Origin of the sequence: Pseudomonas grandcourensis, assembly GCF_039909015.1 — a bacterium.
Classification (GTDB): Bacteria; Pseudomonadota; Gammaproteobacteria; order Pseudomonadales; family Pseudomonadaceae; genus Aquipseudomonas; species Aquipseudomonas grandcourensis.
Map to the genome: position 1 here is coordinate 3,018,384 of NZ_CP150919.1, position 57,671 is coordinate 3,076,054.

Sequence of the window (57,671 nt, forward strand, 5' to 3'; positions counted from 1 at the left end):
CTGAAAAAGGATCTGGATGCCTACGGCCAGACCCGTCACGGCAACCCGTTGCACGCCCTCAAGGACAAGCGCGTCCTGCTGCTGGCGCTGTTCTACCTGCCGGTGACCCTGAGCATCTATGGCCTGGGTCTGTGGCTGCCGACCCTGATCAAGCAGTTCGGCGGCAGCGACCTGGTGACCGGTTTTGTTTCGGCGGTGCCGTACATCTTCGGAATCGTCGGCCTGCTGATCATTCCGCGCAGTTCCGACCGCTTGAACGACCGCTATGGCCATCTCGCCGTGCTTTACGTACTGGGTGCGATTGGCCTGTTCCTCAGCGCCTGGCTGTCGGTGCCGATGCTGCAACTGGCGGCGCTGTGCCTGGTGGCGTTCGCACTGTTCTCCTGCACGGCGGTGTTCTGGACCTTGCCGGGCCGCTTCTTCGCCGGCGCCAGTGCGGCGGCGGGGATCGCCTTGATCAACTCGGTGGGCAACCTCGGCGGCTACCTCGGTCCATTCGTGATCGGCGCGTTGAAGGAATACACCGGCAACCTGGCTTCGGGCCTGTACTTCCTGTCGGGGGTGATGGTGTTCGGGTTGATTCTGACTGGCGTTGTCTATCGCCTGCTGGAACGCAAGCACGTCCTGCCAGCCGATCAATTTGCAGCAAGTGCACGCTAATCCAATGTAGGAGTGAGCCTGCTCGCGATAGCGTCGGCACATCCAATGTTGTCGGCGACTGATACATCGCTATCGCGAGCAGGCTCACTCCTACAGAGATCCGCGGTGTTTTTGAAGGAATAGGAGAAAATTCATGCGTTTGGTTCAGTTCGAATTGAGTAACGGCGAACGCCGTGTCGGCGTGGTCGAGGCAGGCCTGGTCCGTGAAGTGCAGGACGCGCGTACCGTGCGTGACCTGGCATTGGCGGCGATCGAGGCGGGCGCAAGCCTTGAGCAACAGGTGCAAAGCCTGGGGCTGGGCATCAGCCATGACTATGCCGAACTGCTGACGCAGCGGCGCATCCTGCCGCCCCTGGACCATGCGGACCCGGCGCACCTGCTGGTCAGCGGCACGGGCCTGACCCATCTGGGCAGCGCCTCGGCCCGGGACAAGATGCACCAGCAAAGTGGCGACGAAACCGCGATGACCGACACCATGCGCATCTTCAAGTGGGGCGTGGAGGGCGGTAAGCCGGCGGCGGATGAAGCCGGTGTGCAACCGGAATGGTTCTATAAAGGCGATGGCAGCATCGTCGTCAGGCCCGGCCAGCCGTTTCCCCTGCCACCGTTTGCCGAAGATGCCGGTGAAGAGCCGGAGATCGCCGGCCTGTATGTGATCGGTCACGACGCCAAGCCGTATCGCCTGGGTTTTGCCGTGGGCAACGAGTTCTCCGACCACGTCATGGAGCGCAAGAACTACCTGTATCTGGCCCACTCGAAACTGCGCAGCTGCAGCTATGGCCCAGAGCTTCGGGTCGGCGAACTGCCGCAGCATCTGGCGGGCACCAGCCGCATCCTGCGCGACGGCGAAGTGCTGTGGCAGAACGAGTTTCTCAGTGGCGAGGCGAACATGTGCCACAGCCTCGCCAACCTCGAATTCCATCATTTCAAGTACAGCCAGTTCCTGCGCCCGGGGGATGTGCACATTCACTTCTTCGGCACCGCGACCCTGTCCTTTGGCGACGGCATTCGCACGCAACCGGGTGACGTGTTCGAGATCACCCAGGCCGAATTCGGCGCGCCATTGATCAACGGCATCGCACCGGTCGCAGCGACTTTCGCGCCCGGCACCGTCGGCACACTTTGAGGACTTTCCCATGACCCGGATTCTTGGACACAACTACATCGGCGGCCAACGCAGCGCCGCCGGCAGCGTCAAATTGCAGAGTGTCGATGCCACCACCGGTGAGGCATTGCCTGACGTTTTTTATCAGGCGACCCCGCAGGAAGTCGATGCGGCGGCCAACGCGGCGGCGGTCGCGTATCCGGCTTATCGCAGCCTGAGCGCGGAGCGGCGGGCGCAGTTTCTCGAGGCCATCGCCGATGAACTGGATGCCCTCGGTGATGATTTTGTCGCTGTGGTCTGTCGCGAAACGGCGCTACCCGCAGGCCGAATCCAAGGCGAGCGTGGACGTACCAGCGGGCAGATGCGCCTGTTTGCCAAAGTCCTGCGTCGCGGTGATTTCTACGGCGCACGGATCGACCGGGCATTGCCGGAGCGTCAACCGTTGCCGCGTCCGGACCTGCGTCAATACCGTATCGGCCTGGGACCTGTGGCCGTGTTCGGTGCCAGCAACTTTCCGCTGGCGTTCTCCACCGCCGGCGGCGATACCGCCTCGGCGCTGGCCGCCGGGTGCCCGGTGGTGTTCAAGGCCCATAGCGGTCACATGGCCACGGCTGAATGGGTGGCGGATGCAATCATCCGTGCCGCCGAGAAAACCGGGATGCCGGCGGGCGTGTTCAACATGATCTACGGTGGTGGCGTCGGCGAGGTGCTGGTCAAGCATCCGGCGATTCAGGCCGTGGGCTTCACCGGTTCGCTCAAGGGCGGTCGGGCCTTGTGCGACATGGCCGCGGCCCGTGCGCAACCGATTCCGGTGTTCGCCGAGATGTCCAGCATCAACCCGGTGATCGTGTTGCCCCAGGCGTTGCAGGCGCGGGCCGAGACCGTCGCCCGGGACCTCACGGCATCGGTGGTTCAGGGCTGCGGTCAGTTCTGCACCAATCCCGGTCTGGTGATCGGCATCCGTTCTGCGTCATTCAGTGCCTTTGTGCAGCAAGTGGCCGGGTTGATGGGGGACCAGCCGGCGCAAACCATGCTCAATGCCGGAACCCTGAGCAGCTATGGCCAGGGCTTGCAAAAGCTGCTCGCGCATCAGGGGATCGAGCACCTGGCCGGCAATCCGCAGCAGGGCAATCAGGCACAACCGCAGCTGTTCAAGGCCGATGTCAGCCTGCTGCTCGATGGCGATGAAGTGCTGCAAGAGGAAGTGTTCGGCCCGACCACAGTGGTGGTTGAAGTGGCCGACCATGGGCAACTGATGGCGGCCTTGAACGGCCTGCACGGCCAATTGACCGCCACCGTCATTGGCGAGCCGGAAGACTTCGAGCAGTTCGCCGGGTTGACGGCGTTGCTGGAACAGAAGGTCGGACGCATCCTGCTCAATGGCTATCCGACGGGCGTGGAAGTCTGCGATTCGATGGTCCACGGCGGGCCTTACCCGGCAACGTCCGATGCGCGCGGTACATCGGTGGGCACACTGGCCATCGATCGTTTCCTGCGCCCGGTGTGCTTTCAGAACTACCCGGACAGCCTGCTGCCGGATGCGCTGAAGAACGGCAATCCGCTGCGTATCCAGCGACTGGTGGATGGGCAATCGTCCCGCGAGGCGCTCTAGCGGCTGACCACAATCCTTGTGGGAGCGAGCCTGCTCGCGATAGCGGACGACCCGTCAACATCTACATCGACTGGAATACCGCTATCGCGAGCAGGCTCGCTCCTACATTGGATCGGGACACAATGAGCTATCATTGCGTCTTTCTCATTCAAAGACTGATAGCCATGACTGCCCCAACCGACACCTTGCTCAATGCCCTCGAACACTGCGGAATGGTGGAGATCGACGGGCTGCATGCCTTCGAATTCGCCCTCGACGAGTTCGATAACCTGCACATTGAATGCATGGATGGCCGTGCGGCCAAACACTGGGAGTTCACCCCGGCGCAGATCCAGGCCGCGACCTTCGACACCACGCTGCAAAGCTGGTTGATCACCGGTGACTCGGGTGAACACCGCTTGGTGTGCGTGGGCGATGTCGTCAGCGGTGACAACGAAGATGACGACCAGGACGATGCGTAACCTCTGGCCACTGTTGATGGCCGGCAGCATCGGCGCCATGGGCGTCCAGGTCGCATCCGCCGAGAACGATCAACTGCTGGTGGGCTCCTACACCGCCGGTCAAAGCCAGGGCATCTACCGCCTGGCTTTCGACAGCAGCACCGGGCAGATCGATGCCAGGCCCCTGCAAGTGATCAAGAGCGAAAACCCGTCGTGGCTGACCCTGTCGAAGGACCGGCGACACCTGTTCGTGGTCAACGAAAACGGCCCGGGCCAGACCGATCCGGTAGGGCGCGTCAGCAGTTTCGCAATCGATCCCAAGACCCACGCGCTGAGCCTGGTCAGCCAGGTACAAAGCCTGGGCAACGAGCCGACCCATTCCAGTCTCAGCACTGATGGCAGCCATTTGTTCGTCAGCAATTACTCGGTGGCCGAAGACCCGGGCGGCACCCTGGCGATATTGCCGGTGGCGGCCGATGGCAAGCTCAAACCGGTGGTGCAGATGAGCAGCCACCCGGCGAGCCGGGTCAATCCCGAGCGCCAGGCCTCGGCCCATGTGCATTCGACCATCCCGTCGCCGGACGGCAAGTACGTGTTCGTCAATGACCTGGGCGCCGACAAGGTGTTTGCCTACCGCTTCGACCCCAAGGCCAACCCGGAACTGCCGTTGACTCCGGCCACCCCGGCATTCGTGCAGTTGCCAGCGGGCAGCGGGCCGCGCCACCTGCTGTTCAGCGCCGATGGCAAACACGCCTGGCTGACCATGGAAATGAGCGCGCAAGTGGCGGTGTTCGATTACCACGACGGCCAACTCGAACAGACGCAGATGGTCGATCTGGCTGCCGGGCAACCGGTCTCGGACAAGGCTGCGGCGGCGTTGCATGCCTCGGCTGACGGCAAGTTCCTCTACGTCAGCAACCGTGGCACGGCCAATCAGCTACTGGTGTTTGCCATCGATCCGGCGACCGGCCACCTCAACGAGCTGCAACGGCGGGCGGTGGAGGGCGATCATCCGCGGGAATTCAGCCTCGACCCGAGCGGCAAATTCCTGTTGATCGCCAACCAGAAGAGCAACCAGATTGTCGTCGTCGAACGCGACGCCAGGTCCGGTCTGCTGGGCAAAACCGTGCAAAAACTGCCGATGGACGCCCCGAGCGACCTCAGGTTTTTGCTGCGTCAATAAGCCGCAGGCCCCGGTTGATGGGGCCTGCCTGCTTTTATCAATGACGCTGATATCTGGTACTGCTACAAAGCATTTCAAGGCATGAACCCTCGAGGGTTAAGTTTGCTTCACGGCCCCACCGGGCAAGCAAGCCAACTGAATCCGAGGAATACCGCCATGAACTTCAACATCTTCTCTGTCATCGCCGCTTCCGCCATTTCTGCCACCGTTGCGCTGCCAGCCAGTGCCAACGTTGAAATCAGCGACAAAAAAGCCCACACCCAGAGCTACACCCAGAAGTACCTGCAACAGAGCGCCAACTTCTACGCCGCGCTGGATCACAAAACCCAGGCCTGAACGCTTACCCCCCTGCCTTTATGCAGGAGCGAAGTCACTGATGATCGAAGACCCTGATGTTGAAACACGGGTGTTGAAAACGATCGGAGTGATGTCGCTCCTGCATAACGCATTTGCGACAGCATCACTTTGCCATCAATGTCGCGCTTGATATCACATTGCCATGTGTTTAAATTGACGCTGATTTTTTGACTCATCCTCACGGCAAGGATCGGCAGCATGGTGACGCGTCTGGCATTGGTTCTACTGTTTCTCTATTCCACCCCCATTCTGTCGGCGGCCGACCCTGTTCCGGGTGAGCCGGACGCTGCCCGCGAGCGCTTGATAAGTTTTATTGAAGACTGAAATAGTCTGGCTTAATGATCAACGAGGCTGATGGTCACTATGGATAACCCTGAGTGGTTACCCAGGCTTTTTTGATCGATTCTGTGGGCATTGAAACATGCCTGCGGAGAACATCATGGCCAGCACAATTCTCACTTCTGCCAAACACGGCGCCTATGTGGCGATCGGTCTCTACCTTGCCATGGTGCTGCTGGTCAGCCTTTCGGCTCAGTCGCAATCCACCTTCGAAGCGCCGATCCAGGTTGCTCATCCCGGCATCCAGTTTGAACACCGCGCGCAAAACGCGAGTGTTGATCAGGCTGAACTCGCGGGAGTCATCGGCGCATGAAAGGGTGCAAGCTTTTGATCATCGCCTTCCTGGCATTCATCACCAATGGCTTTTCCTTGCTGGGGATCGGGCAAGGCTCGATAGGCGGCGTGGCCCGTGCCATGGAGGCCAACCACAACATTGCACGCAATATCGAGACCGCCAAGGCCCAAGGCATGTTGGCCGGCAATCCGCCGATCAGGAATGAAGGGGTGGCTTTCGGGCCGTTCCAGGTGGATTGCTCGGCGATCGGGATGTGTGAGGTGTTTGCGTAAACCATGCTGTCGATGAAGGGCTTTTGTGGCGAGGGGGCTTGCCCCCGTTGGGTTGCGAAGCAACCCCAAAATCAGAATATCGCGCTGCACCATCCAGATCGCATGTGCAGGTTTTGCGGCTACTGCGTAGCCGAACGGGGGCAAGCCCCCTCGCCACAGTGTGTGGTGGCTTACTTGCGCATTATTCCCGTAAACAAATCCGACTCCAGAAACCGCTGCAACCAGTCCTGCAAGCACCGATACGGCGTCTGCGCGAACCAGTCGCGGTCGACGTGGGCGAACTGGCGCACGAAGGGCATCAACGCCACATCGGCCAGGCTTGGATGATCGGCCAGCAAGTAGTCGCGTCCCTCCAGCAATGCCTCCAGCCTTTGCAAAAACACCTCGCCCTCGCCGCGATAAACCTCCATCGGTTGCTCGGGATAACGCTCGGCGTACTTGTAGCGATTCAAGTGCACCTTGAACACCTGATCGTTGTGTTCGATCAACGGAGCGATTTGCGCCGCTGCCACAGGATCATCCTTGAGCAACCAGTCCTGGGGATCGTTCTGTGCCAAGGCCCAGCGCATGATGTCGAGGCTTTCGTCGATCACCCGGCCATCGGCGCTCAGCACCGGCACCGTGCCTTTGCCCGACAGCGCGAGCATTTCGGTGGGCTTGGCCTTCAGGCTGACTTCGACAATGTCCACGGCCACGCCCGAGTAACGCAGGGCCATGCGTGCGCGCATGGCGTACGGGCAGCGGCGGAAGGAATACAGGGTGTTCATTTCACCTCCAGGGTGCTCAGGCCGTTGCCCTGGCGCTGGACCTGAATCTGCACCGGAATCCGTTCGTGCATTTCCTGTACGTGGGAAATCACCGCGACCTTGCGGCCCTGGGCCTGCAAGCCGTCGAGAGCGTCCATGGCCAGTTGCAGGGATTCCGGATCGAGGCTGCCGAAGCCTTCGTCGATGAACAGCGACTCGATTTTCAACGTGCTCGACGCCATCGACGCCAGACCGAGGGCCAGCGCCAGCGACACCAGGAAGGTCTCGCCCCCGGACAGCGAATGCACCGAGCGCAGTTCGTCGCCCATTTCGGTGTCCATCACCAGCAAGCCGAGCATGCTGCCGCCGCGCTTGAGGCGATAGCGGCGCACCAGTTGGCGCAATTGCACGTTGGCGTGATGCACCAGCAGGTCAAGGTTGTAGGCCTGGGCGATCTTGCGGAAGGTGTCGCCGGTGGCGGAGCCGATCAACGCATTCAAGCGTGCCCAGCGTTGGTACTCGTTGTAGGCGTCGGCAATCTGTTGCGCCAGGGCCTGATTGGCGTTCTGTCGGCGCTGGTCCTCGGCCTGCTCGGCGCGCAGTTCGGCGCAGTGTTGCTCGCTGGTGGCGGCGAGGTTTTGCAGGTCGATCAGCGCACTGGCCAACTGCTCGGCATCGAGGTTGCCGTTCTGTTGAGCCTGGTGATCGAGCAGGCGCTTGTCGCGCTCCTGCACCAGGACGCTGGCCTGTTCGATGGCTTTTTCGCTGTGCTGCAAGCGCTGGCGCAGTTCGCTGACCTGGGTGTCGTCGACGCGCAGCAAGTCTTCGAGGCCGCCGTCATCCAGCTCGGGATGACGGGCACGCCAGTCACCGATCTTGCCGGCGAGCTCACGTTCTTCGCCTTCCAGTGCGTGCAGGCGTTCCTGCTGGGCCTTGAGCTCGGCGGCGATCTGCACTGACTGCGTGACGACGCTTTGCAGCGTCTGCGCAGTGCTGGCTTCGGCGCTGCGGGCCTGTTCCACGGCCTGCTCCAGTTGCTGCTGCCAGTGCTCGGCGCTGCTGTGTTCACCGAGTAGTTGCCCGAGCGTGTGCTGGCTCGTCTGTTGCTGTTCGGCCAGCCCGGTGAACTGCTGTTCGGCGGCCTGCAATTGCTGCACGCGGCTGTGCTGGCGATCCTGTTCCTTCTCCAGGTTTTGTTGGCGCTGTTGCTGCTCGGCCAGCTCTTCCTTTTGCTGCTCGAGTTGCGCCAGGCGCTCGGCGATCTGCCGGTCGAGCTGCATGAAGGTCGCGGCCGGTTCGACACGCAGCGCTTGCAGGGTCTCGGCCGGGAGCAGGTTGGCGAATGCGCTGAGTTCTTCGTCCAGGCGCTGGCGATCGTTGCCCAGTTCGCGCTGTTGATTGCTCAGGTGCTGGGCCGCTTGCTGGTGCGCGGTTTCGGCATGGCGCAGTTGCTGGGTCAGGCGTGCGGCATCCTGTTGCAGGGTGAGCAGCGCGCTCTGCCGTTGCTCGTCCTGGCTGATGCTCTGGTTGAGCTGACTGTTTTGCTGGATGAGCCAGGCATCGCGTTTAGCGGCATCCTGATTCAGCAGTTGGGTCGCCAGCGGATGCGCTTCCAGACTCGGGGCGAGGGCTTGCTGCTGGGTCGCCAGATGCTCCTGCTGTTGCAGCAGTTCCTTTTGCTGGGCGATCAGCCCGCCGACTTCGGCGCGCAGGTCGGTGAGTTTTTCCTTGAGCAGGTCGACGGCCTTTTGCGCGTTGGCCTGCTCGCTTTCATCAAAACGCCCGAGGCTCTGCAGCAGGGCTTCGGGCTGATGATAGGGATGCTCTTTGCTGCCGCAGACCGGGCAAGGCTGGTCATCCTGCAACTGCGCGCGCAGCTCTTCGACACTGGCACTGCGCGCCAGACGCTGACGCTCCAGCAGTTCGCGCGTGACGTTGAGGGTCTGTTCGGCAACGCTCAGATCAGCCTTGGCCTTGACCCCATCCTGGGTCAGGCGTTCACGCTCCTGCTGCGCGGTGAGTTGGCGTTGTTGCAGCTCGGCACCGCGCTTGTCCAGGTCCTGCTGGCTGGCCCACAGGCGCCCAAGGTCTTCGACGGCGCGCAGTTGCTTGCGGTTGTCCTGCAACAGGCTACCCAGGATGCCGATCTGCTCGGCGACGGCATCCGGTTCGGCGCCGGCCTCCTTGAACAGCACCTCCAGTTGCTGCTTCTGCGCGGTGAGCGCCTGTTCGGTGCTCGCGGCGTTTTGTTCGAGGCTGGCCAGTTCGGCCTGGCCCTGATTCAACCGGTTGCCGATCAACATCAACTGTTGCAGGCGATCACGGTAGGCATTCCAGGCATCGCTCAATGGAGCCAGATGGGTGCTTTGTTCCAGCCCGCTGGCGATGCGCTGTAAGTCCGCGGCGCCACGGGCTTGCTGATCGAGCAAGGTTTGAATCGTGCCCTGGCCTTGGGTGCAGGCCTGTTGCGCCTGTTGCCTGGCTTCGGCGCTGAGGGCGGTGTCCTTGGCCAGGCGGGCGAGGGTGCTTTGGGCTTCGAAGGCCTGACGCAATAATGGAGTGCTGTCGGTTTGCCGTTGTTGGGTTTCGCTCAAGGCGATCCGGGCGGCGCTGAGCTTTTGCTCAAGCTGCGTCTGGCGCTCGCCGAGTTCGACTTGCTGCTGCGTGTGCAAGGCAATTTGCGCCGCCAAGGGTGTCAGTAGCGCATCGACCTCGGCTTTACGGGCGAACTGGTGCCGTTGCGGGGCCAGTTGTTCAAGGCGGGTGTGCCTCAAGCGCTCACGGGCCAGGGCCTCCCAGTGGGTCTGGGCCGATTGCAGTTGTTCGCTGGCGGCCAGATGTTCGTCTTGCAAGCGACGCAGGTCCTTGAGCCAGGTGTCCTGCAGTTCAAGTTGTTTGAGCTGCGCCTGTTGGGTCTTGAGTTGCTGCTGCGCCTGGTTGAAGCGCTCATCCAGTTCCGCGCGGGCTTCCGGCGGCAGCGGCGTCACGCCGCTGGCCTGATCCTGTAGCAGCTTGTGCGCCTCGCGGGCTTCCTTGGTCTTGTCGAAGGCGCGACGACCGAGGCGGGTGTAGAGCGCGGTGTCGGTGAGTTTTTCCAGCAGCTCGCTGCGGTCGTTGTCATCGGCCTTGAGGAACGCGCTGAACTCGCTTTGCGCCAACATCACCGCGCGGGTGAACTGTTCGAAATTCAGGCCCAGCGCGGCTTCGAGCTGAGTCTTGTATTCGCCTTTCTGGCTGGCGAGCAATTGATCCTGATCGATGTCACGCAAGCTCTGGCGGCTGGCCTGCAGCTTGCCGGCGGCCTTGTCCCGGGCACGATTGGCTTCCCAGCGGGCGCGGTAGCGGCGACCGTCGACACCGACGAAATCCACTTCCGCATAGCCTTCACCCGTGCCGCGACGCAGCAGGGTACGCGGGTCGCCGGTAGCGATTTCGCCATCGGCGTCCGGCACCTTGGCATCGCGGCCGGTATTGTTCAGGCGCGGTACGGCGCCAAACAGCGCCAGGCACAGGGCATCGAGCAAGGTGCTTTTGCCGGCGCCGGTGGGGCCGGTGATGGCGAACAGTCCGGCACTGGCCAGGGGTTCGGCGGTGAAGTCGATTTCAAACGGCCCGGCCAGCGAGGCGAGGTTTTTCAGGCGGATCGCGAGGATTTTCATGGCTGTTCGCTCTCCATCTGCACGTCCTGCAACAGCTCGGCAAAGTCCTTGAGGGTCTGCTCGTCGACCTCGCTGCCGTAGTTGTCCTGCCAGGCGCGGCTAAACAGTTCCTGAGGCGTGAGCTGATCCAGTTCGATCAGCGTGCTGCCTTCGTCGGCACCGTCACGGCCGCCGTTGCCGGCGTACTCGGCGGCAATACGCACCAGGCGCACGGCCTTGCCTTGCAGGGCGGTTTCCACTTGATTGCGCAGGTCGGGCTGCGGCTCGTCGAGGCGCACCCGCACCTCCAGCCATGGCTGGCGCTGGATGTCGGCCAACAGGTCGATGTTCGGCAGGTCCGCCAGTTGCAGCAGGATCTCGCTCAATGGCGCCGGGCCGATGCGTTGCAGGTTGACCGCGCGGGGGATCAGTTTCGGCTCGACGCTGACCAGGGTCTCGCCGTCGAGCTTGATGTCGAGAATCTGGTGCTGATAGCTGATCTCGGAAAACGACAGCGGAATCGGCGAGCCGCTGTAGCGGATGCGCTCTTCGCCGTTGACCTTCTGCGGTTTGTGCAAGTGGCCGAGGGCGACGTAGCTGATGCTCGGCCCGAACAGGCTGGCGGGCAGGGCTTCAGCGTTGCCGATGATCAGGCTGCGCTCGGAGTCTTCCGACACCGAGCCGCCCGCCATGTGCGCGTGGCTGATGGCGATCAGTGCCTGGCCCGGCTGGCGCTTGGCGTTGGCCGCTTCGATCAGCCACTCGTGCACCTGACCGATCCCGCGCAAGTAGTTGTCACCCAAGTGCGCGCCGGTGACTTCCGCCGGGCGCAGGTATGGCAGCGCCAGGCACCAGCCGGTGATTTCACCACTGGCATCCGGCAAGGGCAGCAGCAGGCGCTCGGCGTCCAGTTGACCGTCGTCGAGCCACAAAACGCGACCGAGCGCATGGGTGCGCAAGCGCCGCATCAAGGGCGCGGGCAGTTCGATCCGCGAGCCGGAATCGTGGTTGCCGGCGATCATCACGATGGTCAGCAAGGGCTGCTGTTCGTGGGCGCTGACGATGAAGTCGTAGAGGCGTTCCTGGGCTTTGACCGGTGGATTCACCGTGTCGAAGATATCGCCGGCGATCAACAGCACATCCGGTTGATCCAGTTTCAGCTGGCGCAACAGCCACTCGAGAAAACAGCCGTGTTCGAAATCGCGATCCTGGCCGTGCAGGTTCTGCCCGAGATGCCAGTCGGAGGTGTGAAACAAGCGCAAGGCGGACTCCGCTACAAAATAGGTAATGGCCGCGGGAAAAATGAAGGCGGCGAAAGGGGGGAGAGTTTACTGGTAAACAGCTCGGGTGTGCTTGCACGTCGAACTTCTTGCGGCAGGGATTCTGTGGCGAGGGGGCTTGCCCCCGTTGGGCTGCGAAGCGGCCCCAAGTTTTTTCTGGCACACCGAGCTGCCCGGACTTACGGCCGCTTCGCGACCGAACGGGGGCAAGCCCCCTCGCCACAAATGCATCCTTGCCTCAATGTTTCGTGTTTACTTCGGATAAAGCGGCGGCAACCCACTGTCACCGACCGGGTCCTGAACCCGTTCGGCCATCGGGATCGCCTTGATCGCCCGCCACAACTCGTCACCTTGCCAGTGCTGGCCGGTTTCGCTGTACAGCGCGCCGTTCAGGCCGTCGAGGGCGTCGGACAGTGGCACGAAGCGGGCGGCCATGTCGGCCAGGGTTTCCGGCTGTTGGCGGGCCCAGGCGTCGAGGGCCTGGCGGGTGGCGTGGGAGTCGTTGGCCTGGCAGGCGCGCTTGAGGTCGTCGAGCACGGTGCGCGGGCTCGGGCCGGTTTGAGCGACACGCGCCACCGCCGGTTGCCAGCGGCCACGCCACCAGAGGCCGAAGCCGAGCAGGGTGGTGCAGGCCAGGATCAAGGTACTGAGCTTCCAGCGCCAGAGCGCTTCGCTGTCGGCACTGGCATCGACCGGTGAGGCGTTGGCCGGGGTGTCGGCCACCAGGCTCGGATTGGCCGCCACGTGCAACGTGCGAGCGGGCAGGCTGCTGTGCTCCAGATGGTCTTCGAAGGTGTTCCACCAGATCACGTCGACAGTAGGCAATTCGATGGCGCCGGTCCGTGTCGGCACCAGGGCTTCCCGGTCTTCACGACTGCCGACCAGGCCGCGTTCGCTGTTCTGGTTACCCAGCACCGGTTGATCCGGGTAGCGGCGCAGGCCGCCGACATCGGTGCCGGGCAGCGGTGGCAGTTGGGTGCTGGACAAGCCTTCAGCCTTCACCGTCAGGCTGCGGGTCAGTGAATCGCCGACCTGGGTGTGATCCGGCTCCGGGTTCCAGCTTTCGCTCAGGGTCAGGCTGCGCGCAGGTAGCCAGGGGGCATCGGCCGGATAGGTGATGGGCTTGGCCTTGACCGTCAACAGCAGTTCGGCCGAGGTGACGGGCATCAGCTTGCCGGCTTTGGGCCCCTGGGCGGCGTCCTGTACCGGTTGTGGGTCGACCAGCGCGGCGTTGAAGACCTGTGCTGGAATGATCAGTTCGCCGCTGTGTTGCGGGTAGATGGCGTAGCGCATTTCGATCACGCCGTGGCGCAGGCCATCGATGTCTTTTTCGTAGGTGCGTGAGTCGCCCAATTGTTCGATGCGTGCGTCAGGTATCTGCAAGGGCGGCAGGCTGCTGTCGTCGTACAGCGATACCGAATGGTAGATGCGCAGGGTCAGGACCGCCTGGGCCTGTACGTACACGCTGGTTTGATCGAGGCTGGCATCAATGAACACCGCAGCCCGCTTGTTCGGGTTGTCCGGTGTTTCGCTCTCGACCACCTGCAGGGTGATCGGCTGGCTCTGGAGTTCGCCCAGTTGCACTGACGGAATCACCACGCTGCCGTTTTGCCGGGGCAGGAGGGTGACGATCCAGCGGGTGGTGGCCTGGTTTTCACCGCTCAGGGTGTTCAACTGGTTGACCTGGCGTGTGCCGCGCACTTCGAACAACGGCTCCAGCGCTGTCAGGTCAGGTTTGCCGAACTGAGTGACATCGCTGGATTCCAGGATGAGCTCGACCGTCTCGCCCGAGCTCAGGCGACTGCGATCAACACTGGCGACCAGTTCTGCTGCCTGTGCCTGAACCGTGCAGAACAACAGGCCATGCAGCAGCGCGAGCAATAAAACGGTGAAGCGGGTCATCGAGTTTCTTCCTGATCCTGATGTTGTTGCTGTTCGTACCAGAATTTGCGCCTGAGCAGTTCACCGGGGTCATCCGGGATCTGCCGCAGCCACTGCTCCAGTGCCTGGCGCTGTTCACCTTCGATGCTGTCGGTGGCCGGGCGCAAGGGCGGTGTGGTGTGTTGTTCGTCACCCAGTTCGCTGCCCGGTACCTCGTTGGTCCCCGGTTTCGGCGGTCTGGTGGCTGGTTGTTCCTCGTCCGGGCGGGGCGGTTGCCCCTCGGTTTTCGGTTCGCCGCTGCTCGAGGGCTGGGCGGCGGCACCGGGCGGTGGCTCCTGGGATTCGGCTTCGGGCCGGGCGTTGTCGGCTTCTTCTGGCTCGGGAGCGGGTGGCGTGTTTTTCTCCTTGAGCAGACGTTCGACCAGCGCCTTGTTGGTCAGTGCCGGACGCAAATCCGGTTGACGTTCCAGTGCCTGTTCGTAAGCGTCCAGCGCAGCCTCCAGTTCACCGCTTTTGGCCAGGGCATTGCCTCGATTGTAGTGGGCGTGGGCATCGTCGCCTTCGGCAAACCGCTCGGCGGCGCCTGCGTAGTCGCCGGCTTCATAGAGGGCGACGCCTTGCCATTGATGGTCTTCGAAGCGTCGAGAGGCTTCCGCCGGACGCTTCTGCTTGAGTAAATGCACGCCTTGTTGATCAGGGCGCAGCCAAAGGTCCGCGAGGTCGAAGGCGTAGCTCGGTTGAGGCAATGCCAATAGCAGCGGCAGGCACAGCAGCCAGCCGCGACGCCCCCCGCAGGCCGCGAGCAGCAACAATGGCAACAGTAGCCAGTAACCCTGATCGGCCCAGGTGTCCAGGCGCAAGGTCTGACCGTCGTTGCGCAAGTTGCGTGGACCGTCGAGCAGGCCAAGGGCGTGCAGGTCGCTATCGTCCAGGCGCGCCTGGCGATAGCGTCCATCCAGGTCGTTGGCAAAACTTTTCAAACCGGGCTCGTCGAGGCGCGGCACGAGAATGGCGCCTTGTTCGTCCTTGAGGAAGCTGCCGTCTTCCTGGGTGATCGGCGAGCCTTCGGCGGTGCCGATGCCGAGCATCAGCAATTGAGTCGATTTGCCGCTCAGCGCGCGACGGATGCCCAGCCGCTCCTGGTCGGTCAGGGACGAACCGATCAGCAGGATCCGGCCGTCGCCCAAAGCAGCCTGATCGAGCAGCGCCAGGGCCTTGAGCACCGCGAGATCGGCGCGATGACCGGCCTCTGGCATCAACGACGGTTTCAGTGCATCCAACAGATTGCGGCTGGTGGAAAGATCGTCTGACAGCGGCACCAGCGTGTGGGCACTGCCGGCGTAGACGACGATGGCGGTTTGCGCGTCGCTGCGAATCTGCAGCAGGTCAAGCACCTTGCGCCGTGCCTGTTCCAGTCGGTTGGGCGTGACGTCGGTGGCGAGCATTTCCGGGGTCAGCTCGAGAATCACCACCAGCGGGTCGGCGGGCTTTTGACTGGTCTGCTCGACACGCTGCCAGCTCGGACCCAACAGGGCGAGCACGGTCAACAGCCACGCGAGACCGAGGGCGATCCAGGGCAATTTACTGTCGCGACCACTCCCACCGCTGAGCAATGCCGCGTGAAAGGCCGGTGGCAGGATCATCTGCCAGCGCCCGGCGCGCTTCTTGCGGTGCCAGAGTTGCCAGAGCAACCAGCCAAGCACCGGCAGCAACAACAGCCACCAGGGGCGGAACCAGTAGGGCCACAGCGCGCTCATCGGCGCCTCCGCAGACGCAGGCGTTTGAGACGCTGGCGCCAGTCGGGCAGCAATTGCGTTTGCAAAAACAGATCCTTGGTCAACAGGCGTTGCAAGGGGTTGTCCGGCCAGAGTACGGGGGCCAGAAGCAGCATGCTCAACCACAGCGCCAGGGCCAGCGGCCAGTGATACAGCGCTTGGGCCGGACGGGCCTGGGTGGGTTGCTGGGCCACGGGCTCCAGTTGATCGAGGGTGTCCTTGATCGATTGCAGTTCCTTGCCATCATGGGCGCGGAAATACTGGCCGCCGGTGGCTTCGGCGATTGCTTTGAGGGACGGCTCGTCGAGGTCCAGGCTCGGATTGAGGCCGAGAAAGCCGACCGTACCACTTTGCTCCGGATCGGCACCGATGCCGATCGGGTAGATTTTCACGCCTTCCTTGGCCGCCAGCCGCGCAGCGGTGAGCGGGTCGATTTCACCGCCATTGTTGGCGCCGTCGGTGACCAGGATCAGCACACGGCTTGTTGCCGGACGCAAGCGCAGGCGCTTGAGGGCCAGGCCGATGGCATCGCCGATGGCGGTGTTTTTGCCGGCAATGCCGATGCGCGCTTCATCGAGCCAGACGCGCACGGTGTGGCGGTCGAAGGTCAGCGGGGCTTGCAGGTAGGCCTGGCTACCGAACAGGATCAGGCCGACCCGGTCACCTTCGCGGCTTTCGAGGAAGTCGCCGAGCAGGTGCTGGACCAACGTCAGTCGACTCACGTCTTCGTCCTGCCACTGCATGTCAGGGAAGTCCATGGAGCCGGAAACGTCCACCGCCACCAGCAGATCGCGGCCACTGGCGGCGATCGGCAAGGGCTCGCCGAGCCACTGCGGGCGCGCCGCCGCGACCAGCAGCAACAGCCACAGCAGTATGAAGGGGGCCTGCTGGCGCCATGCCGGCAGGTTGGCCCGGGCGCGACGCCCGGCGAGGCCTTCCAGATCGCTGAGGAAGCTGACCTTGAGCGCCGGTTCGCCACTGTCGGCCACCGGCAATACGATGCGCATCAGCCACGGCAGCGGCAACAGGGCAAAAATCCACGGCCAGGCGAACTCAAACATGTTTGCGAATCCATGTGTCGACGGCCTGGGTCAGGCCGGCGATGGCCTTGTCATCGAGTTTGCATTCGGGTTTGTAGGCGCCTTCCACCAGCACCATCCAGCGAGTCAGTCCGGCTGCCGGGCAGCGATTGTCGAGGAACGCCAGCCACTTGCGGCCGTTGAGGGTGTGACTCTGACTGTAGGGATAGTGGTTGCGGCACAGGCGCTTGAGCAAGCCGTTGAGTTGCTGCAGCCAGGCACCGGCCGGCGCACCGTCGTAGGGTTTGGGCATCATTGCCAACTCGGCCAGTGCGGCCAGGCGCACCGGGTCCAGCGGCTGTTCGGCGCGCACCACGGGGCGTTTGCGTGGAATGAAGTGCCACAGCTTCCACAGGCCCAAACCGATCAGCGGCACCAACAGAAGCAGCAACCACCAACCCGGTGCCGGTGGCCAGAACTCCACCGGTGGCGGAGATATCAGCGGTTGCAGTTGATCAAGGCTGCTCATCGACCTTTCCCCGAGTTCTGTGGGTTCAGGTATTCACGCAGTTGCTCGACCATCTCGCTCTGGGTGCTCAGGGGCATCAGCAGCACACGCAGTTTCTGCGCGAGCAGTTCCCAGCGAGCGATGCGTGCTTCGGCCTGGGCCCGGTAAGCCTGGCGCAGGTCGAAATTCAGCGTGTCGAGCTCCAATTGCGCGCCACGCTCGGCGAAACGTAAAAGGCCGGCGGCGGGCAGGGCATGATCCAGCGGATCGGACACCGGCAACAGCAGCAGGTCGCAATGACGCGATAACAGGCTCAGCTGTTGCTCGGCGCTTTCCGATAGCGCGCGTTCATCGCAAATCACAATGACAAGGCTGCCCGGACGCGACACCTCCCGCGCTCGGCGCAAGGCAATGCCAAAGGCGTCGCGGTCCGGCTCGCCTTCGGTGCTCAGCGACTGATTGACCCGCACCAGCCGGTTGAGCAACTGCAGCAGGCTTTGCTTGCTGCGCCGAGGCTTGATTTCGTAGTGCACATTGTCGCCATACACCAGGCCGCCGACCCGGTCGTTGTGCCCCAGGGCCGCCCAACCGATCAGGCTCGCGGCCTGGGCGGCGAGCACCGACTTGAACATCAGGCCCGAACCGAAAAACAACCGGCGGCTTTGTTCGACCATGATGAAGATCGGCCGCTCACGTTCTTCGTGGAACAGCTTGGTGTGAGGCTCCTGGGTGCGCGCAGTCACGCGCCAGTCAATGGTGCGTACATCGTCGCCGGCCTGATAGACCCGCACCTGATCGAAATCGACACCACGCCCGCGCAACTTGGAATGGTGCAGGCCGATCAGCGGGCTGCGTTGGCTCGGCGTGGAAAACAGCTGCACTTCGCGCACGCGGTGGCGCATCTCGATCAGGTCGGCGAGGCTGACACGGATGCCCGGCTCGGGCGGCAGGCTGGCGTTCATCGGGGTCAAGCGACGGCTACGACGTCGAGAATCCGCTGGACCACACGGTCCTGATCGATGCCAGCGGCTTCGGCTTCAAAGGAAAGAATGATGCGATGGCGCAGCACGTCGAACAGCACGGCCTGGATGTCTTCCGGGCTGACGAAATCACGCCCCGCCAGCCAGGCGTGGGCACGGGCGCAGCGGTCCAGGGCAATCGAGCCGCGCGGGCTGGCGCCGTAGGCGATCCACTCGGCCATCTCCGGATCGAACTTGGCCGGGGTGCGGGTGGCCATGACCAGTTGCACCAGGTATTCCTCCACGGCGTCGGCCATGTACAGGCCGAGGATTTCCTTGCGTGCGACAAAAATCGTCTGTTGAGTCACCCGACGCTCAGGCTTCGTTTCGCCGTTGAGCGCTTCGCCACGGGCCTGTTGCAGGATCTTGCGTTCAACCGTCGCGTCCGGGAAACCGATCTTCACATGCATCAGGAAGCGGTCGAGCTGGGCTTCCGGCAGCGGGTAGGTGCCTTCCTGCTCGATCGGGTTCTGCGTGGCCATCACCAGGAACAGCGGCGACAGCTCATAGGTGCTGCGCCCGACACTGACTTGCCGCTCGCCCATGGCTTCGAGCAAGGCCGACTGGACCTTGGCCGGGGCACGGTTGATTTCGTCCGCCAGTACCAGGTTGTGGAAGATCGGACCTTGCTGGAACACGAAGCTGCCGGTTTCCGGGCGGTAGATTTCCGTGCCGGTAATGTCGGCTGGCAACAGGTCGGGGGTGAACTGGATGCGGTGGAACTGAGCCTCGATGCCTTCGGCAAGTTCTTTGATGGCCTTGGTCTTGGCCAGGCCAGGAGCACCCTCGACCAGCATGTGGCCGTCGGCGAGCAGGGCGATGAGCAAGCGCTCGATGAGCTTTTCCTGGCCGAGAATCTGCGTTGAAAGAAAGGTTCGCAGCGCCAGCAGCGCTTCACGATGTTCCATCGATGACTGTTCCTGCAAAAGGGTGGCCGAGGACGTTCGAAATACGCCAGGGCTGGGGGCGTTACTTTAATCCATCGCGGGGGGCGCCGACTAACGGCATTTTGCGCAAAGTGCGGGAAATGATTGGGGTAATTGCTGGATTTTTGTGGCAGGGGAGTGATTGGGTGGCTGTGCCGGCCCGATCGCGAGCAGGCTCGCTCCTACACTGACGGTGTACGACGATCAATTGTAGGAGTGAGCCTGCTCGCGATGAGGGCAGATCAACCACCTCAAATCTGGCTGATAAAGGTCCCGGTGCCTTCAAGAATGTTCTGCAAGGTCTCTGCCACTTCGGCCAGATCCACCATGTCCGGATCAAAGGTAATTTCCAGCACATCATCCCCATTCAACGCATCGGCATCGGCGGCAGCAATTTCGATCTTCAGCAGGGAAGAGCTCAGGGTGACTTTCACGCCATCCAGGGTCGAAGGTTCGCCGTCGAGGGTGATTTCCAGCTCGTCTTCATCCGGGTAGCGGCTCATCAGGAACATTTCGCCCTGGTCGCTATGGCAGCAGAGCATGGCCATGTTGTCTTCTTCGTCGTCGCAAGGGTTGACGATCAAGAGGGCGGTTTTCATTTTCATGGGAAATTCCTGGCTCGACGGGCGTGGTAAACGCAGCAAAGGGCGATTCTGCCAGCCTGCGCACATTTCTGCTTGGCTGAGTGTCAGAGGATGTGTCGTGACCGAGCGAAGTGTTGCTGGTCGTTTCTGGTACGGATGTCCCGTAAAGCCGGACGGAAAACCGTCATTTTTCTGTGCGAATGCTAGTGTTGTTCGATGCGCCGCCCTCAAGCTGCGTGCCGTTGACCGAATATGTCGCAGCATCGCAAGCACGGGCCTTGCCGCACTGGTTAAGCTGCGCAACGGATGAGCACCCGTAAAGACATTGCGTTGTCCGCAGCCCAGTCGTTTTTGCAGATGCCCATTCACGGAAGGTGAATGTGACCCGAGTGTCCCGTCCAGCTTCACCCACCTGTCACCCTGTTTCCTCTGCCCGAGAATCAGGAACGGGTGACGGGTAGCCCCGAACAGGGGTTTTGCACGCGACGCTTCCATCAATAACAAGCCCAAGCGGAGTACCACAGATGGCGTTCTTCACCGCAGCCAGCAAAGCCGACTTCCAGCACCAACTGCAAGCGGCACTGGCGCAGCACATCAGTGAACAGGCACTGCCACAAGTGGCGCTGTTCGCTGAACAATTCTTCGGCATCATTTCCCTTGACGAGCTGACCCAGCGGCGGTTGTCCGACCTCGCTGGCTGCACCCTTTCTGCATGGCGCCTGCTTGAGCGCTTTGATCACGCGCAGCCGCAAGTGCGCGTCTACAACCCTGATTACGAACGTCACGGCTGGCAGTCGACCCATACCGCGGTCGAAGTGCTGCACCACGACCTGCCTTTCCTGGTGGACTCGGTGCGTACCGAGCTGAACCGCCGCGGCTACAGCATCCATACCCTGCAAACCACCGTGCTCAGCGTGCGTCGTGGCAGCAAGGGCGAGTTGCTGGAAGTCCTGCCTAAAGGCACCCAGGGCGACGACATTCTGCAAGAGTCGTTGATGTACCTGGAAATCGACCGCTGCGCCAACACCGCCGAGCTCAATGTGCTGAGCAAAGAACTGGAGCAGGTGCTCGGTGAAGTCCGCGTGGCCGTCGGCGATTTCGAGCCGATGAAGGCCAAGGTCCAGGAGATCCTGACCAAGCTGGACAACAGCCAGTTCGCCGTCGATGGCGACGAAAAGAGCGAAATCAAGAGCTTCCTGGAATGGCTGGTGGGCAACCACTTCACCTTCCTCGGTTATGAAGAGTTCGTGGTCAGCGATGAAGCCGATGGCGGCCATATCGTTTACGACAAGGACTCCTTCCTCGGCCTGACCAAGTTGCTGCGTGCCGGCCTGACCTACGATGACCTGCGCATCGAAGACTACGCCGTGAACTACCTGCGCGAACCGACCCTGCTGTCGTTCGCCAAGGCTGCGCACCCAAGCCGTGTACACCGTCCGGCTTACCCGGACTACGTATCGATCCGCGAAATCGACGCCAACGGCAAGGTCATCAAGGAATGCCGTTTCATGGGCCTGTACACCTCGTCGGTGTATGGCGAGAGCGTGCGGGTTATCCCGTACATCCGCCGCAAGGTCGAGGAAATCGAACACCGTTCCGGCTTCCAGGCCAAGGCTCACCTGGGCAAGGAACTGGCGCAGGTGCTCGAAGTGCTGCCGCGCGACGATCTGTTCCAGACCCCGGTGGACGAGCTGTTCAGCACCGTGATGTCGATCGTGCAGATCCAGGAACGCAACAAGATTCGCGTGTTCCTGCGCAAAGACCCGTACGGCCGTTTCTGCTACTGCCTGGCCTACGTGCCGCGTGACATCTATTCCACCGAAGTGCGCCAGAAGATCCAGCAAGTGCTGATGGATCGCCTGAAAGCGACCGATTGCGAGTTCTGGACTTTCTTCTCCGAGTCCGTGCTGGCCCGCGTGCAGCTGATCCTGCGCGTCGACCCGAAAAACCGCCTCGACATCGACCCGCTGCTGCTGGAAAAAGAAGTAGTGCAGGCCTGCCGCAGCTGGCAGGACGACTACGCCGCCCTGACCGTTGAAAGCTTCGGTGAAGCCCACGGCACCAACGTGCTGGCCGACTTCCCGAAAGGCTTCCCGGCCGGTTACCGCGAGCGTTTCGCAGCCCACTCGGCTGTGGTCGACATGCAGCACCTGCTGAGCCTCAACGAAAAAAATCCGCTGGTGATGAGCTTCTATCAGCCGCTTGGCCAGGTGTCCGGCCAGCGCATGCTGCACTGCAAGCTGTACCACGCCGATACCCCGCTGGCACTGTCCGATGTTCTGCCGATCCTGGAAAACCTCGGCCTGCGCGTGCTGGGTGAGTTCCCGTACCGCCTGCGCCACAACAGTGGCCGCGAGTTCTGGATTCACGACTTCGCGTTCACTGCTGCCGAAGGCCTGGAACTCGATATCCAGCAACTCAACGACACGCTGCAGGACGCCTTCGTCCACATCGTGCGTGGCGAAGCCGAGAACGACGCGTTCAACCGTCTGGTGCTGACTGCCGGCCTGCCATGGCGCGACGTTGCGCTGCTGCGCGCCTACGCCCGCTACATGAAGCAGATCCGTCTGGGCTTCGACCTGGGCTACATCGCCAGCACCCTGAACAACCACACCGACATCGCTCGCGAGTTGACCCGGTTGTTCAAGACCCGTTTCTACCTGGCGCGCAAGCTGACCGGCGACGATCTGGACGACAAGCAGCAACGCCTGGAACACGCGATCCTCAGCGCCCTGGACGACGTCCAGGTACTGAACGAAGACCGCATCCTGCGTCGCTACCTGGACCTGATCAAGGCCACCCTGCGTACCAACTTCTACCAGACCGATGCGAACGGCCATAACAAGTCGTACTTCAGCTTCAAGTTCAACCCGCACTTGATCCCTGAACTGCCGAAGCCTGTACCGAAGTTCGAAATCTTCGTTTACTCGCCGCGCGTCGAAGGCGTGCATCTGCGCTTCGGCAACGTGGCTCGTGGCGGCCTGCGCTGGTCTGACCGTGAAGAAGACTTCCGTACCGAAGTCCTGGGCCTGGTAAAAGCCCAGCAAGTGAAGAACTCGGTGATCGTGCCGGTGGGTGCGAAGGGCGGCTTCCTGCCGCGTCGCCTGCCATTGGGCGGCAGCCGTGACGAGATCGCGGCCGAGGGCATCGCCTGCTACCGCATCTTCATTTCGGGCCTGTTGGACATCACCGACAACCTGAAGGACGGCGCCCTGGTGCCGCCGGCCAACGTCGTGCGTCATGACCACGATGACCCGTACCTGGTAGTGGCGGCGGACAAGGGCACTGCGACCTTCTCCGACATCGCCAACGGCATCGCTATCGACTACGGCTTCTGGCTGGGTGACGCGTTTGCGTCCGGTGGTTCGGCCGGTTACGACCACAAGAAGATGGGCATCACCGCCAAGGGCGCGTGGGTCGGCGTACAGCGCCACTTCCGCGAGCGCGGCATCAATGTCCAGGAAGACAGCATCACCGTGGTCGGTGTCGGCGACATGGCCGGTGACGTGTTCGGTAACGGCTTGCTGATGTCCGACAAGCTGCAACTGGTCGCGGCCTTCAACCACCTGCACATCTTCATCGATCCGAACCCTGAGCCGGCGTCGAGCTTCGCCGAGCGCCAGCGCCTGTTCGACCTGCCGCGTTCGGCCTGGTCGGACTACGACACCAGCATCATGTCCGAAGGTGGCGGCATCTTCTCCCGTAGCGCGAAGAGCATTGCGATTTCCCCGCAAATGCAGGAACGCTTCGACATCAAGGCCGACAAGCTGACTCCGACCGAGCTGCTGAATGCCTTGCTCAAGGCACCGGTGGATCTGTTGTGGAACGGCGGTATCGGTACTTACGTCAAGGCCAGCACTGAAAGCCACGCCGATGTCGGCGACAAGGCCAACGATGCACTGCGCGTGAACGGCAACGAACTACGCTGCAAAGTCGTGGGCGAGGGCGGTAACCTGGGCATGACCCAACTGGGTCGCGTCGAGTTTGGCCTCAATGGCGGTGGTTCCAACACCGACTTCATCGACAACGCCGGTGGCGTGGACTGCTCCGACCACGAAGTGAACATCAAGATCCTGCTGAACGAAGTGGTTCAGGCCGGCGACATGACCGACAAGCAACGTAATGAGTTGCTGGCGAGCATGACCGACGAAGTCGGTGGTCTGGTGCTGGGCAACAACTACAAGCAGACTCAGGCCCTGTCGTTGGCAGCCCGTCGCGCCTTGCCGCGGATCGCCGAATACAAGCGCCTGATGAACGACCTGGAAGGCCGTGGCAAGCTGGATCGCGCCATCGAGTTCCTGCCGGCTGAAGAAGCCATCAACGAACGCGTCGCTGAAGGCCATGGCCTGACCCGTGCCGAGTTGTCGGTGCTGATCTCGTACAGCAAGATCGACCTCAAGGAGCAGTTGCTGGGCTCCCTGGTGCCGGACGACGACTACCTGACCCGCGACATGGAAACCGCTTTCCCGCCAACGCTGGTGAGCAAGTTCTCCGCGGCCATGCGTCGTCACCGTCTGAAGCGCGAAATCGTCAGCACCCAGATCGCCAACGATCTGGTCAACCACATGGGCATCACCTTCGTTCAACGACTCAAAGAGTCGACCGGCATGAGCCCGGCGAACGTGGCAGGCGCTTATGTGATCGTGCGTGACATTTTCCACCTCCCGCACTGGTTCCGTCAGATCGAGAACCTGGACTACCAGGTCTCCGCCGACGTGCAACTGGAGCTGATGGACGAGCTGATGCGTCTGGGTCGTCGTGCTACTCGCTGGTTCCTGCGTGCCCGTCGCAACGAGCAGAACGCTGCCCGTGACGTCGCGCACTTCGGTCCGCATCTGAAGGAGTTGGGCCTCAAGCTCGACGAACTGCTGATCGGCCCGATCCGCGAAACCTGGCAGGCGCGTTACCAGGCCTACGTCGAAGCCGGTGTGCCGGAGTTGCTGGCGCGCATGGTGGCTGGTACTTCGCACCTGTACACCCTGCTGCCGATCATCGAGGCCTCCGACGTGACCGGCCAGGACCCGGCGGACGTGGCCAAGGCGTACTTCGCCGTGGGCAGCGCGCTGGACATCACCTGGTACCTGGCACAGATCAGCGCATTGCCGGTTGAAAACAACTGGCAGGCCCTGGCCCGTGAAGCGTTCCGCGATGACGTCGACTGGCAGCAACGTGCGATCACCATCTCGGTCCTGCAACAGGGCGACGGCACCCAGGACGTGGAAGCACGGCTCTCCCTGTGGATGGCGCAGAACGAGAGCATGATCGAGCGCTGGCGTGCCATGCTGGTGGAAATCCGTGCCGCCAGCGGTACTGACTACGCCATGTATGCGGTGGCCAACCGTGAACTGCTGGACCTGGCATTGAGCGGTCAAGCGGTAGTGCCTGCCGCTGTCGCCGCCGAGCTGGAACCGGCTGCCTGATCAGGCGTTGAATGAAAAAGCCCCGCATTGAAAGATGCGGGGCTTTTTTTTGTTCAAGAGAAAGCGATTGGCTTGAGTGCAAGTCGCCATATCAAGGATAGGCTGTTGAGAGGCGAGGTCAGACTGCATGCCTTTTGAGGATATTTAACCTGAACTTCACAATGTCTCCCGAGCGATCATTAAAAGTCGAGTAACTGTCCGTGCTCGTATTTATTTGTTTTCTGATGACTCCCGCATGACGGGCTTTCAAGTAGACGGTAGGCGTGTCAGAGCTCAAGTCACCGAGGGTGATGATGTTGTAGTCAGCATCCAGCAAGTTAAATGAAGTGGTGTTCCCTCCAGCGGGTGGAAGGGCCGCCAGAACACCCTTGTCGTTTTTGCTGATGTACTGTTGATCATAGGGGTTGCCGACTATTTTCATATTGTAATAGTCGTCATAGCATATGAAATGCACGACCACGGTGTCCTTGGTTGGGATGGAACTTCCAACGGGAACCATTTCGTTAGTGAAAGGGTCACGAACAAGTTTAGGGGCCCGACGATAGTCGTTTTGAGCCGTGATGATGTTTTTCGGCAACGCTTCGCTATTGAGAAGGGCCGGTAACATAAGCTCCTGGAGAAAGGTAATGGGGCTGCCATCGCAAGTAAGGCGCGCGATAAATGAGCGTTCTTCGCTTGTATTCATAAATAGTCCTTTATTTAATGTAGTGTATTCCCTGCGTGGGCGCCCAGAATAACGCCGGCCAGATGAGTGGTGCTGTAGTTAATTGTTTCGTATTTTTTCGCGGCAATTGCTTTGATGTGATCAGCCCCGTCATTTCAAGAACAAGGCTGATCACCATAACTTTGCATTCAGAAGGTCTTGCGGTCTGTTGCGGTTTCAATTGTCGAAAGGTTGTTTGTCGGGTGGGTCATCATACTATTGAGCGACTGGTCAAACTTCTGCAACGCCCGTACCTGCACAGTTTGTTGCTCATTGATATCGGCAACGATCTCTTCACTGCGCTTGTAGTCGGCCCATACCGGACTGAGCGCTTTGGCGTCATGACCTTGTGCAGTCCCGATGTAGTTGAAGTCGCGATCATAGAAATCCGCGCTGACTCTGGACTCGACATCCGAACTGCGTGAAGTGATCAATTGGCTGCGGCTGTCGACGATGGCCACCACATCCGGTTTTGCGGCCTTGAGGCTTTGCATGTCCGGGTAAACCGTCACTGAACCAAACTGGCGTTGCAGCGAAGCCTTGACCCAGTCCACTGCCAGATCGGGTTTCGAGGTGGCGACATAGGCATCGTGAATCGGTTGTACCAGCAGGCTCTGGCCGAAACCGGTGCCGGCGTTGGCCTGGTAGTCCTGAAGATAGGCACGGTTGGCCTGGGTGTTGCGGCTGTACACGACGCCCAGCGACACCTGGCTGCCGTTGGGGATGCGGGTCGCGTTGCTGCGGCCCACCGGTTCGGTGAAGACTCCGTCCAGTGAAGAGACTGCGGTAGGTGCCGTGGGAATCGAGCAGCCAGCCAAGAGAGCGGCCATCGTCAACGTACTGACAAGCGCAAGTTTCATGGTGTTTCTCCAGTGAAACAACTTGGTCGAAAGTTGAAGTTGCCGGCGAAGTGCCGACGGTGACTCAAGACTAAACCCTGGATGATTGATTTAAATAGCCAATGTTCGCACTTGTCAGGTGAGCAATAGTTTTGTTTGGTTTAAAGGTCTTCGGTTAATTGCGTGAGGAAATAAAAAGGCCCGAATTCGCGATTCGAGCCTTTTTATTTATAGCTGTACGTTCAGCCATCAGTGTTCCAGTGGGATCAACACTTTTTCATCGGAGGCCAATACCATGAACACCAACAACTTGGCCGGCTGGGTCGCGCTGGCGTTTTTCGACACCATGTGCTCCGAACCCGCCGGCTCATACCAGAACTCTCCGGGCTTGTAGGTTTTCGCTGGCTGGCCCTTCACCTGGGAGGTGATTTCTCCGGAAAGGACATAGGCCATGGTGGTGCCGTCGTGTTTGTGGGCGATGGAAGACTGACCGGGTTGGTAATCGACTTCGATCATCAGCGCTTTCTTGCCGGGGACGTTCTTCAGCATTTCGTCCTGCAAGACGGTGACCTTTTCCGAAGGGTCATGGGCAAAGGCCGATGCGCAAGACATCAGGGCCAGGGCGGCAAGGGGGGCAGCACAGAAGCGCAACACGTTCATGGTTCTTTACCTGCGGTGGTTGGTTGTTGCAAACCACAGTAGTGCGCAAGCTGTAGAGGTTAAACAGCCAATGTTCTGGAAGGCGAGGGGACCAATTGCAGAAGGGCCAACGGAAAAAAAATGATGGTGAAGGAGCAAGCTCCCTCACCACAGGAAATGGTTAAACGATCGGAAAACTGTTGAAGTCCACGGCATTGGCCAACTGGCTGTCGATCAGGCTGATGAAGCCCTGGACTTGAGGGCAGTTGAAATGCGATCGCATGGCCGCTTCCGATTGCCAGTGGGCGCTGACGGTCCAGCGATTGGTGTCCTCGGGGCAGCGGTCGACCATATAGGATTCGCAGCCGGGAAGTTCACGCAGGGTTTCGACAATCTTCTGCAGTTGCTTACCCAGTTCATCCGAGCGGCCGGCGACGGCCTGCACCTGTACGGTATTGATCACTTCATGGGACATTGCTCACACTCCTGAATCAGGCCGGACGAATCCTGCTCATTGAGGGATAACGCCTATGCAGGATAGGCCCGGCCCCCGGGACCACCAATAGCCAATCGCCGGATAAACTCGCAGGCCAATCCGTCAGGCCACCTGTTGCAGGATGTCGCGCAAACGGTCCAGGGCGATGTCGATGTCGAGGGTTTCGATGGCGCCAAAACCGAAGAAAAGCCCGGCCTTGGGCGCTTGCTGATAGAAAAAGCTGTCGATGGCATAGAGCCCGACTTCGACTTTTTTTGCCAGTTCGATCACCAATGGAATATCCATCGGTACTTTGCACATCACCACCATGTGGAAGCCGGCGGTGGACGGCACCGCCTCCAGCCAGGGCGAGAGGTCGCCGGCCATGCGCATCAGGATCCGCTCGCGGCGCCCGGCATAGACCGTATGGCAGCGACGGATGTGCTTGAGCAGGCAGCCTTCGGCGATGAACTTGGCCAGCGCCCATTGCGGCAGGGTCGAGGTGTGCAGGTCGGTGAGCTGTTTGGCGCGCACCACGGCCTCAAGGATCGCTGGCGGCAGGATGGCATAACCGAGCCGCAGTTCCGGCAACAGGGTTTTGGAGAACGTCCCGACGTACGCGACGATCCCCCGTTCATCCAGGCTTTGCAGGGAGTCGGTGGGGCGGCCTTCATAGCGGAATTCGCTGTCGTAGTCGTCCTCGATGATGATCGCACCCAGCTCATGGGCCTTGGCCAGCAGTGCTTCCCGGCGCGCCTGGCTCATGGGCATGCCCAGGGGGAACTGGTGCGACGGGGTGACATAGATCAGGCGAGTGCCGCGAGGAATCCGGTCCACCACAATGCCTTCGGCGTCCACCGGTACACCGATCACCGTGGCGCCATGGGTGCCGAACAGCAGGCGCGCCGGCGGGTAGCCGGGGTCCTCCATGGCGACCAGGCTGCCCGGACTGATCAGCACCCGGGCAATCAGGTCCAGCGCCTGTTGCGCGCCGTTGCACACCACCACATCCTCATCCTGACAATTGACCCCGCGGGAGAACGCGATGTGCTGCGCAATGGCGTTACGCAGCGCCGGCAAGCCCTCGGGCAAGCTGTACAAGCCCTTGGAACTGGCAATCTGGCGCAGCGCATGGGAGGTGCAGCGCCGCCAGTCATCCTGGGGGAACTGGCCCTTGCTGGTGGCGCCACCAATGAAGTCGTAGCGCAGCGAGCCTTCCAGGGTCGGATGACGCAGAAACACCGGCAGTTTGCGCCAGGACTCGATCACCTCGAAGCCGCCAAGCTCGGTGTGGCTCTGTTTACGCTGCACCTTCGACGAGCGTGCGTTGACGTAGGTGCCTTTGCCGACCACCCCGGTGAGGAAGTTTTCGTAGGTCAGCTGGGCGTAAGTGTCGGAAATGGTCTTGCGCGAAATACCCAGTTGTTCGGCCAGCAAGCGGCTGGGCGGCAGTTGCGCCCCGGCGGCCAGGCGCCCGGACTCGATGGCGCTGCGCAGTTGGTTGTACAGCTGGCCGGCCAGGTCCTTGCGGCCGTTGATGACAACATGTAGTTCCATACCGGCGAGGCTCCGGGGCTGTTGAGGCGCGTGTGCGTCGCGCAAGATTACGCTTATCCGCCTGTGGTGCAGAAGTTGTGCAGTGGAAAAACCGTCAATTGGTCTGGCGACGGTGGTCACCGGGAAAATCGCCTGATTGGATCTGTCATGCCTGCGCGCCAGCGACTACCGTGAAGATCACCTCACGGTTGCACGAGATCGCTCCATGAACCCCCGTCTGGATTACTACAGCGCGTCCCCCAAGGCGATGAAAGCCATGATCGCCATGGAGGCCCTGACCAGCAGCCTGAGCATCGAGCAGGGCCTGCTGCACCTGATCAAGATTCGTGCTTCGCAGCTCAATGGCTGTGCCTTTTGCACCGACATGCACTCGGTGGATGCACGGCGCCTGGGCGAAAGCGACCGGCGCCTGTATTCCATAGTGGTCTGGCGCGACAGCAACTTTTTCAATCCCCGGGAAAGAGCCGCACTGGCCTGGACCGAGGCGGTCACCTTGCTCTCCGAAAGCCACGTGCCGGACGATGTCTATGCCCAGACCCTGGAGCAGTTCAGTGAATGCGAAACGGTCGACCTGACCATCGCCGTCACCACCATCAACAGCTGGAATCGCCTGGCCGTGAGCTTCCGGCAGACACCCAGCGCCTGAGTCATTGTCACAGCAGCTTCATGAAGGATCCGCAGGATGCACCTGTCAGTGTCAGATAGACAGGGAGTCCTCGATGTCATTCATGGAAACCGGCACCCACCAGGGCGCTGCCGAGTATCGTGTAACCATCGATAAAAACGCGTCATGGCGCCAGCTGGCGGCGGGTATCGACCCCGAACTGGCGCTGTGTTTCACCGTCAGCGCCCGTTGCGGTTGCTTCATGCAGGCCGCCCGCAGTCTCAACATCAAGGCCACTCGTCTGCGCAGGCAACTGGTGCTGCTGGAAACGCAGCTCCAGTGTTCGCTGTTCAACCATTCTGACAATGGTTTCAGCCTCAGCCGCGATGGCTTGCGTTTGCACGCCCAACTGATCGCCCTGGCCCATGAGCGCAACCTGCCGGTCATCGAGCAGCCGTTGATTCGCCTGGCCGTGGCGGATTCGATCCTGCATGACATTCTCGGGCGTGACCTGGTTGCACTGCTGCGGCGCAACGCCAGCGTGCGGCTGGACATCATGACCCTCGACAGCGAGCTGGCATTGCAGGCGGTCAGCGCCGACGTGGTGGTGTGGCTGGGGGAGACGGGATCGCCGTTGCCGGGGCCGAGCTTTGCCACCACCGAACCCCGACGTCTGGCGCAACTGGATTACCTGCCGCACATTGCCAAGCGCTATTCGCGGGTTGCTTCCAGGCCGGAATGCCTGGATGACCTGGCCGATTTTCTCCTGGTGCAATGGCGGCAGGACAGCCAGGTCGAAAGCTTCCGGCCATGGCATGCACTGGTGGATCAGCGCCTGGCGGGAGCGGTGCAGCTGCAATCCTGGGAGCTGATGCTGGAGATGATCCGTTGCAGTGCCTGCATCGGCCTGCTGCCGCACTACATGAGCCACTTTGACCGCGGGCTGATTGCCTTGCCGGGCCTGTTTGGCCAGCCGATGCAGCGTCAGGTGTGGATGGCGGTCAACGCCGACTCAGGGGACAACGCGCAGGTACGGATGGTCGTCGAGTTGATCGAACACACCTTCAGCGAGCGCCGGGAGTGGTTCGAAAGCTGAGCGAGATCAAAGTTTGGTTCTCGCCACAGCCGAAGGTGGCGTTATAGAGTGAACGGCCATGTCTGCTTCAAGGATGATTCACCCATGCCAGTCACCGAACCTGTCATCACCCTCGAACGCTTCAACGAATCCCATATCGAAGGCATTGCGGCGTTGTACAACGATCCGGCAATCGCCCGTCAAACCCTGCAAATGCCGTTTCAGCCCACCGAACTCTGGCGCAGTCGCCTGGCGCTGGATAACGAACGCCTGGTGAAAGTGGTGGCTTTGCATCAAGGGACGGTCATCGGCAACATTGGCCTGGAACAGTTCTCACGCATTCGTCGCACCCATGCCGGCAGTTTCGGCATGGGTGTTGCGGTGGCGTGGCAGGGCAAGGGCGTTGGGTCGAAGTTGCTCGCGACGGCGCTGGATATCGCCGACAACTGGATGAATCTGCAGCGCATCGAGCTGTCGGTGTACGCCGACAACGAAGCGGCCATTGCCCTGTACCGCAAGTTCGGCTTCGAAACCGAGGGCCTGTTCCGTGATTACGCCGTGCGCGACGGGGGGCTGGTCGACACCTTGAGCATGGCGCGCCTGCGCCGCCCGCCCAAGGCCGGTTGAGTCAGTCGCCCAGGGCAAACCCCAGACGTACCTCCTGGCTGTTAATCGCACGCCGGCTTCACGCATCTGCCATGCTCAATGTCCGTAGTACCGCTGCAACCAAAGGAACACTGCAATGGACGATGTACAGCAACTGGGTGAAATGCTGCGCCATTTCGCGGAAAGCGAAGCGCACAAGAAGCAACTGTTCGAGTCCCAGTCGGCGAATTGGGCTGCGTGTATTGCTGAGCTGTTCGATCAGATCGGGCAATGGCTGGAGCCGGTACAGGCGCCGCACTTGCTGGAGGTGAGTCGGGAAGCCTATGTCGCCTCGGGCCCCAGCATTCCTGTCGAGACATCGACATTCAAGACCGAGAAGCTGTCCATTGTGATTGCCGGCAGAGCGGTGGAGTTTGTCCCGGAAGTGATGGGGGCGGGCGGGCAGATTTCATTGGCGGTGATGGGCTTGACCGCTGCGCGTTTCGGCAGTGTCTCGCTGGTTTGTCAGCCACCTTCCAATAGCTGGCAATGGCGCAAGACCAACGGTTTGAAAGATCCGGATGTGTTCCCGTTCGATGCGAACTTTCTGGCGCAGCAATTGCAGGGGTTGATTCCCCGGGAACGCAGTTCAGCCTCATGACTCTGTGGGAGCTGGCTTGCCTGCGATGGCGTTGAGTCAGGCGACATTGATGTTGAATTGACCGGCCTCATCGCGAGCATGCTCGCGATGACGTCAGTAATACCGATACAAAACTCAGGTCGGACAGACCTTTGAGCCCCGCATCATTTCAACGCCGGATCCCCCATGTTCATTTTCTTCCAGCCCTGCAACAGCACCTGGGCCTTGGGCTCCTGGCCGTTGTCCAGGTAGTACTGGATCAACGACAAGCGGGCATTGCGGTTGGACGGTTGTTCTTTCAACAGCCGTTCCAGTTCTGCGCACGCCTGGTCAATCTTGCCGCTGTCATGCAGGGCCACCGCCAGCACATAGCCGAACTGTCCGCTCTGTGGCTCCAGTTGCGCGGCTTTGCGCAGGTACGGCATGGCTTGAGCGGCCTGGCCCGCACGAATCAGCGCAAGGCCCTGGGTGTGTTGCAGCAGGCCTGAGTCAGGGTGGTCCTTGAGGCTTTGCGCCAGCAGGGCATGGGCTTCCTGATTGCGACCGTTGGCCTCCAGCCATTGCACCAGGGTGACCAGCGCCGGGTAGAAGTCGGGATCGCGTTGCAGGGCGGTTCGCAGCAAAGCTTCGACTTCTGCGCTGCGGCCATCGGCCTGATAGAGCATGGCCAGGTTCAGGTTGGCCTCGGCACGCTCGGCCAGACTCTTCTGTACCGCTTCGTACTCGGCGATGGCGGCATTCCAGCTGTCCTGAACGCTGCCCAGACCATTGCGTGCCACGCTGAGCAAGTCCCGGGCGACGGCGATGCGCACGGCCCGCACCGGGTCGCTCAGCAACGGCGTCAGCAATGGCGCGCGCTCCGCTGGCGGCAGGAAGGCGCTGACCGCTCGCACCGCGCTCTCGCGAACCTGAGACGCCGGGTTACCCAGGTCCTTGGTGGCCAGTTTCAACGCCTGTTCGCTCGGGTACGCCGGCAGTTCGGCCAGCAGCGTCGCCCGTTGAATCGCCGGCAGGTTGCTGCGTTGCAATTGTTCGAACAATGCCTGGGCGGCGCCGGCCTGACCGTTGCGAATCAGCCACAGGCTTTCATCGTAGCGCGGGGCTTGTACGGCGCTGGCGTTGGCGGTGTTCCACAACTTGAACTGCTCGGTGACCTTGTCGCCGGCCTTGCCTTGGTGACAGGTCAGGCAGGCGTCAGGTGTCCCCAGCTTTTTCGCCCGCTCGGGGTTGGGGATGCTGAAGCTGTGGTCATGGCGGAAGTCGTTGCCCATGTAGAACTTGCCGGGCATGTGGCAATCCACGCACTGCGAACCCGGCTGGCCCATGGTGTGGCGAGTGTGTTCGATGGAGTCGTAGTTTTTCGCTTGCAGGCCCTTGCCGTCGACACCTTCCACAGTGGTTTTGCCGGCGGTGTTGTGACATTGCAGGCACACGCCATTGCCAGGCGCCTTTAGCTGCGTGCTGTGGGGGTTGTGGCAGTTGCTGCAACGTACGCCCTTGTCGAACATTTTGCTCTGGGCAAAGGAGCCGTGTTCGAACACTTCGTCCTTGATCTTGCCGTCCAGCGCGTACAGCTCGCGGGTCAGGACGCTCGGCAGGTAGTCGTCCATCAGGCGCTTACCGACCGTGTAACCATCGTCCAGTGGCGCACGACGCGAGTGGCAGCGGGCGCAGGTTTCGATTTCGACGGTGGCGTTCTTGTCCTTGAGATCGACGGCAAAGCCGGCATGGATCAGGTCGGTTTTCTTCGCGGTCCATTCCAGGTGACTGGACGCCGGGCCATGGCAGGCCTGGCAGCCGACACCGAGGCTGTTCCAGTGACTGTCGAAGGTGTTTTTCGCCGCATCGAAATTGCGCTTGTAACCGGTGGTGTGGCACTCGACGCACATGAAGTTGGCGTTCTGGCTCGGTTTGCTCCAGTGCAGCGGGTTCTTGAAGGTCACGCCCTGGCCCGGATAGAGGTGAAACCAGCGGTGCTTCTCGGTATCCCAGGCCACGGCGAGGGCCTGGAGCCGGCCTTCGCCAATCTCGATAAGGTATTGCTGCAAGGGAGCGATGCCAAAGGTGTAGGCCACCTTGAAATCGGCATTCCTGCCATCGATTCCCGGCGTGTTGACCCAGAATTCGTCGCCTTTGCGCGAGAACACCGTGGTCTCTTTCTCGGCCTTGAAGGTGACGTTGTTGAAGTCGCCGAGCAGGGTGTCCGCGTTGGCTTGCTGCATCGCCAGTTGGTGATGGGAGCCTTGCCAGTCCTTGACTTGCTCGCCGTGGCAGCCCTGGCATTGTTGCTCATCGACCATTTTCGCAGGCGCGACAGCGACCGGTTGCGGTTTGGCCGGTTGCACGACAGGGGCGCTGACGGGGACTGGCTTGAGCGGCGTCGGTGTACTGCCCAGCAAAAACCAGCCGATGCCCGCCACGGCCAGCAGCAGGATGCCGATGGTGACAGGGAACAGGTAACGGTTGATCAGGGTCGGTTGCGAATCAGGGTTTGGGGTTGCAGCTTTATTTTTATGTTTCGGCATTACGACTTCCATGGTCCAGGTGCGATTGCCTTGCGGCGCGCGTTGACGCTCGATGCAGCTTTGCCGGATGGCCGGCGTCTGTCAAATAACGGATGCTGTGAAGCTGATGGCCCCTTCGCGAGCAGGCGCCACATCACTCCCCGACAAACCACCGGTAATACGGATTCCCGGAATCCCCGCGCATCACCTCGCGCATATCCCTGGCCCAAGCGTCACGGTCACCGTCGTACGCATGCAGGCTCGCCCGATAGAACTGCATCAGGCGTTGTTGCTGGGTGTTCATGCGCTCGATGAACCCGGCGTCGGCGTTCAACACGGCTGGCGGCTGGTGCAAGTCGAGCAGGGCGGGCAACACGCGGATAATCTCTTTCGAGCGAACCCAGGGCGCGTATTCGATCCTCGGCTGATCGTCCGTCACCGGTTGCGCATCGCCAGCGAAGCGTTCAAGCCCCCCACGGTCAGTCACCCAGGTGGCGAGCAACGCCGCGGCCGAACCGACGCCGACATCCTGCAAGGTGCTGCGCACGCTGTCCTGCTGGAAGCGTGCGTTGATCTTCGCCGCATCCAGTTCAATCGGCTCAATCGAACCCACCAGCAGCATCTCGTGGAATTCGCTGGTCCACAGGGTCGCGTAAGGGAACACGTCGAGGAAGCTGCGCACCAGTGAGCGCGAGTCGTCGATGTTCTGCGTCGGCAGCGGCAGCCATTGGGCAACCAGGCCTTGTTTGTGCAAACGGCTGGCGGCCAGTTGGTAGAAGTCCCGGGAATACAGGTTGACCACGCCAGCAGCGGAGGGCGGCGGCGGTTCGAGGGTGATCAGGTCGTATCGCTGCGGATTGCGCAGCAGTTCCTGGCGACCGTCACGCAAGCGCACATCGACACCCGGATCGGCCGCGGCATTGAAATTGCCCTTGAACAAGGGGGCTGCCTTGACCACCGAAGGCAGCAGTTCGGCGACCACGCGATGTTCCAGGCCGGGGTAGCGGGTCAGGGCGCCCGCGGTGATGCCGGTACCGAAACCGATCACCAGTGCCGAGCGCGGCTCACCGTTGTGGATCAACAGGGGCAGCAGCGCCTGGATGCGCATGTAGCGCAGGGACGGCATGGCGTCGCCGGTATTGGACACGCCCTGAATGTACAAACGCTGGAATGCTCGTTCGCCCTTGCCCTGGGTGACCACGGCGACGGTGCCGCCACGGCCTTCTTCGTAGAATGTCAGCGTGCCGTTGCGCGCGCCCGGCAGCAGGCTGGCGAGCTTGTTGACCGGCGTGAACACGGCGAGTGCCAGGGACACCAGGCCGATGGCAACCACCGCCTGACGCCGGCCTTTCTTCACCCCATGGCCCTTGCGCACGGCGAGGTACGCGATACCGGCGGCGATCATCGCCAGCAGTCCCAGGGTCCGCACCAGACCCAGCATCGGGATCAGGACAAAGCCGCAGAGCATCACGCCGACAATCCCGCCAAGGGTATTGAACGCGACGACTTCGCCGACATTACGCCCCACCTGTTCACCGCCGACACTCAAGCGCAGGGCCAACGGGAACGCTGCCCCCAGCAACAGGGTCGGTACAAACACGATGCTCAAGGCGGCCACGGCAAAGCGTGTGCTCATGCCCGCCAGCTCACTGCCGCCCAATGACAATACCCAGCCTTCCGTCAGGGTTTGTGCAAGCACCAGCCAGCGTCCGAGCAACGCCACTTCCAGCAGGGCAATGGCACCGGCTGCGGCGATCAGCAAACCGAACATCCCCCAGGGATCGCGCAGGCGATCGACCCGACGGGCCAGCAGCATGCTGCCCAGGAACAACCCGGTGAGGTAAGTCGCCAGCACCACGGCAAAGGCGTAGGTGCGGGTACTCATGAATTGCACGATCGATTGCGACCACACCACTTCGTAGCCCAGGGCTACGCCGCCGGCAATGGAGTAAAGCCAAAGGGCCAGGCGGTCGGGGGCTTTGTCAGTGTGATGTTTCACCGGGGCATCGACGGGTGCCACGCGCTGGCGCTGGAACCACAAGGCCCCAGCTGCGGCCAGCAGGTTCAGCATGGCGGCGGCCAGCGCGCTGCCGCGCACACCGAGAGTGGCAATCAGCAAGAACGCGGCGAGCAGGGTGCCGGCGATGGCCCCGGCGGTGTTCGCCGCATACAGTTGCCCGCCGGCCTTGCCCAGGTGTTGCGGGTCGGTGGCCAGGGAACGAACCAGTACCGGCAGGGTGCCGCCCATCAACAGTGCGGGAATACCCACCAGCGCGAACGGCAGCACCCAGGCCAGCAAACCCACGTGTTCTTCCAGCCAGGCAAAGGGGCTGGCCGCCAGGCTCATGGCGAACGTCGCGCCAACACCGAGTATCGCCACCAGCACTTCCAGCCCGGCGTACAGCACAACCGGTTGCTGCATCCGGTCCGCCCAGCGCCCGAACAACAAACCACCCAAGGCCAGCCCCGCAAAGAACGCGCTGATCCCGGTGGTGATGGCATAGACCTCGACACCTACCACCAGCGACAGCTGCTTGATCCACAACACCTGATACACCAGTGCGGCGGCGCCGGAGACAAACAGCAACAGGGCGGGGATCAACAGCGCCGGGGAAGCGACTTGAGGGGCAGGTATGGCCGACGACTTGCTGGCGACACGTGAGGTCATTGCGGATTGCCTTGTTCCGGTACGTAAAAACAGTGACTGCTGGATCTGAGTCAGTCAGATAATTTCAAACCTTACAAACCTATTGTGGCGAGGGGGCTTGCCCCCGTTGGGTTGCGAAGCAGCCCCTTGCGTTGTTTCAGGCAAATCAAATCGTCTGGTTTGCGACTGCTTCGCAGCCGAACGGGGGCAAGCCCCCTCGCCACAGAGTCCAGTGTTCGCCATAAATAAGTCCGCTCGCCGATGAAGGCGAGCGGCGGTCCAGCGGTTTTACTGTGCAGCTTGTTGCGCTTTCATTTTTTCAGCGATTTTGGCATCTACCGCAGCACGGATCTGGTCAACGCTGAAGCTGGCCGGTTTCTGGCTAGGCGGGTACTCGATAAAGGTCTGCAGGAACACAGCCGCTTTACCGGTGGCTTGAGCCGCCAGATAAACGTTTTTGGTTGCCCAATCGTAATACTGGTCGGAAACCACGTCGGCGCGCTCATACGGGTCCATCCTCAGGTTGAGGATTTTTGGCACCCGCAGGCACACAAACGGCTCGCTCCATACCTTGAAACCACCGGGGGCGCGCTGTTCGCAGAACACCGCTTTCCAGTTGTCGAAGCGCATCGATACCAGCATGCCGTCGTCGTTGAAGTAGTAGAACTCCTTGCGCTCGCCTTTCGGTGCTTGGCCGGTCAGGTAAGGCAACTGGTTGTAACCGTCCAGGTGAACTTTGAAGTTGTTGCCACCGGAGGTTGGCGCCCAGCCTTTGAGCAGCTTGTTCTTCACATCGGCATCACCAGCCGCTGCCAGCAGGGTCGGGAACCAGTCAAGCCCCGAGAACATCTCGTTGGAGACCTCACCCGGCTTGATCTTGCCTGGCCAGCGGATCATCGCCGGTACGCGATAAGCACCTTCCCAGTTGGAGTTTTTCTCGTTACGGAACGGCGTGGTCGCCGCGTCCGGCCAGGAGAACTGGTTCGGGCCGTTGTCGGTGGTGTAGACGACGATGGTGTTGTCGGTGATTTTCAGGTCGTCGAGTGTTTTCAGCAGTTTGCCGACGTCACCGTCATGTTCGATCATGCCGTCTGCATAGTCATTGCCGGGCATGCCGCTCTGCCCCTTCATCGACTCGCGTACGTGAGTGAACAAGTGCATACGGGTGGTGTTCATCCAGACGAAGAACGGTTTGTCCGCCTTGACTTGCTTCTCGATGAACGCCTGTGCGGCGGCGGTGGTGTCGTCGTCGATGGTTTCCATGCGCTTGGTGTTCAGCGGTCCGGTGTCTTCGATCTTGCCATCGGCAAAGCTGTGAATCACACCGCGCGGCGAGTAGGCCTTGACGAACTCAGGGTCGTCCTTGGGCCAGTACGGACGCTCGGGTTCTTCTTCGGCATTGAGGTGATACAGGTTGCCGAAGAACTCGTCGAAGCCGTGGTTGGTCGGCAGGTATTCATCCTTGTCGCCCAGGTGGTTCTTGCCGAACTGGCCAGTCGCGTAGCCCTGGGACTTGAGCGCCTGGGCGATGGTGATGTCACGCTTTTGCAAACCGACCGGTGCGCCAGGCACGCCAACTTTCGAAAGCCCTGTACGCAGTGGCGTCTGCCCGGTGATGAAGGAAGACCGTCCTGCAGTACAGCTGTTCTCCGCATAGTAGTCGGTGAACATCATGCCTTCTTTGGCAATCCGGTCGATGTTCGGCGTCTTGTAGCCAACCACGCCCATGGAATAGGCGCTGATGTTGGTCTGGCCGATATCGTCGCCGAAGATCACGAGAATGTTGGGTTTTTCGGCGGCCCCGGCAGTTGCCGAAATCGCCATGACCGACGCTGCCACAAGGGCGAGTTTCGGTATCCATTTACGTATGCGAGTCATCTGACTGGCTCCTTATGCTCACTTGCGTCGCGTACTGCGACAAACGTTTTTTGCGGTCCTGCATTACGTCTTTTTATTGCACTTGCTCGGGTGTGGCGGCGTCGAACGGGTAGATCCGACGCCATTCGGACGCCATGTCGACGACGGTCCAGCCACGTTTGTTTGCTTCGTCCAGGGCCTTGTCCAGGCGACCGATCTGCGACTGCCGGTCGTAAGCCCATTCGCGTTTGGCGTCGGTGTGATGCACCAGGCCCATGAAGCGTTTGCCGGGACCGGCGGCGGTCCACTGGAGCATTTGCAGGTCGCTGTCGGAATTGCCGAAAGCGAGGATTGGCCGACGACCGATCACCGCGTCGATGCTGACCGGTTTGCCCGGGCCATCGTCGTTGTGGGCCAGCTTTGGCGTACGCATGATCGAGGCCTTGCCATCCTTGTAGTCAAACGTTGTGACGAATGTGGTGCCGATGACCTGCTCGGGTGGAATGCCGTAGACCTTCTCGGCGAAGGCGCGCATGAACCCGGTGTCGCCACCGGAAACGATGTAAGTCTTGAAGTCCTTGCCGCGCAGGTAGTCGAGCATTTCCAGCATCGGCTGGAAGATCATCTCGGTGTACGGCTTGCCGGTTTTCGGATGGCGGGCCTGGCTCAGCCAGGTCTTGGCGTAGTCATCGAAGGCTTCGGTGGTCATCCCTGTGTGGGTGGCACCGAAAATTTTCATCATGCCCTCAAGGCCACTGGCAGCCAGGGCTTTGTGATCGTTTTCCAGCACCGCCTGGAACGGCTGGGTGGTTTTCCACTCCGGGTGCTGCGGCGCGGTGCGTTTGACTTCTTCCAGGGCGAACAGCAACTCGAAGTACATCGGCTGCTCGCTCCACAAGGTGCCGTCATTGTCGAAGACGGCAATGCGGTCTTCGGGCTTGACGAAGTCCTTGCTGCCTTGATCGGTGACCGTCTGCACGAATTCGATGATCTGCTTTTTCGACGGCCCATCGTTCCAGGAGGGCAGCGGCTCGGCGGCCTGCACCAGCAGCGGCAGGCTCAAGGCCAGGGTCAGCAGGAAACTGAATGCGCGACGATGGCGTAGCGATATCGAGTTCGTCATGGGAGGTCCTTCTCGTGAACGGGGTTGAGCGGATGCAGTGCACAAGAGACTGATTCTCTGTTGCGCCCGGCCTGACTATGCAGCGTAGACAAGGATTCCCCGATTTGGCGCAGGGCCTGCTCTTTGTCCGGTTCGCGGCCATAGCAGGCCCGCAGGAAGGTTTGCAGGCGCGGGCCGAGACCGGTCAGTTTCAGGCCGTGGCGGCTGCGTCGGGTCCACAGGTACAGGGCGCTGAGTTGCGCCGGTTTGCCTTCGATTTGTGCCGGGATCTGCCGCCACGCGTAGTCGGCGGATTCGAGCCAGGCGGCGTGGCGGGCGCGGCGTCGGGCTTGCCACTTGAGGTACGTGCGGCGTACGAGCGGGCGACTGAACCAGCCGAGTGCCATCACCGCCAACACCAGTGCCAATAGTCCGAGCCAGTGCCCGGAAAGGTGCAGGCGATTCTGCTGGCCGAGTGTTTTCAGGTCTTCGGTGATTGAAAACACCGGCTTGTAGGCGCTGTTGGCCGCCGCGTCGAAGGTCACGGCAGGCACCGTGGCCGTGCGGGTTTGCTGGCTGCTGGCATCCCACCATTTCAGTTCGACGGAGGGCAGGCTGTAGTGACCTTCGGTGTCGATTCGATACGTCACGCTGTCGATGCGCTGGCCGCCATTGAAGTTGCCCCGACCGTCATCCAGATTGCGGATTTGCGGTGCTTTCGGGTAGCGGCTCAGGCCCTTGATGTCGTCCAGCGTCGGTGTCGGCAGTGACATGGCCAGGGCACCGTCGGCCTGCAAGGTCAGTTCCCGGGTGATGCTGTCGCCGACCTTCAGCGGCGTGGCCGAATGGATGGTCTTCTGGGTAAACCGCAGGCCTTGGGCCACCAGCACTGCCTCACCAGGCTGGAACCCCGGAGGTTGCGCGGCGTTGAAATGCAAAGGCAGGCTCTGGGCGGTGAGTTCGTGGCTGGCCTGACCCGGTGTGGCTTGTACCGTCAGTGCCGGAATGTCGAAGCTCTGGGCCAGGTTCGGGGTGATCAGGTAGCTGTAGCGCATGCCGCTGAAGGATTGGCCGTCGAAAGTCTGGTTGATGTGTTGGGCATGGCCGTCCGGTGGCATCACCAATGCGCCGGGCAGTTTCAGGTCGGGCAGGGTGGGGGCGCTGGTGAACCAGGTGTCGGTGAAGACATCGAGTTGCAACTCGACCAGGCTGCCGACCATAACCTGGGTGGTGGGTTGCAGGGAGGCCTGGACTTTCAGTTGAGGGTCGGCGGCGAATGTGTTGAGGCTGATCAGGCCGATGAGCAGGGCGCCGAGTGTTGTGGTGATTGATCTGGCCCTTTCGCGAGCAGGCTCGCTCCCACAGGGGATTTGTGGTGCGCCTGGATCAAATGTAGGAGCGAGCCTGCTCGCGATGGCCGCGACTCGGACTTTCAGGCTGATCATGGCTTGCCCCCCGCCTGATCCTGCAAGCTGAATTTCTGCTTGAGGAATTTCGCCGGCGATGTGGTGAGGTTCTGCAACCATTGCTCATCCGAAGCCGCTTGCTGGGTCTCGACCTTTTTGCTTTGGCCTTTACCCGGCGCCTTGTCCATCTTGATTTCGTCGGGTTTGACCTCCGGCGCGTTTTTCTCGGCGCTTTCGGTGTCTTTCTGCAAGGCAATGGCCAGGGCCAGGTTGGCGGTGGCCTCCGGGAACTGTGGTTGCAACCTCAGCGCCTGGTTGTACGCAGCGATGGCCTGATCGAACTTGAAGCGGCGCACGTAGATGTTGCCCAGGTAGAAGTACGCCTGCGGTGTGTCGAGCCGCGCGAAGCTGGCCAGTGCCAGGTCGAAGTCGGCCGCGTTGTAGGCGGCGACGCCTTTCCAGTACGGATCGACAAACAGCGCCGCCGCCTGAGGGTAGTGCTCATGTTCGAAGGCCCAGCGACCTTGCTGGTCGCGGGTGAAAAACGCATCGGTCAGCGCGTTGGCCTGTGCCGGCGCCGGTTGCAGGCCCAGGCCCACCGCCAGCAGCAGTGCGCCCATCCAGTTCAGGCTCCAGCCCCTGCGCACGCTGAAGAAGGCGATCAGCAACAGCGGCCAGCACAGCCAGTAACCGGCGTCTTTCCAGTGCAGTTCGCGCTGTTCGTCACTGGCTGCCTGGAAGTGCTGCTCGGCGTGCAGTTCGATCCAGTCCAGATCGTCATCGTTGAGGGTCAGGCTGCCCAGCGGCGCATCCAATGTTGAGGCAAGCTGCTTGAGGGCGCCCTGATCGAAGCTGCCCATTTGTGGACGACCGTTGCTGTCGGTGCGTGGCTGGCCGCTGGCATCGCGGATGATCCCGCCGTCGCTGCTACCGTCCGCCAATATCAGCACTTGCAGCGCACTGTCTGCCAGTTGCTTGTCCAGCCCGGCCAGTGCCGAGGTGTCGGCGCCATCGGTTATCAGCAGCAGGGTGCCGGGTGTTTTCTCGGCGGCGAGCAGGCGCTTGGCCTGATCGATGACCGCGCTGACATTTTTCCCCGGTTTGTTGATCAGGTCGGTGCTCAGGGCCTGAATGAATGTATCGAGCAGCGCCGGATCGTCGGTGGCGGGCAACACCAGGTGCGCGCTGCCAGCGTAGGCAATTAGCGCGTTGCGCGAACCGGCGCGGCGCTGGATCAAGTCGTGGAGCTTGTGCTTGACCGCTTCCAGGCGACTGGGGGGAACATCGCTGGCGTCCATGGAGGGCGACAGGTCGACGGCGATGATCAGCGGCGCACGGTTTTCCAGAAAGTCCGGCCGATCCTGCTCCCAGGTCGGCCCGGCGGCGGCGATGGCGCCCAGTACCAGCAGCGCACACACCAGATGCACCGGGCGCAGGCGTTGCCGGTCCTGCGGGGTGATCAGCAGATGCGGCAGCAGGTGCGCGGCGATGTTGCTGCGCAAGCGCCGTTGCAGGTCCTGGTTGCGCCGCCACAGCAACGGTAGCAATGCGCCGAACAGCGCGAGCAACAACCACAGAGGGCGCAAGAAATGGAAGTCGCTGAGGTTGATGTCCATGTCAGGCCGTCTGCCGTTGACGGGCGAGCGTCAGCCGTGGAAGCAGCAGGGCGCCCAGGTGATAAAGCGCCAGCAAGGCGATGGCCGCGCCCAGTGGCCACCAGAATAGATCGCGTTTGGGCTGGTGGCTGAGGGTTTTCACCTGATGCGGAGTCAGTTTGTCGAGAGTGCTGTAGACCTGATCCAGTGCGTTGCGGTCTTCGGCGCGGAAGAAACGTCCGCCCGTGGCTTGGGCAATCTCCTGCAAGCCTTGCAGGTTGACCTTGGCTTCGCCCTCGGCATTCGGATCGCCAATGCCGATGGTATGAATCACCACGCCTTTGGCCGCGGCCATGGCGGCCGCGTGATCCGGGGTGATGGCGCTGCTGGTGTCATTGCCGTCGGTGAGCAGGATCAGCACTTTTTCCTGCTCGTGGGCCTGGTCCAGCAGTTTCAGGCTCAGGCCGATGGCGTCGCCGATGGCGGTGTTGGGGCCGGCCATGCCGATGCCGGTGTCGTCCAGCAGCAGCGACAGGCTGGCGTGGTCGAGGGTCAACGGCGCCTGCGGATAGGCGCCAGTGCCGAACACGATCAGGCCGATTCGATCGTCTTTACGTTTGTCGATGAACCCGTGCACCACTTCCTTGACCGCGGCCAGGCGATTGATCTTCTGGCCGTTGGCGTCGGTGAAATCGGTGGTTTCCATCGACTGGGAAATGTCGATGGCCAGCATCAGGTCACGCACCGGCTGTTGGCGTTCGATGGGTTTTTCCACCAACACCGGCCGACTCGCCGCCACCAGCAGCAGCGTCCAGACCAGCAGGTTCATGAGCAATTGCCAGCGGTTGCTGCGGGTGCCGGCCTGGCTCGGTGCCTGGCCGACGGCACGGCTCATCGCCGCGAAAAACGGGACTCGCACGGCGCTGCGCGCCTCACGGTAATCGGGCAGATAGCGATAGCCGAACCACGGCAGCGGCAGCAGGATCAGCAGCCAGGGGTAATCAAGCTGCCACATGATGACGCTCCACCCAGGTTTTGCAGGTGCTGAACAGTTGTTGGCGCTGTTCAACCGGCATGGCCCGCAATGCGGCGTCGGGGGCATAGGCCAGCAGCGAGAGTTGTTGGCTGAAGTCGGCGGGTAGCGGCTGTTTACTGTGCCGCTGCAAAAACGCCTGCCAGTCCTCTTTACCCAACGCCGCTGGATTCCCCTGTGGGAGCGAGTTTGCTCGCGATGAGGGCGTTACATTCAAAGTTGATGTCGACTGACCGGACGCCATCGCGAGCAAGCTCGCTCCCACAGGTTTCGCGTTCGGCATAGAGATCGCGACCCGCTTGAGCAACTCCGGAAGCTCGCGCAACGCGCTCAGGTCATTGCTGCGCTGCTGCAATTCCTCCAGGCGCACCAACGCCTCGCGCCGATAGCGGTCGCGCCGCCATTGCCAGTAGCGCCGCGCGCTGGTCACCACCAGCGTAACGATCAGCAGTGCCAGCAGCGCCCACCAACCCCAGGTTTGCGGTGCATAACTGACCGGCGCCGGCAGTGCCATGTCCTTGAGTTGGTCGATGCTCGGGATAGCGGGGTTCATCGGCGCCCTCCGGGAAACTTGCCCAGTTCGGCGCGCAGTTGTTCGTGGGCTTCTGTAGCGGTGCTGAACATCATCAACGGCACCTGGCTGCGGCGCAGCAAGGTAGCGACGTCCTTGAGCCGCCCGCTAAGGAAATCCCCGAGCGGCTGGTGCACCTGTTGCCGATCCACCGCCAGCTCCACCTGCAACTGCCCCTGGGTGACCAGCACGCGGCCGTTTTTCGGCAGGTTCTGCGCCAGTGGGTCGTAGACCTGCATGACAATCACATCGTTGTGCGCCGCCAGTTGTCGCATCAGTTGCAAGGTGCGTTCGCCGGCCCCGGCGAAGTCGCTGACGATGCAGATCAGGTGATCGTGACCGGCCACGGCCAGGCAATGTTGCAGGACCTTGTCGAGCTGGTCTTCGCCTTCGGCGTCCGGGTTGGCCGCGCTGAGTTCCTGGTTCTGCTGGGCGATGCGGCTGCACAGCGCTTCGATCCGTTTGCGGCTGCGCAGCGGGGCGATGCTGTCGATGCGTTGATCGTTGAAGACCAGTCCACCGACGCGGTCGCCGGCGTTGAACACCATCCACGCCGCCAGGGCACCAAGCTCGGCGGCGACGGCGGATTTGAAGCTGCGTTGCGAGCCAAAGAACATCGACATGCGCTGGTCTACGAGGATCAGGGCCGGGCGGTCGCGCTCTTCGGTGAATGTCCGTACCACCGGTTTGCCGGTGCGCAGGGACGCTCGCCAGTCCAGGTGACGCAAATCGTCCCCTGGCTGATAGCGCCGCAGTTCATCGAAGTTCAGGCCCCGGCCACGCAAACGCGAAGCGTGGTTGCCGGCCAGGATGCTGCCTTGGGGCTGACGCGCCAGAAAACTCAGGTCTCGGGCCTTGAACTCCAGGGCCATCAGTTGCGCCAGAGAGACATACACCAGGCCGTCGACGCTGTTCATGGACATCAGGCTGGAATCGCCACTTTATCGAGCAGACGGTCGAGCACCTGATCGGCGCTCACGCCGTCGGCCACCGCGTCGTAGCTCAGTTGCAGACGATGGCGCAGCACCGGGTGCACCACGGCGCGGACGTTGTCCGGAGAAACGAAATCCTGGCCCTGCAACCAGGCGTCGGCCCGGGCACAGCGGTCCAGGCCGATGCCGCCGCGGGGACTGGCGCCGATGCTGATCCAGCGCCCGAGGTCGGCGTCGTAATCGGCCGGGTGGCGAGTGGCATTGATCAGGTCGATCAGGTAGCGGTCGATGGCTGGGGAGACGTGTACGGCACTGACCTCACGGCGCGCGGCAAACACCACGTCCTGAGACAGAGAGAAACCCTGCACGGCAGCGGTCTTGGCGCCGAGGGCCTGTTCCTCTTCGCGCAGCAGGCGCAGCACCTGGCTTTCATTTTCCGCGCTGGGGTAATCGAGCAGCACTTTCATCAGGAAGCGGTCCATCTGCGCTTCCGGCAGCGGATAGGTGCCTTCCTGTTCGATCGGGTTCTGGGTGGCGACCACGATGAACAGGTCCGGCAGCGCATGGCTGTTGCCGGCCACGGTGATCTGGCGTTCCTCCATGGCTTCGAGCAACGCCGCCTGGACCTTGGCCGGCGCGCGGTTGATTTCGTCGGCGAGGATCAGGTTGCCGAACAGGGGACCTGGCTGGAAGCGGATTTCGTTCTTGCCTTCGACCTGATGCAGCACCTCGGCGCCGGTGATGTCCGACGGCAGCAAGTCCGGGGTGAACTGGATGCGGCTCATCTTTGCGTCCAGGTGTCTGGCGAGCGACTTGACCGTGCGGGTCTTGGCCAGGCCGGGCAGGCTTTCGAGGAGCAAATGCCCGTTGGCCAGCAAGCCGACGAGCATCTGCCGGATCACCTGGTCCTGGCCGAGCACCGCTTCGGCGATGCTGGCTTGCAGGGCCTTGAGGTCGTCGAGTGTGCTCATGGGGTCTCCTAGAAAAACGCCAGGGTCATGTTGACGCTGATTCCATTGCCTTCAGGGCGGTTCTTGGTGTCGAACTCCGGCACCCAGCGCGCATTGAAGTTGGCCTGGGCGTCGGCGAACTTGCCGGTCCAGCCCACTGTCGGGCCGGCACCCATGGAGCGACCGCGGAAGCCGCTGTCGGCACCCGACCCTGAGTCATCGGTGACTTGCTGGATGTAACCGGCGGCGATACCGGCGTTCCAGCCATTGCCAAAGCCGTGGGTCCATAGCGCATCGAGGGTGTAGATGTTGCCGTTGCGATAATCGGTGGCGTCGTTCTCGGTGTAGAACTCCAGGCCGCTCGACAGCGTGAATTCGCCGCCCTTGCCGTCCAGATGAGTGAATGCCACGGTTGGCATGAAGGTGTAATTGTTCTGCCCGGGGTTGGCCAGGCGATTGTCGTTGTAGGCACCGGTGGGTACGTAGACCGGCAGCGAGAACGCGATGTGGTTGAGTTCGTCGAAGTGGTAGCCGGCGGCAATCGGTGTCACCAGCATGTCGGCGAACTGGGTGCCGGTGTCCGAGGAGCCCAGCGTTCTGCCGCGGGGGCCGGTGATGTTGGCCGAGATATCGGTGTACTGCACCGGAACGCCGATGGCCGATGCATAGTTCCAGCGACCCTTGCCGGTGTCCCAGACATGGGTGAAGTTGGCCATGGTGTAGGACACTTTCATGTCCAACCCGGTACTGGCGGCACCCACCAAAGGAATCTGGGCGTTGCCCTTGAGGTTACCGTCGTACCAGATGCTGGTCAGGGACATCACCCAGCCGGGCTCCGGTGGCACGATCCCGGCGTTGGAGAACACTTGCTGGCCGGTAATCGGCCGTCCGACGCCACCTTCAGCTGCCAATACCAATGGGCTGCCGCTGACCATGCACAGCACCAACAGGGGGCGCACTACGAAAGGCCTGATCATGACTGACTCCACTTATTGTTTTTGATTGACGGGGTTCAGCAGCGGCATTTTCCATTCACCGTTGCTGACTTCCGGTTTTGGCAAATACAGACGCAATATCCCGTAGAACGGCCCGTTCGGAGCGGGCAGCCAATTGCTTTGCAGGTCTTTGGCCGGCGCCTTGTGCTGCACATAAAGCGTCAGGCCGCCATCGGCATCGAGCTTGAGGTCAGGCAGCATGCGCGAGTTGATCAGGTAGCGATTGAGCGGGTTGGCCACCAGCAGCTTGTTTTTTCCGTCGTACATGGTCAGGGACCAGAACGCATCGGCCGGGGGCAGTGCGCCCTTGTCGAAATGCAGGGTGTAGTCATTTTTCGAGGCGTCGACCGGTTTGCCGTCCTTGTCGACGAAATAACCGATGTAGTTCGCCTCTTCGGCGGAGTTGCCGAAGATCCCCATGTTGGCGCCGGCATAGCGGTACAGGTAATTGCCCTTGAGGTGATCGCGGGTGCCGAAGAAATCACCGCTGGTGATCTCGTGGGTATCGACTTTGGTTTTCTTGAATTCGGCGAACCCGGCCTTAGCATCGCTGATGCCGTCTTCCAGCGCCTTGCGTTGATCAGTGCTGAGTTGGCTCAAGTTGAATGGTTTGCCGGCCTCGATGCCGATTTTGGCGAAGCGTGCCAGCAAGTCCTTTTCCACGTCCTGGGCCGGAGCGAACGACAGCATGAAATTCAGGTAGCGGAACAGGTCCGGGGTTTCGCTCATGGTCGGCGTGGGTTTTGGCCAGTCGATCTTCGGAGCGGCCGCCGGCGCTTTGTGTTTGTCGTAATGACTCAGGGTTTCAATCTTGTAACCCTTCTGGATCTGCTTGACCTTGGCCAGATCCTTCTCATCGAACAGCTGTGTACGGTACAGCGCATAGGCGATGTTGCTTTCACTGCGCAGCAGGCGGTCGATGTTCAGCGGTTGCTGGCCCTGCCAGTTGGGTCCGGCGATCATGAAATGCCCGCCGTTGTTGCCGGTGCTGCGGGTGCCCAGGTAGGCAAAGTTCTGCGTATAGGCGTCGATCAGTTGCACCGAGTAGTAACGATGCTCTTCGATCGGCGGCAGGGTCAGTACCAGCGGCTCGGCGCGCAAATCCATCCAGACGAAGGAGTAGGGTGTGTCGGCGTTCGGCGTGACAAACGCGGTGTCCTTGGCAGTGAAGGCCTTGGCGGTGTTGCCGATCTGGTTGAACGGCGCCTTGAAGTTCGGGCTCTTCTTGTCCACGGCCTGGGTATAGAGCGTCTTGTACATCTCCACCACCGGAAAGCCGTACAGATAAGCTTCCCTGGCAATGGCCCGGGCTTCGTCGGGGGTGGCAGTGAAATCGGCCCAGGCGCTGGTGCTGAGGGTCAGCGCAAGGCCGGTGAACAAAATGCGGTGATTCATATACATCCCTTATTGAATGTTCGGCGTCATTGCACAGCCGTGATGTCGTCGAGTTTCCAGCTTTTGTCGAAATAGGCTTCTGTCGGCGCATACAGACGGAAGTAGCTGAACCAGTGTTTGCCCGGCAGGGTTTGCACCCAGTTGTCTTCAAAACCTTTTGGTGCGGTCGGGCCGAAGTACAGATCCACCGAGCCGTCGGCGTTTTTCTTCAAGTCCTGACGGGAAGACAGGTCGGCCTTGCGCTGCGGGTTGTCGATCAGGCAACGGCTGTCGATGTCGTATACGGTCATCGACCAGAACTGTCTGGCCGGCGGATTGGCGCCGACGTGCAGGCGATAGTTTTTGCCGCCATCGAGCCAGTTGCCCTTGCTGTCGGTGTAGGCGCCGAGGTAGGTCTGGCCCAGCCCCGGGGTTTTCGAGACCATGCCTTTGGTGTTGGTCACCGCCTCGTAGAACCAGGCGCTGCGTTCCCACAACTGGTCGTAATAGGCCACGCGCTGGGACGGATCGGCGATGTTCAGCACGCTGTCCCATTGCCGGTCCGGCCAGAATCGGGCATTGGGGAAACGTTTGGCGAACGTGTTGGCCTTGGCGATCAGTTCACCGACCTGTGCACCCTGTTCCAGGGCTGCGCGTTGCTTGTCATTGGGGTTGAACGGCTTGTCCTTCTCGATGCCCAGGCTGGCCAGCATGGCCATGTAGAAACGGTCGCGTTCGTTGACCGGTTCTTTCTGGATGATCTGATGCAAACGCTCCCAGTACGCCAGGCCACGAGGCTGGGTACCGGACCAGGCTTTACCACCGGGCGACAGCAGCCTGGTTTTGGCAGGTTCCGCACGTTTGGCGTACGGGTACATCTTGAATTGCTCGACCAGCGCCTTGCCCTTGGCCGGGTCTGGATCCAGCACGCGAAAGCCCACCAGCACGTTCATGGTTTCGGATTTGGCCAGGTAATATTTGCCGGCATCCGCCGGAGGTTCGGCACCCGGTGGCAGCACCAGGTACTTGCCGCCCTTGCCTTTGTCCGGGCCGGTCTGGCCCATGTCGATGATCGCCCGCTGCCAGAAATCGCCTACGCCACCGGCAGTCGGGCCAGGTGGTAGTTCAATCACCAGCGGCCCGGTTTCGTTGAGATCGACAAACCCGAGGATGTACGGCGTCGTGGCGTTGGCCGTGATCACCCCGAGTTTGTCTTCGTAACTGTTGAGCACCATCAGGTCGCCGTTATGGGCACCCAGTTTGTCGCGGAATTCTTCCTGCCACTGGGCGTAGGACACCAGTGGCAAGGCCCACAGATAACTCTGCGTGGCCTGCTGGAAATCCAGTTCGGCGTAGAGCCTGGCGATCGACTCGTGGGCTGGCAGTTCGCCTTCCATGGCAATTTTGCCGATGCGGGTATCAAGTTCCTGGGCGCCCACGCCGCAACTGGCGAACAGGGCCATCAGGCTGAAACCGGCTGTGCGAATTGCACTGTGCATATAAAAGTCCTTATTTACCAAAGGTGACGTTGATCCCGGCGTACAGCGTGAACTGTGGCAAGCCGTCGCCTTTGCGGTCGACGGTCCACTGCGGCTCGACAAAGGCGTTGAGGATATTGGACCCGGATTTCCAGGCTTTGCCGCCACCCAGACCGAGTGGGATGTAGTGGGTGTTGTTCTTCAGGTCGAACGTCCAGACGCCTGTGGAGCGCAGGTACCAGCCTTTTTCCAGGTTGTGGATGATGAACGGCTGGAAAGTGGCGGATTCCACATGAGGGCGGTCGTGATCACCGGCGAATGAACTCTGATACTGCACCAGTGCGCCAAGCAGCCCCCGTGGCGAGGAGTCGATGGCGATGGCGGACAATCCGGCCTGCCATTTGCCGGTTCCCAACTCATCCTGCTCGGCGGTCGGCGCAGTGATTTGCGGGCCGACGCCCAACTGCACGCCTTCGGTCTTGAGCAGGAAAATATCGAACACGTTCAGGTCGCCGATGCCGGTGCGGTAGCCGTTGTGCGGATCGGGGCGGGTGCTGACGGGGAGCGTGACGCGCAGCAATTGCGGGACGCCTATAACGTCGTTGGCTGCCATCGGAAGGGCGCCGCGCAGCAGCGCATCGTTGGTGTGAGCGTTGGTATCGAACAGCTTGGGCGTGTAGTAATCCTGCAGGTTGACACCTGGTGCCAGGTTCAGCGGGTTGTTGCTTTTATTGGCGGTCTCGGCGTTATCCGCGTGAGCACAAAAAGCAGGCGCGAGTGAAGTCACCCAGACAAAGGCGTACTTCCCCAAATTCTTAGACATTAATCCCCCGGTTCCCTGGTGGCTGAGCAGGCCTATGGCCCCTTATGTTCAGCCATAACTGCGTAATCCCTTTCCGATCAAGCCTGTAGGACTCGTCGGATTAAGTTAGCAGTTAACCACGGGTTATCCAGTTGAATGGATTAATTCTTTGGTTTTGTGTGCAGTTTCTCGTTAATTTCGTGTACTAAAAAGTTAATATGGATCAATGGCTTGCCCGAACAAGTTAAGTGACTATCTAGTCAGTGTAGGAGCGAACCTGCTCGCGAAGCCGGCCTGTCAGACCATATAAGTGTTGAATGTGACGACCTCTTCGCGAGCAGGCTCGCTCCCACAGGAAACTGAAGCAATAGCCGGTTCAGTCAAACTCAGTTTTTCTTCGCCTGCTCCCACACCCGCTCTTCCTGCTCGCGCAGTTCCGGTGTGAACTCGGCACCGAAATCTTCGGCTTCAAACACCTGGCGAATCTCGATCTCGGCTTCGGTGCCCGGCATCGGGTTGGGGCAGCGCTTGACCCATTCGATGGCTTCTTCCCTGGACTTCACTTTCCACAACCAGAAACCGGCAATCAATTCCTTGGTTTCGATGAAAGGGCCGTCGATCACCGTGTGTTTGTTACCGGAAAATTTTACCCGTGCACCTTTGCTGCTCGGGTGCAGGCCTTCGCCCGCGAGCATGATGCCGGCCTTGACCAGTTCTTCGTTGTAGTTGCCCATGGCTGTCAGCAGCTCCTGGCTGGGCATGACGCCGGCTTCGGAATCCTGGCTGGCCTTGATGATGATCATGAATCGCATGTTTTCGTCTCCGTTGCAGTTGAGTGGCTCGATTTATAGTCGAACGACGGTGGAGCAATTCGACAGAGTGTTAACAAAAGTTTTCGTCGATGACGTGTGCCTTTCGTCATGAACCTCGGGAAGCGGCGGGTGAGGGCGTACTCTGTTCTTTTGCCGACCTGTTCGGCTAATACAGGTTTGTGGGTTGTATCCAGTTTTGTGTCCTGTTACATGACAATTTATGTTTGGCCATAGGTCGTAGGACAATTTCATGGTTAACTTCGGCCTCGTCAAAATTCTCCACCACAACGTTCAGAAGGACTCCGTTCATGGCTCAAGTCACCCTTAAAGGCAACCCGGTTCAAGTCAACGGCCAACTGCCACAAGCCGGTTCCAAGGCGCCAGCCTTTTCCCTGGTTGCCGGCAATCTGTCCGACGTCACCCTGAAAGACTTTGCCGGCAAGCGCAAAGTGCTGAACATCTTCCCAAGCGTCGATACCCCGACCTGTGCTACCTCGGTACGCAAGTTCAACGCCCAGGCCAGCGACGTGGCCAACACCGTTGTGCTGTGTATCTCCGCTGACCTGCCGTTCGCCCAGGCCCGTTTCTGCGGCGCCGAAGGCCTGGAAAACGTACAGAACCTGTCGACCCTGCGCGGTGCCGAGTTCATCCAGAACTACGGCGTTGCCATCGCCGACGGCCCGCTCAAAGGCCTGACCGCCCGTGCCGTGGTGGTTCTGGACGAAAACGACAACGTGCTGCACAGCGAACTGGTTGGCGAAATCGCTGACGAGCCGAACTACGAAGCGGCACTGGCCGTTCTCAAGTAAGTTAGCTCCATTACAATTGTTAACGGCCTGGCTCTGTCCAGGCCGTTTTCATTTGTGCTTCAGTGTCTTACACAAAACTCCTGTTACGTAAGCCGAAGGTAAATTGCCGGTAAAGGCGCTTTGCTTAAGACACGCCAGTGCTTATCGTTCAGCCTCATGTAAAAAAGCCCACGCGCCCAATGGTTGATCACTCAATGCAATCCTCCGCTTCCCGTAGTCCTCGTCGCTGGCTGTTCGGCCTGCTTGTCCTGTTGGTTATCGCTGGCCTGTGCTGGAAATTCTGGCCCGGCAGCGCTGCACCCAAAGAGGCTGCGGGGCAGAAAGCCGTCGCCGGGCATACCGGCAGGTCGGGCGGGATGCGCCCTGGATTCGGTGGCGCGTCCGGGCCGGTGCCGGTGCGTGTGGCGCCGGCGGTCAAGGGGGATTTCCCGCTGTATTTCAAGGCGCTGGGCACGGTCACGGCGCTGAACACCATCAATGTCCGCAGCCGCGTCGGCGGTGAGCTGGTCAAGATCTATTTCGAAGAAGGGCAGATGGTCAAGGCCGGCGACCTGCTGGCCGACATCGATCCGCGCCCGTACCAGAACGCCTTGCTCCAGGCCGAAGGCACCTTGCTGCAGAATCAGGCGCAGCTGAAAAACGCCCAGGTCGACGTCGAGCGCTATCGCGGCCTGTACCGCGAAGACAGTATTGCCAAACAGACCCTGGACACCGCCGAAGCGCTGGTCGGTCAATTCCAGGGTACGGTCAAGACCAATCAGGCAGCGGTCAACGACGCCAAGCTCAACCTCGAATTCACTAAGATCCGCGCACCGATCACCGGTCGCGTCGGCCTGCGTCAACTGGACGTCGGCAACCTGGTCGCGGCCAACGACACCACCGCATTGGCGATCATCACCCAGACCCAGCCGATCAGCGTGGCCTTCACCCTCCCGGAAAACAGCCTCGACACCGTGCTGGCCCGTTATCGCAGCGGCGCCAAACTGTCGGCTGAAGCCTGGGATCGTGGCGATACCAAACTGCAAGCCACTGGCGTATTGCAGAGCCTGGACAACCAGATCGACGTCACCACCGGCACCCTGAAATTCAAGGCCCGTTTCGAGAACCGCGATCAGTCGCTGTTCCCCAACCAGTTCGTCAACGTGCGCCTGCTGGCCGACACCCTCAAAGACGTCGTACTGGCGCCTTCAGCCGCAATCCAGTTCGGCACCAACGGCACGTTCGCCTATGCGCTGGACGGTGACAAGAAGGTCAAGATCCGTCAGTTGAAAGTCGGCGCCAGTGACGGCGTGAACACCGTGATCACCGAAGGCCTGTCCGCGGGCGACCGGGTCGTGCTGGAAGGCACCGACCGCCTGAAGGACGGCAGCGACGTGGAGGTGGTCAACGACAGCCAGGACGTGCCGACCACGCCAACCGAACACCTGCAAGGCAAGTCGGCGGTCAACGCGGCTGAGCCTGCGACCACCGACAAGGCGAAAAAGGGCGGCGCATGAATCTCTCGCGGCTGTTCATCCTTCGCCCGGTAGCCACCACGCTGAGCATGCTGGCGATTATCCTGGCCGGCGTCATCGCCTATCGGCTGCTGCCGGTGTCGGCGTTGCCCCAGGTCGATTACCCGACCATTCGCGTTATGACCCTGTACCCCGGCGCCAGCCCGGATGTCATGACCAGCGCGGTGACCGCGCCGCTTGAGCGGCAGTTCGGGCAGATGCCCGGCCTGACGCAAATGGCCTCCACCAGTTCCGGCGGCGCGTCGGTGCTGACCCTGCGTTTCAGCCTCGATATCAACATGGACGTGGCCGAACAACAGGTGCAGGCGGCGATCAACGCCGCGACCAACCTGTTACCCAAGGACCTGCCGGCGCCGCCGGTGTACAACAAGGTCAACCCGGCCGATACGCCGGTTCTGACCCTGGCCATCACTTCCAAGACCATGCTGTTGCCCAAGCTCAATGACCTGGTCGATACCCGCATGGCGCAGAAGATTGCCCAGATCAGCGGCGTCGGCATGGTCAGCATTGCCGGCGGCCAGCGCCAGGCCGTGCGGATCAAGGTCAACCCGGAAGCGCTGGCCGCCAATGGCCTGAACCTGTCGGATGTGCGCACCCTGATCGGTGCCTCCAACGTTAACCAGCCCAAGGGCAACTTCGACGGCCCGACCCGGGTCTCGATGCTCGATGCAAACGATCAACTGACGTCGCCCCAGGACTACGCCAACCTGATCCTGGCCTACGCCAACGGTGCACCGCTGCGGCTCAAGGACGTGGCGGAAATCGTCGACGGCGCCGAGAACGAGCGGCTCGCTGCGTGGGCCAACGAGAACCAGGCCGTACTGCTGAACATCCAGCGTCAACCCGGCGCCAACGTGATCGAGGTGGTGGACCGGATCAAGGCCCTGTTGCCGAGCATCACCGACAACCTGCCGGCCGGCCTCGACGTGGTGGTGCTGACCGACCGCACCCAGACCATCCGCGCCTCGGTCAAGGACGTGCAGCACGAATTGCTGATCGCCATCGCCTTGGTGGTCATGGTCACCTTCCTGTTCCTGCGTCGCGCCAGCGCCACGATCATTCCGTCGGTGGCCGTGCCGCTGTCGCTGATCGGTACGTTCGGCGTGATGTACCTGGCAGGCTTTTCGGTCAACAACCTGACCCTGATGGCCCTGACCATCGCCACCGGTTTCGTGGTGGACGATGCGATCGTCATGCTGGAGAACATTGCGCGTTTCATCGAGGAGGGCGACAGCCCGCTGAATGCCGCGCTCAAGGGCGCCAAGCAGATCGGTTTCACCCTGATCTCCCTGACGTTGTCGCTGATCGCCGTGCTGATCCCGCTGCTGTTCATGGCGGACGTGGTTGGGCGCTTGTTCCGCGAATTTGCCATCACCCTGGCGGTGGCGATCCTGATTTCCCTGGTGGTGTCCCTGACCCTGACGCCGATGATGTGCGCGCGGTTGCTCAAGCGTGAACCCAAGGAAGCCGAGCAGGGCCTTTTCTACCGTGCCAGCGGCGCGTTCATCGACTGGATGATCGCCGCCTACGGGCGCAAATTGCAGTGGGTGCTCAAGCACCAGCCGCTGACCCTGATGGTGGCCATTGGCACTTTGGCGCTGACGGTATTCCTGTACATGGTGGTGCCCAAGGGCTTCTTCCCGGTGCAGGATACCGGCGTCATCCAGGGCATTTCCGAAGCGCCGCAATCGATTTCCTTCACCGCTATGAGCGAGCGCCAGCAGGAACTGGCCAAGGTGATCCTGGCGGACCCGGCGGTCGAGAGCCTGTCCTCCTACATTGGCGTGGATGGCGACAACTCGACCCTCAACAGCGGTCGGTTGCTGATCAACCTCAAGTCGCACCACGACCGCGACCTGAGCGCCACTCAAGTAATTGCCCGGCTGCAACCGGAGCTGGACAAACTGGTTGGCATCCGCCTGTTCATGCAGCCGGTGCAGGACCTGACCATCGAAGACCGGGTCAGCCGCACGCAGTACCAGTTCAGCATGTCGTCACCGGACTCGGAGTTGCTCAGCCTGTGGAGCGGGCGTCTGGTCGAGGCCCTGGCCGACCGGCCGGAATTGACCGACGTCGCCAGCGATTTGCAGGACAAGGGCTTGCAGGTTTACCTGGTGATCGACCGCGATGCGGCGTCGCGGGTCGGTGTATCGGTGTCGAACATCACCGATGCGCTGTACGACGCCTTTGGTCAGCGGCAGATTTCCACGATCTACACCCAGGCCAGTCAGTACCGCGTGGTGCTGCAATCGCAATCCGGCGAGAAGATCGGCCCGGATGCGTTGAACCAGATTCACGTCAAGACCACCGATGGCGGGCAGGTGCGCCTGTCCAGCCTGGCGCGCATTGAAGAGCGCCAGGCGCAACTGGCGATCACCCACATCGGCCAGTTCCCGGCGGTGATGATGTCCTTCAACCTGGCGCCCGGCGTGGCGCTGGGGCATGCGGTCGAGATCATCGAGCAGGTGCAGAAGGACATCGGCATGCCGATTGGCGTGCAGACCCAGTTCCAGGGCGCGGCGGAGGCTTTCCAGGCTTCGTTGTCGAGCACCTTGCTGCTGATCCTGGCGGCGGTGGTGACCATGTACATCGTGCTCGGCGTGCTCTACGAGAGCTACATCCACCCGATCACCATTCTTTCGACCCTGCCGTCGGCGGCGGTGGGCGCCTTGCTGGCGCTGATATTGAGCGGCAATGACCTGGGCATGATCGCGATCATCGGCATCATTCTGTTGATCGGCATCGTGAAGAAGAACGCGATCATGATGATCGACTTCGCCCTCGACGCCGAGCGCAACCAGGGCATGGACCCGCAAACGGCGATCTATCAGGCGGCCTTGCTGCGATTCCGGCCGATCCTGATGACCACCCTGGCCGCGCTGTTCGGTGCCGTGCCGTTGATGCTGGCCACCGGCTCCGGCGCGGAACTGCGCCAGCCGCTGGGTCTGGTGATGGTTGGTGGCCTGTTGCTGAGTCAGATTCTGACGCTGTTCACCACGCCTGTGATCTACCTGTATTTCGACCGTCTCGGTCGGCGCTGGGGGCGCAAGCCTGAGTCCGTGGAAGCGGTAGAGCAGCCATGAACCTTTCCGGACCTTTCATCAAACGCCCGGT

At 61.4% G+C, this 57,671-nt stretch carries 48 protein-coding genes (2 of these 48 cut by a window edge); 18 read left to right on the forward strand and 30 right to left on the reverse strand.

Annotated elements, in window-relative coordinates:
• The 9 genes from AABM52_RS13595 to AABM52_RS13635 all read left to right on the forward strand — a co-directional run.
• Positions 1-660: the 3' portion of an MFS transporter gene (locus AABM52_RS13595; RefSeq protein WP_347912261.1), read on the forward strand. The gene continues 648 nt to the left of window position 1, outside the view; 660 of the gene's 1,308 nt are visible here — the last part of the coding sequence; its start codon lies beyond the left edge, outside the window; it ends in the stop codon at positions 658-660.
• 133 nt (positions 661-793) lie between these two features.
• Complete coding sequence (araD1, locus tag AABM52_RS13600; RefSeq protein ID WP_347912262.1) at positions 794-1,786, forward strand: AraD1 family protein; 993 nt, start codon at positions 794-796, stop codon at positions 1,784-1,786.
• A 10-nt stretch (positions 1,787-1,796) separates the two neighbouring features.
• Complete coding sequence (locus AABM52_RS13605; RefSeq protein ID WP_347912263.1) at positions 1,797-3,377, forward strand: aldehyde dehydrogenase (NADP(+)); 1,581 nt, start codon at positions 1,797-1,799, stop codon at positions 3,375-3,377.
• A gap of 122 nt (positions 3,378-3,499) precedes the next feature.
• Positions 3,500-3,838: a DUF5629 family protein gene (locus AABM52_RS13610; RefSeq protein ID WP_347912264.1), complete on the forward strand. Its 339-nt coding sequence runs from the start codon at positions 3,500-3,502 to the stop codon at positions 3,836-3,838.
• The gene (locus AABM52_RS13615) at positions 3,831-5,000 is read left to right on the forward strand and encodes a lactonase family protein (RefSeq protein ID WP_347912266.1); all 1,170 of its coding nucleotides are present in this window, start codon (positions 3,831-3,833) and stop codon (positions 4,998-5,000) included. The genes AABM52_RS13610 and AABM52_RS13615 overlap by 8 nt, the downstream gene beginning before the upstream one ends.
• 156 nt (positions 5,001-5,156) lie before the next feature.
• Positions 5,157-5,336 carry a hypothetical protein gene (locus tag AABM52_RS13620; RefSeq protein WP_007979950.1) on the forward strand — a complete coding sequence of 60 codons (180 nt, stop codon included), beginning with the start codon at positions 5,157-5,159 and terminating at the stop codon, positions 5,334-5,336.
• A gap of 219 nt (positions 5,337-5,555) precedes the next feature.
• A complete protein-coding gene (locus tag AABM52_RS13625; protein WP_007987003.1) occupies positions 5,556-5,681 on the forward strand; it encodes a hypothetical protein in 126 nt (41 codons plus the stop codon).
• A gap of 115 nt (positions 5,682-5,796) precedes the next feature.
• Positions 5,797-6,009, forward strand: coding sequence for a hypothetical protein (locus AABM52_RS13630; RefSeq protein WP_347912267.1), 213 nt, complete (start codon positions 5,797-5,799; stop codon positions 6,007-6,009).
• Positions 6,006-6,263: a hypothetical protein gene (locus AABM52_RS13635; protein WP_347912269.1), complete on the forward strand. Its 258-nt coding sequence runs from the start codon at positions 6,006-6,008 to the stop codon at positions 6,261-6,263. The genes AABM52_RS13630 and AABM52_RS13635 overlap by 4 nt, the downstream gene beginning before the upstream one ends.
• Before the next feature lie 170 nt (positions 6,264-6,433).
• On the opposite strand, the gene AABM52_RS13640 is transcribed toward AABM52_RS13635, so the two are convergent.
• From AABM52_RS13640 to AABM52_RS13685, 10 genes are all read right to left on the reverse strand, one after another.
• Positions 6,434-7,030 (reverse strand): glutathione S-transferase, encoded by a 597-nt coding sequence (locus AABM52_RS13640; protein WP_347912271.1) that lies wholly within the window; start codon positions 7,028-7,030, stop codon positions 6,434-6,436.
• The gene (locus tag AABM52_RS13645) at positions 7,027-10,668 is read right to left on the reverse strand and encodes an AAA family ATPase (RefSeq protein ID WP_347912272.1); all 3,642 of its coding nucleotides are present in this window, start codon (positions 10,666-10,668) and stop codon (positions 7,027-7,029) included. The genes AABM52_RS13640 and AABM52_RS13645 overlap by 4 nt, the downstream gene beginning before the upstream one ends.
• Entirely contained in the window at positions 10,665-11,909 is a 1,245-nt protein-coding gene (locus tag AABM52_RS13650; protein WP_347912273.1) for an exonuclease SbcCD subunit D C-terminal domain-containing protein, read from the reverse strand. Before AABM52_RS13650 ends, AABM52_RS13645 begins: the two co-directional genes overlap by 4 nt.
• A gap of 270 nt (positions 11,910-12,179) precedes the next feature.
• Positions 12,180-13,829 carry a BatD family protein gene (locus AABM52_RS13655; protein WP_347912274.1) on the reverse strand — a complete coding sequence of 550 codons (1,650 nt, stop codon included), beginning with the start codon at positions 13,827-13,829 and terminating at the stop codon, positions 12,180-12,182.
• On the reverse strand, positions 13,826-15,565 hold the full coding sequence (locus tag AABM52_RS13660) for a tetratricopeptide repeat protein (protein WP_347912276.1): 1,740 nt from the start codon (positions 15,563-15,565) through the stop codon (positions 13,826-13,828). The genes AABM52_RS13655 and AABM52_RS13660 overlap by 4 nt, the downstream gene beginning before the upstream one ends.
• Positions 15,562-16,644, reverse strand: a complete 1,083-nt coding sequence (locus tag AABM52_RS13665; RefSeq protein WP_347912277.1) for a VWA domain-containing protein — start codon at positions 16,642-16,644, stop codon at positions 15,562-15,564. Before AABM52_RS13665 ends, AABM52_RS13660 begins: the two co-directional genes overlap by 4 nt.
• Positions 16,637-17,131, reverse strand: coding sequence for a DUF4381 domain-containing protein (locus AABM52_RS13670; protein WP_347912279.1), 495 nt, complete (start codon positions 17,129-17,131; stop codon positions 16,637-16,639). The genes AABM52_RS13665 and AABM52_RS13670 overlap by 8 nt, the downstream gene beginning before the upstream one ends.
• Positions 17,128-18,072: a DUF58 domain-containing protein gene (locus tag AABM52_RS13675; protein WP_347912280.1), complete on the reverse strand. Its 945-nt coding sequence runs from the start codon at positions 18,070-18,072 to the stop codon at positions 17,128-17,130. Before AABM52_RS13675 ends, AABM52_RS13670 begins: the two co-directional genes overlap by 4 nt.
• Before the next feature lie 5 nt (positions 18,073-18,077).
• Positions 18,078-19,037: a MoxR family ATPase gene (locus AABM52_RS13680; protein WP_347912281.1), complete on the reverse strand. Its 960-nt coding sequence runs from the start codon at positions 19,035-19,037 to the stop codon at positions 18,078-18,080.
• Positions 19,038-19,306: 269 nt separating this feature from the next.
• Positions 19,307-19,660: a hypothetical protein gene (locus AABM52_RS13685; protein ID WP_347912283.1), complete on the reverse strand. Its 354-nt coding sequence runs from the start codon at positions 19,658-19,660 to the stop codon at positions 19,307-19,309.
• 503 nt (positions 19,661-20,163) lie between these two features.
• On the opposite strand from AABM52_RS13685, the gene AABM52_RS13690 reads away from it, so the two are divergent.
• Complete coding sequence (locus tag AABM52_RS13690; RefSeq protein WP_347912284.1) at positions 20,164-25,059, forward strand: NAD-glutamate dehydrogenase; 4,896 nt, start codon at positions 20,164-20,166, stop codon at positions 25,057-25,059.
• 118 nt (positions 25,060-25,177) lie between these two features.
• On the opposite strand, the gene AABM52_RS13695 is transcribed toward AABM52_RS13690, so the two are convergent.
• The 5 genes from AABM52_RS13695 to AABM52_RS13715 all read right to left on the reverse strand — a co-directional run bounded on the left by AABM52_RS13695 (position 25,178) and on the right by AABM52_RS13715 (position 29,272).
• Positions 25,178-25,744, reverse strand: coding sequence for a hypothetical protein (locus tag AABM52_RS13695; RefSeq protein ID WP_347912286.1), 567 nt, complete (start codon positions 25,742-25,744; stop codon positions 25,178-25,180).
• Between the two features lie 167 nt (positions 25,745-25,911).
• Positions 25,912-26,622: an ATPase gene (locus tag AABM52_RS13700; protein WP_347912288.1), complete on the reverse strand. Its 711-nt coding sequence runs from the start codon at positions 26,620-26,622 to the stop codon at positions 25,912-25,914.
• A gap of 228 nt (positions 26,623-26,850) precedes the next feature.
• Positions 26,851-27,261 carry a cupin domain-containing protein gene (locus AABM52_RS13705; protein ID WP_347912289.1) on the reverse strand — a complete coding sequence of 137 codons (411 nt, stop codon included), beginning with the start codon at positions 27,259-27,261 and terminating at the stop codon, positions 26,851-26,853.
• 160 nt (positions 27,262-27,421) lie between these two features.
• Complete coding sequence (locus tag AABM52_RS13710) at positions 27,422-27,715, reverse strand: antibiotic biosynthesis monooxygenase family protein (protein WP_223461009.1); 294 nt, start codon at positions 27,713-27,715, stop codon at positions 27,422-27,424.
• A 123-nt stretch (positions 27,716-27,838) separates the two neighbouring features.
• Complete coding sequence (locus AABM52_RS13715) at positions 27,839-29,272, reverse strand: PLP-dependent aminotransferase family protein (RefSeq protein WP_347912290.1); 1,434 nt, start codon at positions 29,270-29,272, stop codon at positions 27,839-27,841.
• 205 nt (positions 29,273-29,477) lie between these two features.
• Between AABM52_RS13715 and AABM52_RS13720 the strand changes: the two genes are divergently transcribed.
• The 4 genes from AABM52_RS13720 to AABM52_RS13735 all read left to right on the forward strand — a co-directional run bounded on the left by AABM52_RS13720 (position 29,478) and on the right by AABM52_RS13735 (position 32,197).
• Positions 29,478-29,918 carry a carboxymuconolactone decarboxylase family protein gene (locus AABM52_RS13720; RefSeq protein WP_347912291.1) on the forward strand — a complete coding sequence of 147 codons (441 nt, stop codon included), beginning with the start codon at positions 29,478-29,480 and terminating at the stop codon, positions 29,916-29,918.
• Positions 29,919-29,991: 73 nt separating this feature from the next.
• Entirely contained in the window at positions 29,992-30,972 is a 981-nt protein-coding gene (locus AABM52_RS13725) for a LysR family transcriptional regulator (RefSeq protein ID WP_347912293.1), read from the forward strand.
• An 84-nt stretch (positions 30,973-31,056) separates the two neighbouring features.
• Positions 31,057-31,578, forward strand: coding sequence for a GNAT family N-acetyltransferase (locus AABM52_RS13730; RefSeq protein ID WP_347912295.1), 522 nt, complete (start codon positions 31,057-31,059; stop codon positions 31,576-31,578).
• Positions 31,579-31,693: 115 nt separating this feature from the next.
• Complete coding sequence (locus tag AABM52_RS13735) at positions 31,694-32,197, forward strand: hypothetical protein (protein WP_347912297.1); 504 nt, start codon at positions 31,694-31,696, stop codon at positions 32,195-32,197.
• 143 nt (positions 32,198-32,340) lie between these two features.
• Here AABM52_RS13735 and AABM52_RS13740 read toward each other — a convergent pair whose 3' ends face one another.
• The 15 genes from AABM52_RS13740 to AABM52_RS13810 form a co-directional block, all read right to left on the reverse strand.
• Entirely contained in the window at positions 32,341-34,701 is a 2,361-nt protein-coding gene (locus AABM52_RS13740; protein ID WP_347912298.1) for a tetratricopeptide repeat protein, read from the reverse strand.
• 133 nt (positions 34,702-34,834) lie between these two features.
• Positions 34,835-37,348: a fused MFS/spermidine synthase gene (locus AABM52_RS13745; RefSeq protein ID WP_347912299.1), complete on the reverse strand. Its 2,514-nt coding sequence runs from the start codon at positions 37,346-37,348 to the stop codon at positions 34,835-34,837.
• Positions 37,349-37,615: 267 nt separating this feature from the next.
• Positions 37,616-39,205: an arylsulfatase gene (locus AABM52_RS13750; RefSeq protein ID WP_347912300.1), complete on the reverse strand. Its 1,590-nt coding sequence runs from the start codon at positions 39,203-39,205 to the stop codon at positions 37,616-37,618.
• A gap of 73 nt (positions 39,206-39,278) precedes the next feature.
• The gene (locus AABM52_RS13755) at positions 39,279-40,307 is read right to left on the reverse strand and encodes an HAD family hydrolase (protein WP_347912301.1); all 1,029 of its coding nucleotides are present in this window, start codon (positions 40,305-40,307) and stop codon (positions 39,279-39,281) included.
• Complete coding sequence (locus tag AABM52_RS13760) at positions 40,304-41,731, reverse strand: hypothetical protein (RefSeq protein WP_347912302.1); 1,428 nt, start codon at positions 41,729-41,731, stop codon at positions 40,304-40,306. Before AABM52_RS13760 ends, AABM52_RS13755 begins: the two co-directional genes overlap by 4 nt.
• Positions 41,728-43,308 (reverse strand): VWA domain-containing protein, encoded by a 1,581-nt coding sequence (locus tag AABM52_RS13765; RefSeq protein ID WP_347912304.1) that lies wholly within the window; start codon positions 43,306-43,308, stop codon positions 41,728-41,730. Before AABM52_RS13765 ends, AABM52_RS13760 begins: the two co-directional genes overlap by 4 nt.
• Position 43,309: 1 nt before the next feature.
• Positions 43,310-44,302 carry a VWA domain-containing protein gene (locus tag AABM52_RS13770; protein ID WP_347912305.1) on the reverse strand — a complete coding sequence of 331 codons (993 nt, stop codon included), beginning with the start codon at positions 44,300-44,302 and terminating at the stop codon, positions 43,310-43,312.
• Entirely contained in the window at positions 44,289-44,873 is a 585-nt protein-coding gene (locus AABM52_RS13775; RefSeq protein WP_347912307.1) for a DUF4381 domain-containing protein, read from the reverse strand. The genes AABM52_RS13770 and AABM52_RS13775 overlap by 14 nt, the downstream gene beginning before the upstream one ends.
• A complete protein-coding gene (locus AABM52_RS13780; protein WP_347912623.1) occupies positions 44,870-45,808 on the reverse strand; it encodes a DUF58 domain-containing protein in 939 nt (312 codons plus the stop codon). The genes AABM52_RS13775 and AABM52_RS13780 overlap by 4 nt, the downstream gene beginning before the upstream one ends.
• Positions 45,809-45,813: 5 nt before the next feature.
• Positions 45,814-46,794: a MoxR family ATPase gene (locus AABM52_RS13785; protein WP_347912308.1), complete on the reverse strand. Its 981-nt coding sequence runs from the start codon at positions 46,792-46,794 to the stop codon at positions 45,814-45,816.
• Between the two features lie 8 nt (positions 46,795-46,802).
• On the reverse strand, positions 46,803-47,750 hold the full coding sequence (locus AABM52_RS13790) for a transporter (RefSeq protein WP_347912309.1): 948 nt from the start codon (positions 47,748-47,750) through the stop codon (positions 46,803-46,805).
• A 12-nt stretch (positions 47,751-47,762) separates the two neighbouring features.
• The gene (locus AABM52_RS13795) at positions 47,763-49,163 is read right to left on the reverse strand and encodes a DUF1254 domain-containing protein (protein ID WP_347912310.1); all 1,401 of its coding nucleotides are present in this window, start codon (positions 49,161-49,163) and stop codon (positions 47,763-47,765) included.
• 26 nt (positions 49,164-49,189) lie between these two features.
• A complete protein-coding gene (locus AABM52_RS13800) occupies positions 49,190-50,641 on the reverse strand; it encodes a DUF1254 domain-containing protein (RefSeq protein WP_347912312.1) in 1,452 nt (483 codons plus the stop codon).
• A 10-nt stretch (positions 50,642-50,651) separates the two neighbouring features.
• Positions 50,652-51,443, reverse strand: a complete 792-nt coding sequence (locus AABM52_RS13805) for a hypothetical protein (protein ID WP_347912313.1) — start codon at positions 51,441-51,443, stop codon at positions 50,652-50,654.
• 365 nt (positions 51,444-51,808) lie between these two features.
• The gene (locus tag AABM52_RS13810; RefSeq protein WP_347912314.1) at positions 51,809-52,234 is read right to left on the reverse strand and encodes a YciI family protein; all 426 of its coding nucleotides are present in this window, start codon (positions 52,232-52,234) and stop codon (positions 51,809-51,811) included.
• Between the two features lie 308 nt (positions 52,235-52,542).
• On the opposite strand from AABM52_RS13810, the gene tpx reads away from it, so the two are divergent.
• From tpx to AABM52_RS13830, 4 genes are all read left to right on the forward strand, one after another.
• On the forward strand, positions 52,543-53,043 hold the full coding sequence (tpx, locus tag AABM52_RS13815) for a thiol peroxidase (protein WP_007974363.1): 501 nt from the start codon (positions 52,543-52,545) through the stop codon (positions 53,041-53,043).
• Positions 53,044-53,222: 179 nt separating this feature from the next.
• Positions 53,223-54,539 (forward strand): MdtA/MuxA family multidrug efflux RND transporter periplasmic adaptor subunit, encoded by a 1,317-nt coding sequence (locus AABM52_RS13820; protein ID WP_347912315.1) that lies wholly within the window; start codon positions 53,223-53,225, stop codon positions 54,537-54,539.
• Positions 54,536-57,640, forward strand: a complete 3,105-nt coding sequence (locus AABM52_RS13825) for an MdtB/MuxB family multidrug efflux RND transporter permease subunit (RefSeq protein ID WP_347912316.1) — start codon at positions 54,536-54,538, stop codon at positions 57,638-57,640. The genes AABM52_RS13820 and AABM52_RS13825 overlap by 4 nt, the downstream gene beginning before the upstream one ends.
• A protein-coding gene (locus tag AABM52_RS13830; RefSeq protein WP_347912317.1) for an efflux RND transporter permease subunit crosses the window boundary here: on the forward strand, positions 57,637-57,671 show its start. The gene runs 3,073 nt beyond the window's last position; only the first 35 of its 3,108 coding nucleotides appear in the window; it begins with the start codon at positions 57,637-57,639; the stop codon falls past the right edge of the window. The genes AABM52_RS13825 and AABM52_RS13830 overlap by 4 nt, the downstream gene beginning before the upstream one ends.

What these genes read in the sequence shown, in the direction of transcription:
- AABM52_RS13725 (WP_347912293.1), top strand. Translation starts at nt 29,992, where the DNA reads ATGTCATTCATGGAAACCGGCACCCACCAGGGCGCTGCCGAGTATCGT.
- AABM52_RS13680 (WP_347912281.1), bottom strand. Translation starts at nt 19,037, where the DNA reads ATGGAACATCGTGAAGCGCTGCTGGCGCTGCGAACCTTTCTTTCAACG.
- AABM52_RS13735 (WP_347912297.1), top strand. Translation starts at nt 31,694, where the DNA reads ATGGACGATGTACAGCAACTGGGTGAAATGCTGCGCCATTTCGCGGAA.
- AABM52_RS13785 (WP_347912308.1), bottom strand. Translation starts at nt 46,794, where the DNA reads ATGAGCACACTCGACGACCTCAAGGCCCTGCAAGCCAGCATCGCCGAA.
- AABM52_RS13805 (WP_347912313.1), bottom strand. Translation starts at nt 51,443, where the DNA reads ATGTCTAAGAATTTGGGGAAGTACGCCTTTGTCTGGGTGACTTCACTC.
- AABM52_RS13660 (WP_347912276.1), bottom strand. Translation starts at nt 15,565, where the DNA reads ATGAGCGCGCTGTGGCCCTACTGGTTCCGCCCCTGGTGGCTGTTGTTG.
- AABM52_RS13685 (WP_347912283.1), bottom strand. Translation starts at nt 19,660, where the DNA reads ATGAAAATGAAAACCGCCCTCTTGATCGTCAACCCTTGCGACGACGAA.
- AABM52_RS13775 (WP_347912307.1), bottom strand. Translation starts at nt 44,873, where the DNA reads ATGAACCCCGCTATCCCGAGCATCGACCAACTCAAGGACATGGCACTG.
- AABM52_RS13670 (WP_347912279.1), bottom strand. Translation starts at nt 17,131, where the DNA reads ATGAGCAGCCTTGATCAACTGCAACCGCTGATATCTCCGCCACCGGTG.
- AABM52_RS13665 (WP_347912277.1), bottom strand. Translation starts at nt 16,644, where the DNA reads ATGTTTGAGTTCGCCTGGCCGTGGATTTTTGCCCTGTTGCCGCTGCCG.
- AABM52_RS13635 (WP_347912269.1), top strand. Translation starts at nt 6,006, where the DNA reads ATGAAAGGGTGCAAGCTTTTGATCATCGCCTTCCTGGCATTCATCACC.
- AABM52_RS13780 (WP_347912623.1), bottom strand. Translation starts at nt 45,808, where the DNA reads ATGAACAGCGTCGACGGCCTGGTGTATGTCTCTCTGGCGCAACTGATG.
- AABM52_RS13790 (WP_347912309.1), bottom strand. Translation starts at nt 47,750, where the DNA reads ATGATCAGGCCTTTCGTAGTGCGCCCCCTGTTGGTGCTGTGCATGGTC.
- AABM52_RS13630 (WP_347912267.1), top strand. Translation starts at nt 5,797, where the DNA reads ATGGCCAGCACAATTCTCACTTCTGCCAAACACGGCGCCTATGTGGCG.
- AABM52_RS13720 (WP_347912291.1), top strand. Translation starts at nt 29,478, where the DNA reads ATGAACCCCCGTCTGGATTACTACAGCGCGTCCCCCAAGGCGATGAAA.
- AABM52_RS13800 (WP_347912312.1), bottom strand. Translation starts at nt 50,641, where the DNA reads ATGCACAGTGCAATTCGCACAGCCGGTTTCAGCCTGATGGCCCTGTTC.
- AABM52_RS13730 (WP_347912295.1), top strand. Translation starts at nt 31,057, where the DNA reads ATGCCAGTCACCGAACCTGTCATCACCCTCGAACGCTTCAACGAATCC.
- AABM52_RS13620 (WP_007979950.1), top strand. Translation starts at nt 5,157, where the DNA reads ATGAACTTCAACATCTTCTCTGTCATCGCCGCTTCCGCCATTTCTGCC.
- AABM52_RS13740 (WP_347912298.1), bottom strand. Translation starts at nt 34,701, where the DNA reads ATGCCGAAACATAAAAATAAAGCTGCAACCCCAAACCCTGATTCGCAA.
- AABM52_RS13715 (WP_347912290.1), bottom strand. Translation starts at nt 29,272, where the DNA reads ATGGAACTACATGTTGTCATCAACGGCCGCAAGGACCTGGCCGGCCAG.
- AABM52_RS13750 (WP_347912300.1), bottom strand. Translation starts at nt 39,205, where the DNA reads ATGACTCGCATACGTAAATGGATACCGAAACTCGCCCTTGTGGCAGCG.
- AABM52_RS13615 (WP_347912266.1), top strand. Translation starts at nt 3,831, where the DNA reads ATGCGTAACCTCTGGCCACTGTTGATGGCCGGCAGCATCGGCGCCATG.
- AABM52_RS13625 (WP_007987003.1), top strand. Translation starts at nt 5,556, where the DNA reads ATGGTGACGCGTCTGGCATTGGTTCTACTGTTTCTCTATTCCACCCCC.
- AABM52_RS13765 (WP_347912304.1), bottom strand. Translation starts at nt 43,308, where the DNA reads ATGGACATCAACCTCAGCGACTTCCATTTCTTGCGCCCTCTGTGGTTG.
- AABM52_RS13760 (WP_347912302.1), bottom strand. Translation starts at nt 41,731, where the DNA reads ATGATCAGCCTGAAAGTCCGAGTCGCGGCCATCGCGAGCAGGCTCGCT.
- AABM52_RS13605 (WP_347912263.1), top strand. Translation starts at nt 1,797, where the DNA reads ATGACCCGGATTCTTGGACACAACTACATCGGCGGCCAACGCAGCGCC.
- AABM52_RS13655 (WP_347912274.1), bottom strand. Translation starts at nt 13,829, where the DNA reads ATGACCCGCTTCACCGTTTTATTGCTCGCGCTGCTGCATGGCCTGTTG.
- AABM52_RS13700 (WP_347912288.1), bottom strand. Translation starts at nt 26,622, where the DNA reads ATGAAACTTGCGCTTGTCAGTACGTTGACGATGGCCGCTCTCTTGGCT.
- AABM52_RS13795 (WP_347912310.1), bottom strand. Translation starts at nt 49,163, where the DNA reads ATGAATCACCGCATTTTGTTCACCGGCCTTGCGCTGACCCTCAGCACC.
- tpx (WP_007974363.1), top strand. Translation starts at nt 52,543, where the DNA reads ATGGCTCAAGTCACCCTTAAAGGCAACCCGGTTCAAGTCAACGGCCAA.
- AABM52_RS13810 (WP_347912314.1), bottom strand. Translation starts at nt 52,234, where the DNA reads ATGCGATTCATGATCATCATCAAGGCCAGCCAGGATTCCGAAGCCGGC.
- AABM52_RS13645 (WP_347912272.1), bottom strand. Translation starts at nt 10,668, where the DNA reads ATGAAAATCCTCGCGATCCGCCTGAAAAACCTCGCCTCGCTGGCCGGG.
- AABM52_RS13640 (WP_347912271.1), bottom strand. Translation starts at nt 7,030, where the DNA reads ATGAACACCCTGTATTCCTTCCGCCGCTGCCCGTACGCCATGCGCGCA.
- AABM52_RS13820 (WP_347912315.1), top strand. Translation starts at nt 53,223, where the DNA reads ATGGTTGATCACTCAATGCAATCCTCCGCTTCCCGTAGTCCTCGTCGC.
- AABM52_RS13610 (WP_347912264.1), top strand. Translation starts at nt 3,500, where the DNA reads ATGAGCTATCATTGCGTCTTTCTCATTCAAAGACTGATAGCCATGACT.
- AABM52_RS13675 (WP_347912280.1), bottom strand. Translation starts at nt 18,072, where the DNA reads ATGAACGCCAGCCTGCCGCCCGAGCCGGGCATCCGTGTCAGCCTCGCC.
- AABM52_RS13825 (WP_347912316.1), top strand. Translation starts at nt 54,536, where the DNA reads ATGAATCTCTCGCGGCTGTTCATCCTTCGCCCGGTAGCCACCACGCTG.
- AABM52_RS13770 (WP_347912305.1), bottom strand. Translation starts at nt 44,302, where the DNA reads ATGTGGCAGCTTGATTACCCCTGGCTGCTGATCCTGCTGCCGCTGCCG.
- AABM52_RS13695 (WP_347912286.1), bottom strand. Translation starts at nt 25,744, where the DNA reads ATGAATACAAGCGAAGAACGCTCATTTATCGCGCGCCTTACTTGCGAT.
- AABM52_RS13710 (WP_223461009.1), bottom strand. Translation starts at nt 27,715, where the DNA reads ATGTCCCATGAAGTGATCAATACCGTACAGGTGCAGGCCGTCGCCGGC.
- AABM52_RS13745 (WP_347912299.1), bottom strand. Translation starts at nt 37,348, where the DNA reads ATGACCTCACGTGTCGCCAGCAAGTCGTCGGCCATACCTGCCCCTCAA.
- AABM52_RS13755 (WP_347912301.1), bottom strand. Translation starts at nt 40,307, where the DNA reads ATGACGAACTCGATATCGCTACGCCATCGTCGCGCATTCAGTTTCCTG.
- AABM52_RS13690 (WP_347912284.1), top strand. Translation starts at nt 20,164, where the DNA reads ATGGCGTTCTTCACCGCAGCCAGCAAAGCCGACTTCCAGCACCAACTG.
- AABM52_RS13705 (WP_347912289.1), bottom strand. Translation starts at nt 27,261, where the DNA reads ATGAACGTGTTGCGCTTCTGTGCTGCCCCCCTTGCCGCCCTGGCCCTG.
- araD1 (WP_347912262.1), top strand. Translation starts at nt 794, where the DNA reads ATGCGTTTGGTTCAGTTCGAATTGAGTAACGGCGAACGCCGTGTCGGC.